Source organism: Staphylococcus sp. HMSC063A07 (assembly GCF_001836955.1).
Lineage (GTDB): Bacteria > Bacillota > Bacilli > Staphylococcales > Staphylococcaceae > Staphylococcus > Staphylococcus lugdunensis.
In genome coordinates, this window is the sequence record NZ_KV830924.1 from 234,651 (window position 1) to 292,321 (window position 57,671).

At 32.8% G+C, this 57,671-nt stretch carries 53 protein-coding genes, 1 other RNA gene and 1 riboswitch (1 of these 55 only partly in view); of the genes, 50 read left to right on the forward strand and 4 right to left on the reverse strand.

The genetic code is table 11. The annotated features are described in order from the left end of the window. Positions 1-441 precede the first annotated feature (441 nt). A riboswitch (FMN riboswitch) is annotated at positions 442-572 on the forward strand. A gap of 65 nt (positions 573-637) precedes the next feature. Next, positions 638-1,180 carry an ECF transporter S component gene (locus HMPREF2597_RS07160; protein ID WP_002478165.1) on the forward strand — a complete coding sequence of 181 codons (543 nt, stop codon included), beginning with the start codon at positions 638-640 and terminating at the stop codon, positions 1,178-1,180. Positions 1,181-1,321: 141 nt separating this feature from the next. Here the strand turns inward: HMPREF2597_RS07160 and HMPREF2597_RS07165 are convergent, their stop codons facing one another. After that, positions 1,322-1,570, reverse strand: coding sequence for a ferredoxin (locus tag HMPREF2597_RS07165; RefSeq protein ID WP_002449743.1), 249 nt, complete (start codon positions 1,568-1,570; stop codon positions 1,322-1,324). Positions 1,571-1,680: 110 nt separating this feature from the next. On the opposite strand from HMPREF2597_RS07165, the gene HMPREF2597_RS07170 reads away from it, so the two are divergent. The 5 genes from HMPREF2597_RS07170 to HMPREF2597_RS07190 all read left to right on the forward strand — a co-directional run bounded on the left by HMPREF2597_RS07170 (position 1,681) and on the right by HMPREF2597_RS07190 (position 8,088). Continuing rightward, positions 1,681-2,640 carry a helix-turn-helix domain-containing protein gene (locus HMPREF2597_RS07170; protein ID WP_002459068.1) on the forward strand — a complete coding sequence of 320 codons (960 nt, stop codon included), beginning with the start codon at positions 1,681-1,683 and terminating at the stop codon, positions 2,638-2,640. Beyond that, a complete protein-coding gene (locus HMPREF2597_RS07175; protein WP_070817252.1) occupies positions 2,627-4,006 on the forward strand; it encodes a RecQ family ATP-dependent DNA helicase in 1,380 nt (459 codons plus the stop codon). Before HMPREF2597_RS07170 ends, HMPREF2597_RS07175 begins: the two co-directional genes overlap by 14 nt. 130 nt (positions 4,007-4,136) lie before the next feature. Next, a complete protein-coding gene (ebpS, locus tag HMPREF2597_RS07180) occupies positions 4,137-5,465 on the forward strand; it encodes an elastin-binding protein EbpS (RefSeq protein WP_002478166.1) in 1,329 nt (442 codons plus the stop codon). A gap of 289 nt (positions 5,466-5,754) precedes the next feature. Further along, positions 5,755-6,741, forward strand: coding sequence for a bacillithiol disulfide reductase YpdA (gene ypdA / locus HMPREF2597_RS07185; protein WP_002478167.1), 987 nt, complete (start codon positions 5,755-5,757; stop codon positions 6,739-6,741). 363 nt (positions 6,742-7,104) lie between these two features. Next, the gene (locus HMPREF2597_RS07190; RefSeq protein ID WP_002478168.1) at positions 7,105-8,088 is read left to right on the forward strand and encodes an amidohydrolase family protein; all 984 of its coding nucleotides are present in this window, start codon (positions 7,105-7,107) and stop codon (positions 8,086-8,088) included. A 291-nt stretch (positions 8,089-8,379) separates the two neighbouring features. On the opposite strand, the gene HMPREF2597_RS07195 is transcribed toward HMPREF2597_RS07190, so the two are convergent. After that, the gene (locus tag HMPREF2597_RS07195) at positions 8,380-9,348 is read right to left on the reverse strand and encodes an asparaginase (protein ID WP_002478169.1); all 969 of its coding nucleotides are present in this window, start codon (positions 9,346-9,348) and stop codon (positions 8,380-8,382) included. A gap of 76 nt (positions 9,349-9,424) precedes the next feature. Here HMPREF2597_RS07195 and cmk point away from each other — a divergent pair, with 76 nt between their 5' ends. The 25 genes from cmk (at position 9,425) to HMPREF2597_RS07320 (ending at position 34,515) form a co-directional block, all read left to right on the forward strand. Next, positions 9,425-10,084: a (d)CMP kinase gene (gene cmk, locus HMPREF2597_RS07200; protein WP_002459074.1), complete on the forward strand. Its 660-nt coding sequence runs from the start codon at positions 9,425-9,427 to the stop codon at positions 10,082-10,084. Positions 10,085-10,353: 269 nt separating this feature from the next. Then, positions 10,354-11,532 (forward strand): 30S ribosomal protein S1, encoded by a 1,179-nt coding sequence (rpsA, locus tag HMPREF2597_RS07205; RefSeq protein ID WP_002459075.1) that lies wholly within the window; start codon positions 10,354-10,356, stop codon positions 11,530-11,532. 173 nt (positions 11,533-11,705) lie between these two features. Further along, positions 11,706-13,016 (forward strand): ribosome biogenesis GTPase Der, encoded by a 1,311-nt coding sequence (der, locus tag HMPREF2597_RS07210; protein WP_002459076.1) that lies wholly within the window; start codon positions 11,706-11,708, stop codon positions 13,014-13,016. 17 nt (positions 13,017-13,033) lie between these two features. After that, positions 13,034-14,032, forward strand: coding sequence for an NAD(P)H-dependent glycerol-3-phosphate dehydrogenase (locus tag HMPREF2597_RS07215; protein WP_002492343.1), 999 nt, complete (start codon positions 13,034-13,036; stop codon positions 14,030-14,032). A 169-nt stretch (positions 14,033-14,201) separates the two neighbouring features. Next, complete coding sequence (locus HMPREF2597_RS07220) at positions 14,202-14,474, forward strand: HU family DNA-binding protein (protein WP_002478172.1); 273 nt, start codon at positions 14,202-14,204, stop codon at positions 14,472-14,474. 275 nt (positions 14,475-14,749) lie between these two features. Further along, positions 14,750-15,316 (forward strand): hypothetical protein, encoded by a 567-nt coding sequence (locus tag HMPREF2597_RS07225; protein WP_002478173.1) that lies wholly within the window; start codon positions 14,750-14,752, stop codon positions 15,314-15,316. A 12-nt stretch (positions 15,317-15,328) separates the two neighbouring features. Continuing rightward, positions 15,329-16,054: a demethylmenaquinone methyltransferase gene (locus HMPREF2597_RS07230; protein ID WP_002478174.1), complete on the forward strand. Its 726-nt coding sequence runs from the start codon at positions 15,329-15,331 to the stop codon at positions 16,052-16,054. Between the two features lies 1 nt (position 16,055). Next, complete coding sequence (locus HMPREF2597_RS07235) at positions 16,056-17,012, forward strand: polyprenyl synthetase family protein (RefSeq protein WP_002478175.1); 957 nt, start codon at positions 16,056-16,058, stop codon at positions 17,010-17,012. Positions 17,013-17,154: 142 nt separating this feature from the next. Further along, complete coding sequence (gene ndk / locus HMPREF2597_RS07240) at positions 17,155-17,604, forward strand: nucleoside-diphosphate kinase (protein ID WP_002492333.1); 450 nt, start codon at positions 17,155-17,157, stop codon at positions 17,602-17,604. A 393-nt stretch (positions 17,605-17,997) separates the two neighbouring features. Further along, positions 17,998-19,164 (forward strand): chorismate synthase, encoded by a 1,167-nt coding sequence (gene aroC, locus HMPREF2597_RS07245; protein WP_002459083.1) that lies wholly within the window; start codon positions 17,998-18,000, stop codon positions 19,162-19,164. A 33-nt stretch (positions 19,165-19,197) separates the two neighbouring features. Beyond that, entirely contained in the window at positions 19,198-20,262 is a 1,065-nt protein-coding gene (gene aroB / locus HMPREF2597_RS07250) for a 3-dehydroquinate synthase (RefSeq protein WP_002478177.1), read from the forward strand. A gap of 10 nt (positions 20,263-20,272) precedes the next feature. Continuing rightward, complete coding sequence (aroA, locus tag HMPREF2597_RS07255; protein ID WP_002459085.1) at positions 20,273-21,568, forward strand: 3-phosphoshikimate 1-carboxyvinyltransferase; 1,296 nt, start codon at positions 20,273-20,275, stop codon at positions 21,566-21,568. 3 nt (positions 21,569-21,571) lie between these two features. Continuing rightward, positions 21,572-22,816, forward strand: coding sequence for a tetratricopeptide repeat protein (locus HMPREF2597_RS07260; RefSeq protein WP_002478178.1), 1,245 nt, complete (start codon positions 21,572-21,574; stop codon positions 22,814-22,816). Between the two features lie 23 nt (positions 22,817-22,839). Then, positions 22,840-23,400, forward strand: a complete 561-nt coding sequence (locus tag HMPREF2597_RS07265) for a YpiB family protein (RefSeq protein WP_207754588.1) — start codon at positions 22,840-22,842, stop codon at positions 23,398-23,400. Positions 23,401-23,403: 3 nt separating this feature from the next. After that, positions 23,404-24,000, forward strand: a complete 597-nt coding sequence (locus HMPREF2597_RS07270; protein ID WP_070817253.1) for a DUF1405 domain-containing protein — start codon at positions 23,404-23,406, stop codon at positions 23,998-24,000. A 45-nt stretch (positions 24,001-24,045) separates the two neighbouring features. Next, positions 24,046-24,741, forward strand: a complete 696-nt coding sequence (locus HMPREF2597_RS07275) for a zinc metallopeptidase (RefSeq protein WP_002459089.1) — start codon at positions 24,046-24,048, stop codon at positions 24,739-24,741. Between the two features lie 169 nt (positions 24,742-24,910). Next, positions 24,911-25,234 (forward strand): nucleotide pyrophosphohydrolase, encoded by a 324-nt coding sequence (locus tag HMPREF2597_RS07280; RefSeq protein WP_002478181.1) that lies wholly within the window; start codon positions 24,911-24,913, stop codon positions 25,232-25,234. 26 nt (positions 25,235-25,260) lie between these two features. Next, on the forward strand, positions 25,261-26,379 hold the full coding sequence (gene bshA / locus HMPREF2597_RS07285) for an N-acetyl-alpha-D-glucosaminyl L-malate synthase BshA (protein ID WP_002478182.1): 1,119 nt from the start codon (positions 25,261-25,263) through the stop codon (positions 26,377-26,379). Positions 26,380-26,391: 12 nt separating this feature from the next. Continuing rightward, the gene (locus tag HMPREF2597_RS07290; RefSeq protein ID WP_002459092.1) at positions 26,392-27,594 is read left to right on the forward strand and encodes a CCA tRNA nucleotidyltransferase; all 1,203 of its coding nucleotides are present in this window, start codon (positions 26,392-26,394) and stop codon (positions 27,592-27,594) included. After that, entirely contained in the window at positions 27,581-28,552 is a 972-nt protein-coding gene (locus tag HMPREF2597_RS07295; RefSeq protein WP_002478183.1) for a biotin--[acetyl-CoA-carboxylase] ligase, read from the forward strand. The genes HMPREF2597_RS07290 and HMPREF2597_RS07295 overlap by 14 nt, the downstream gene beginning before the upstream one ends. A 23-nt stretch (positions 28,553-28,575) precedes the next feature. Then, entirely contained in the window at positions 28,576-31,257 is a 2,682-nt protein-coding gene (locus HMPREF2597_RS07300; RefSeq protein WP_002478184.1) for a helicase C-terminal domain-containing protein, read from the forward strand. Between the two features lie 107 nt (positions 31,258-31,364). Further along, the gene (gene asnS / locus HMPREF2597_RS07305) at positions 31,365-32,657 is read left to right on the forward strand and encodes an asparagine--tRNA ligase (RefSeq protein ID WP_002459095.1); all 1,293 of its coding nucleotides are present in this window, start codon (positions 31,365-31,367) and stop codon (positions 32,655-32,657) included. A gap of 183 nt (positions 32,658-32,840) precedes the next feature. Beyond that, positions 32,841-33,527: a DnaD domain-containing protein gene (locus tag HMPREF2597_RS07310; RefSeq protein ID WP_002459096.1), complete on the forward strand. Its 687-nt coding sequence runs from the start codon at positions 32,841-32,843 to the stop codon at positions 33,525-33,527. Beyond that, complete coding sequence (gene nth, locus HMPREF2597_RS07315; protein ID WP_002478185.1) at positions 33,517-34,176, forward strand: endonuclease III; 660 nt, start codon at positions 33,517-33,519, stop codon at positions 34,174-34,176. The genes HMPREF2597_RS07310 and nth overlap by 11 nt, the downstream gene beginning before the upstream one ends. 6 nt (positions 34,177-34,182) lie before the next feature. After that, positions 34,183-34,515: a YpoC family protein gene (locus tag HMPREF2597_RS07320; RefSeq protein WP_002459098.1), complete on the forward strand. Its 333-nt coding sequence runs from the start codon at positions 34,183-34,185 to the stop codon at positions 34,513-34,515. An 89-nt stretch (positions 34,516-34,604) separates the two neighbouring features. Here HMPREF2597_RS07320 and HMPREF2597_RS07325 read toward each other — a convergent pair whose 3' ends face one another. Together HMPREF2597_RS07325 and recU are read right to left on the reverse strand one after the other, a co-directional pair. Then, entirely contained in the window at positions 34,605-36,800 is a 2,196-nt protein-coding gene (locus HMPREF2597_RS07325; RefSeq protein ID WP_002459099.1) for a transglycosylase domain-containing protein, read from the reverse strand. Beyond that, complete coding sequence (recU, locus tag HMPREF2597_RS07330; protein WP_002459100.1) at positions 36,797-37,423, reverse strand: Holliday junction resolvase RecU; 627 nt, start codon at positions 37,421-37,423, stop codon at positions 36,797-36,799. Before recU ends, HMPREF2597_RS07325 begins: the two co-directional genes overlap by 4 nt. A gap of 249 nt (positions 37,424-37,672) precedes the next feature. Between recU and HMPREF2597_RS07335 the strand changes: the two genes are divergently transcribed. The 19 genes from HMPREF2597_RS07335 to HMPREF2597_RS07425 form a co-directional block, all read left to right on the forward strand. Next, a complete protein-coding gene (locus HMPREF2597_RS07335) occupies positions 37,673-38,014 on the forward strand; it encodes a DUF1798 family protein (RefSeq protein ID WP_002478186.1) in 342 nt (113 codons plus the stop codon). A 1-nt stretch (position 38,015) separates the two neighbouring features. Then, complete coding sequence (locus HMPREF2597_RS07340) at positions 38,016-38,570, forward strand: SLOG family protein (protein ID WP_002459102.1); 555 nt, start codon at positions 38,016-38,018, stop codon at positions 38,568-38,570. A gap of 25 nt (positions 38,571-38,595) precedes the next feature. After that, positions 38,596-38,934 carry a cell division regulator GpsB gene (gene gpsB / locus HMPREF2597_RS07345; protein WP_002478187.1) on the forward strand — a complete coding sequence of 113 codons (339 nt, stop codon included), beginning with the start codon at positions 38,596-38,598 and terminating at the stop codon, positions 38,932-38,934. A gap of 53 nt (positions 38,935-38,987) precedes the next feature. Further along, an RNA gene (gene rnpB / locus HMPREF2597_RS07350) (RNase P RNA component class B) lies at positions 38,988-39,372 on the forward strand. 131 nt (positions 39,373-39,503) lie between these two features. Continuing rightward, positions 39,504-40,634 (forward strand): THUMP domain-containing class I SAM-dependent RNA methyltransferase, encoded by a 1,131-nt coding sequence (locus tag HMPREF2597_RS07355; protein ID WP_002478188.1) that lies wholly within the window; start codon positions 39,504-39,506, stop codon positions 40,632-40,634. A gap of 127 nt (positions 40,635-40,761) precedes the next feature. Then, entirely contained in the window at positions 40,762-41,397 is a 636-nt protein-coding gene (locus HMPREF2597_RS07360; RefSeq protein ID WP_002459105.1) for an SDR family oxidoreductase, read from the forward strand. A 262-nt stretch (positions 41,398-41,659) separates the two neighbouring features. Then, on the forward strand, positions 41,660-45,124 hold the full coding sequence (locus HMPREF2597_RS07365; protein ID WP_002478189.1) for a dynamin family protein: 3,465 nt from the start codon (positions 41,660-41,662) through the stop codon (positions 45,122-45,124). Further along, positions 45,114-45,995, forward strand: a complete 882-nt coding sequence (locus tag HMPREF2597_RS07370) for a 5'-3' exonuclease (protein WP_002459107.1) — start codon at positions 45,114-45,116, stop codon at positions 45,993-45,995. The genes HMPREF2597_RS07365 and HMPREF2597_RS07370 overlap by 11 nt, the downstream gene beginning before the upstream one ends. Before the next feature lie 439 nt (positions 45,996-46,434). After that, on the forward strand, positions 46,435-47,838 hold the full coding sequence (locus HMPREF2597_RS07375; protein WP_002478191.1) for an anthranilate synthase component I: 1,404 nt from the start codon (positions 46,435-46,437) through the stop codon (positions 47,836-47,838). Then, the gene (locus tag HMPREF2597_RS07380; RefSeq protein ID WP_002478192.1) at positions 47,835-48,401 is read left to right on the forward strand and encodes an anthranilate synthase component II; all 567 of its coding nucleotides are present in this window, start codon (positions 47,835-47,837) and stop codon (positions 48,399-48,401) included. Before HMPREF2597_RS07375 ends, HMPREF2597_RS07380 begins: the two co-directional genes overlap by 4 nt. Before the next feature lie 7 nt (positions 48,402-48,408). Beyond that, positions 48,409-49,410: an anthranilate phosphoribosyltransferase gene (gene trpD / locus HMPREF2597_RS07385; protein WP_002478193.1), complete on the forward strand. Its 1,002-nt coding sequence runs from the start codon at positions 48,409-48,411 to the stop codon at positions 49,408-49,410. Positions 49,411-49,412: 2 nt separating this feature from the next. Then, positions 49,413-50,195, forward strand: coding sequence for an indole-3-glycerol phosphate synthase TrpC (gene trpC / locus HMPREF2597_RS07390; protein ID WP_037540405.1), 783 nt, complete (start codon positions 49,413-49,415; stop codon positions 50,193-50,195). Continuing rightward, complete coding sequence (locus HMPREF2597_RS07395) at positions 50,192-50,827, forward strand: phosphoribosylanthranilate isomerase (RefSeq protein WP_002491882.1); 636 nt, start codon at positions 50,192-50,194, stop codon at positions 50,825-50,827. The genes trpC and HMPREF2597_RS07395 overlap by 4 nt, the downstream gene beginning before the upstream one ends. Further along, on the forward strand, positions 50,820-52,037 hold the full coding sequence (gene trpB, locus HMPREF2597_RS07400) for a tryptophan synthase subunit beta (protein ID WP_002478196.1): 1,218 nt from the start codon (positions 50,820-50,822) through the stop codon (positions 52,035-52,037). Before HMPREF2597_RS07395 ends, trpB begins: the two co-directional genes overlap by 8 nt. After that, a complete protein-coding gene (gene trpA, locus HMPREF2597_RS07405) occupies positions 52,027-52,767 on the forward strand; it encodes a tryptophan synthase subunit alpha (RefSeq protein WP_002459114.1) in 741 nt (246 codons plus the stop codon). Before trpB ends, trpA begins: the two co-directional genes overlap by 11 nt. Positions 52,768-53,190: 423 nt before the next feature. Next, positions 53,191-54,450, forward strand: coding sequence for an aminoacyltransferase (locus HMPREF2597_RS07410; RefSeq protein WP_002478197.1), 1,260 nt, complete (start codon positions 53,191-53,193; stop codon positions 54,448-54,450). A gap of 17 nt (positions 54,451-54,467) precedes the next feature. Next, the gene (locus HMPREF2597_RS07415; RefSeq protein ID WP_002478198.1) at positions 54,468-55,727 is read left to right on the forward strand and encodes an aminoacyltransferase; all 1,260 of its coding nucleotides are present in this window, start codon (positions 54,468-54,470) and stop codon (positions 55,725-55,727) included. A 589-nt stretch (positions 55,728-56,316) separates the two neighbouring features. Beyond that, positions 56,317-57,090: an HAD-IIB family hydrolase gene (locus HMPREF2597_RS07420; protein WP_002459118.1), complete on the forward strand. Its 774-nt coding sequence runs from the start codon at positions 56,317-56,319 to the stop codon at positions 57,088-57,090. A gap of 59 nt (positions 57,091-57,149) precedes the next feature. Beyond that, a protein-coding gene (locus HMPREF2597_RS07425; protein ID WP_002478199.1) for a siderophore ABC transporter substrate-binding protein crosses the window boundary here: on the forward strand, positions 57,150-57,671 show its 5' portion. 483 nt of this gene lie beyond the right edge of the window; 522 of the gene's 1,005 nt are visible here — the first part of the coding sequence; the start codon lies at positions 57,150-57,152; its stop codon lies beyond the right edge, outside the window.

The following is a 57,671-nucleotide window of genomic DNA, read 5'->3' on the forward strand; positions in this document are numbered from 1 at the left end:
GATTTAAAATTAAAAATCGTCTTTGTGCTTTTTTATATTCAATACTTTGTATGATCGACTCGCATGCTTAGGAGACTACTTCAGCTTGCTTTGTTAGAAAAAACTGGTTTAGTCAGTTTTTTCTGTGCTGGACTTTGACTTAATATAAAAATAAGGACGAAGGCTATTTAAGCAGAGACGTTTATGAGCCGACCTGACCTTATATATAGTTAATATCAGTTAAAACATATTGAGATTAACTATGCACGATATATTGGCAGTAGTTGACTGAATTGAAAATATCCTTATACCAAGCTTTTTCCATCCTAGTCAACCTTTCCGATACGGAACTACGAAATCATAATGAATTCTGTCCCGCTCTCAATCATCATCTCTTACCGGGCAACTTTATTGCTTTGCGGCTAGTGTTGTCGTATGATTAATGACGTAAAATATTTTAAAATTCATCTTCGGGGTAGGGTGTAATTCCCAACCGGCAGTAAATAAAGCCTGCGACCTGCTTGTGTTCAACAAGCGGCTGATCTAGTGCGAATCTAGAGCCGACAGTATAGTCTGGATGGGAGAAGATGGAGGTTTATTTGTTGCGAACAATTTTCCTCCAATTCTTTGCAAGATGAATGGAAGGAGAAAACTACATATGCAACAAAATAAACGTCTAATAACCATCAGCATGTTAAGTGCCATTGGCTTTGTTTTGACTTTTTTAAAGTTTCCACTACCTTTTTTTCCGCCATACTTAACATTAGATTTCAGTGATGTCCCTACATTGTTAGCAACTTTTTCAATGGGTCCTATAGCAGGTATTATAGTAGCATTTATTAAAAATTTGCTTAATTTTTTCTTTAATATGGGAGACCCAGTAGGTCCTGTGGCTAATTTCTTAGCCGGTATAAGTTTCTTACTTACAGCATATTATGTTAATAAAAGAGGACATGTTGCTAATAAAGCAATGATAACTGCATTAGTCATGGCTACATTAGTTATGACCATTGTACTTAGTATTTTAAATTATTTCGTATTGTTACCACTATATGGCATGATTTTCAACTTAGCAGATATTGTAAAAAATATAAAAATCATTATCGTCTCTGGTATCATACCGTTTAATATTATCAAAGGGGCAATCATCTCAATCATATTTATACTTTTATATCGCAGAATTAAAAGCGTACTTAAATAATTAACAGGTAAATGAAACTTTTAAAAATACGCTTGTAAATACAAAGCAGGCAATGCTACCATTTGAGAAACATTGCCTGCAATTATTATAATTAATATTTTGCTTTAACTACTAATCTACTATATATAAAATAGCTATGTGCTATTCGAATTTTAAAGCATCACCATCAAAAGGTTCTTCTTCTATTTTGATGGAATCAGTTGGACAACCTTCTAAGGCATCTTCCATATCTTCATATAACTCTTCTGGCACTTCGGCAGTACCTTGGTTATCATCAAGGATTACGAAAGCAATACCTTCATCGTCATAATCATAAATATCTGGAGCGGCCGCACCACATGCACCACATGCAATACACGTATCCATATCAACGATTGTATATTTAGCCATTTTCATTCGCCTCCTTTGATAAACATGCTACACTAGTATAACAAATACTCATGTATACATCGAAAAAACTTTTTATTAATTTATCAGTTTCATAAGAGCGAGGGTCGAGATTGAAAGATATTATACTTTATTCTAAACAACATTCATTCACTTATAAAACAAATAAAAGCATTTTTAATTTATTAACAGGCAAAAAAACACATCAAACCTTTTTTGACGCCTGCAGTCAACAACTTTTATCATTATATCACAGTTTACCCAATTTAAAATATCCGTCTTTCGAGCGATTTATGGCACAAAATGTTAACAATGACATGACGATAAAAGTTCATCCAAGATATACGTATGATAGTTTAGTACATACTTTCAATTGTATTCAATTACTTATTCAAACGTTGTCAAACACGCAACAAAATGTCTATTCATTTATACCTATTTCACAGCATGGCCTTATCCAAAGAAAAGTTAAACAAATCTACTACTATATAAAAAAAGAAGATAAGGATAGCGCATTTATCACTGAGCTAAATCAATTATTTAAAGCTCTATATACAAATAATAACAATTATTGTTGTCTACATTATTATTTACAAGGCTATGAAGAACCAATGTATACCCGTCAACAAATCAGTTTGATTGAAAGTATACCTGAACAGCATTTATTTAACCTAGAAATGAATGAACTTGTAACACTAATGTATGAACTAGAAATAGAATATCGTTATCCAATACTTAGTCAATGTATCATTAAACCGTCGTTATTACATAAAACACACATAACCCAACAACAATTAAAACAACGTTTTTCAATGACGCAAATTGCTCAAAAACAACACGTCAAACTGAATACAATCGAAGATCATATACTGGAGTTATTTATTAAAGGTTATATCACTCATTATTTTGATTTCATATCTGAAGACGGTTTCCATCAATTTAATGAATTTTATAACAAACATCGCGGAGAGCGATTAAAAGCATATAAACAGGCCTTCCCAAACTTGTCTTATTTTGAAATAAAACTAATGATTGTTGGAATTGAAAGAGGTGAGCTTATTGCTAGAGGATAAATTAAAATCCTGGTTTGGTTTTGATAACTTTAAAGCAGGACAAAAGGAAATTATTAAAAGTGTATTAGATTCAAATCATACATTGGGCATTTTACCGACTGGTAGCGGTAAAAGTCTATGTTATCAAATGGCTACTTATGAATTACAGCAATCAACTTTAATTATTTCCCCGCTTATTTCTTTGATGGACGATCAGGTTGCACAATTAAAAATGAGTGGAGAACAGTCTGTTGCATACATTCATTCAGGTATGGATGATAATGAAAAAAACTGGAATATAAAACGCTTAGCGAAGAGTCGCTTTATATTTTTAAGTCCTGAATTTATATTACAACCTCAAAACTTCAAACTAATTTCAACTATCGATTTTGGTCTTATTGTACTAGATGAAGCACATTGTATCTCTGAATGGGGATATGACTTCAGACCACATTATGCGCTTATTAGTAAAATAACCAACTATTATAAAAATGCTACCATCCTTGCGCTAACTGCTACTGCTCCGCCACATTTGGAACAGGATTTAAATCAGCTGTTAAATGTGTCATTTCATGTTATCAAAACACATATGAATAGACCTAATATTAGTTTTCAGCACATTAACTTTAGAAATGATCAAGAAAAAATGAATTGGTTAATGCACTATATAGAACAATCTGGTCCAACAATTATTTATGTTTCGTCTAAAAAAATGTGTGTTGAATTAGCCAAGACTATATATAAACATGGGTATTTAACAGGGATATACCATGGTGATTTATCTTATCAAGAACGACAAACCGTCCAACAACAATTTATCAATAATGATATACCAGTCATTGTAGCAACTAGTGCATTTGGTATGGGAGTCAATAAAAAGGATATTCGCACGGTTATTCATTTTCATCTATCTACCAGTCCGTCTAGTTATCTACAAGAAATAGGAAGAGCCGGGCGTGATCAGCAACCGAGCCAAGCAATTAGCCTATTTCAACCGGATGATCGCTATTTATTAGAAACCATCCTTTTTGCAGATATGATTTTACCTTATGATATTGACTGCTACGAACTTGGTGCAAACATTGAGCCATTGAAGCAAGATATATTAGAAATCTTACATTCTCATTTCACTTATGCACAACTTAAACAGATTTTCCAAATAGCACAAGAGAGAAAACAACTCGCACTTAATCGTATGCTTAGTTATAGCCAACTTGATCAATGTCGTCGAAAATACTTATTAGAATTTTTTGGAGAAGTCCCTGATATTCCATCTATATGTTGTGACCATGATACTGATATAAAACCGCTTAAAATTTATAATCGAAAAAAGGTCAAACGTCAAATGTCTTATGAAGATAAACTTAAAAATTTATTTCTTAGCTAAGTACTTCCTTTGCTATAAATATTTAGTAACGCTATAATTATTGTAATAAATTGTATTTATAAGTACATATTATAAATTTTCTTGGGTAAACTATAACTAACAATAATTAATTCGCAGTAGAGAAAGGATGATGAGTGTGTCTAATAATTTTAAAGATGATTTTGAAAAAAACCGTCAATCAATTGACACGAATCAGCACGAAGATAAATCAGAACACCACACAGAAGAACACACAACAAATGAAAAGGAGCAAGTACAAGAAAATTTAGACAACAACCAACAATTTCCACCCCGAAATGCACAACGTCGTCAACGTAAACGTCAGCGGAACATCAAAAGCAATCAAGATAAACAAGTTCATAACTATAATGAAAAAGACAATCAAAACCATCAAACGGAAGATGAAAGACAACCATCACATGATTCAACTAAACCGCAACAAGAAGCAAAGCCAACAGAACACAAAAATGCGAATTCTCAGAACCGTAAAGGTGCGGCCAGTGCAAGTGTTGGCGCAGCAAGTCATGATAATAAGGAATCAGTAAGCAATAGACACGATACTCGAAATACTGGCGAACAACAAAGCAACAAACAAAACAATCAAAGTACTCAAAATGAAACTAAGCAAGCAATAGCAGATGATGATCAAGCGCAAAATAATCCAGAAAAAAAGTCGTCTAAATTAGACAAAACAACAGCTGCAGGCGTTGGAGCTGCTGGAGCCGCTGGAATAGGTGCAGCAGCAAATCATAACAATAAAAATAACAATGATGATTCTACCCAACAAGAAAATAAACAGAGATCAACCCAAAATGATAAGAAAAAGGCTGCAGGTAGTGGTACAGCAGGTGCAGCTGGAGCAGCAAGTCAAAACAATCATTACAACAATACGAACAGACCCGAGCATCATGATGATAAGGAATCGAACAAACGTGGAATTAAAGGCTTATTGTTGCCATTATTAGCTTTATTGCTTGTGCTTGCCGCGCTAGCTATCTTTTTAGGTATGTATTTGAATAAAGATCACGGTGATAATCAAGCAGATGACAATCAAAAAGTAGCACAACAAGATAAGAAAGATAAAACTAGTAACAATGATAAAAGCAACAAAGAAAAATCAGATAGTAAAGATAAAAAAGATGATAATAGTAGTAACAATGCATCAAATGATGACAACAATTCTGAAGCAAACTCTGATAACGCATCAGCTAATAATTCAAACGGTGTAAATAATCAAGCTAACAATCAAAATGCGCAACAACAACAAAACGGAGCGTCACAGTCAAATAGCGCACAAGGCCAACAAACGCATACCGTTGTTGGTAACCAAAATCTTTATCGTATCGCCATTCAATATTATGGTAATGGTTCTCCAGAAAATGTTAATAAAATAAAAGCCGCAAACGGCTTAACAAGTAATAACATTTCTAATGGACAACATTTAGTTATACCAAGATAAGACAAATAAATAACCAAAGCGATACGTCTAAAAAAGGTACCTTCAAAAATATAACCATATAAAAATATATATTGACAGTAATTGACTGGATTGAAAATACGCTTATAATAAGCTCTTTCCAACCCTAGTCAACCTTACCGGGGCGGGACAGAATTCATTATGAATTCATAGTCCCGCTCTTTTTTAATCATATTCATTGCTAAATCTCTTTTAAATACATCAAACAATTTTATTTAGAAATAAGAAACCAACTGCTATAATAATTAAGGGATTAAAGGAGGCCATAAAAATGCAAAGTTATGAAAGTATTATTATTGGAGGAGGCCCATGTGGTTTAAGTGCAGCTATAGAACAAAAAAAGAAAGGTATTGAAACCTTAGTCATTGAAAAAGGTAATGTTGTTGATTCAATATACAAATATCCTACACATCAAACATTCTTTTCTTCAAGTGACAAACTAAGTATAGGTGATATTCCATTTATTGTTGAAGAAAGTAAACCGCATCGTAATCAAGCACTCGTATACTACCGTGAAGTAGTCAAACACCATCAATTAAATGTACACGCCTTTGAAGAAGTTTTAACGGTTAAAAAAATTGACAATAAATTTACTATAACGACTACTAAAGATGTATATCAATGTAAATTCTTAACTGTCGCTACAGGATACTATGGTCAGCATAATCAATTAGAAGCTGAAGGTGCAAATTTAGCTAAAGTTTTTTACTATTTTAAAGAAGCACATCCATATTTTGATCAAAATGTTGTGGTCATTGGCGGTAAAAATTCTGCTGTTGATGCTGCACTGGAATTAGAAAAAGCAGGTGCTAATGTTACCGTATTATATAGAGGAGACCGTTATTCAGCCGCTATTAAACCGTGGATTTTGCCAAACTTCGAATCATTGGTTAATCATGAGAAAATAAAGATGGAATTTAATGCAACAGTAGAAAAGATTAGCGAAACTACCGTTACATATAAAAAAGATGGTAAGCTTATCGAAATACCAAATGACTATGTTTTTGCTATGATTGGATATCATCCTGATTATGACTTTTTAGAGTCAATCGGAATTGAAATTAATACAAACGAATATGGCACTGCACCAGTCCATAATAAAGAAACTTATGAAACAAATGTAGAAAACTGTTATATTGCAGGGGTCATCACTGCTGGAAATGACAATAATTCGATTTTTATTGAAAACGGAAAATACCATGGTGGCGTCATTACACAAAGCATTTTAACTAAAAAGCAAACACCTTTAGAGACTTAACCATTTATAAATACAACATAATAAAAAAAGCTATGAAGAAATTTTATACTCATTGATTTCTTCATAGCTTTTTTTATTTTAGAGAAGACTAGACCTATATTTTTTCCTTTTGAAACCCCAATTTAATTTATATTTTTTCTTTCAATAGTTTAAGTTAAATTTTTGACGTTTATTAGTCATAACTCATATTTTTATCTATAATCTTATATTTTATTTACACTAATGAATATTTTGTAGTTTAATATACAATTTAATAATTTTTGTTCATTGAAATTATTCATACTAAGCGTAACATGGTTTCTATACAAGTTGTCTATAAATAGTCGAGTTGTATAGAAGTTTAAAAATTGGAGGCGTTTATTTATGGTTAAACGTAGTGGATATATAGACATTCATCATCATATTATTCCCGAAATTTATTTAAAAGCATTAAATGATAGTGGCATCGATAAAGCTGGTGGACTTAAAATAAAAAAATGGGAACCCCAAGATAGCATTGAGATGATGGATCGGTTAGGTATCGAGGCGGGTATTACTTCTATTTCTGATCCTGCTCTTGAACCATTAGATCCAGAAAAAAGGAAAGACGTAGCAAGAAATATTAACGAACTTCAAGCAAAACTCATCAATGATTATCCAAATCGTTTTGGAGCATTCGCTACTTTACCACTTCCTGACGTTGAAGGCGCTATAGAAGAGGCAATTTATGCTTTAGATACGCTGAAATTAGATGGTGTGGCATTGTTGTCAAACTATAGTGAATCATTTTTAGGAGATCCTGAATTTGAGGATTTAATGAGAGTTTTAAATGACAGACAAGCAGTTCTCTTTATTCATCCAAGTACACCGCCAGATTATGTACCCCGACCAAAATACATGCCAGTCGACTTTATGGCTGAGTTTACATTTAATACTACACGAGCAGCTGCTAATCTGATTTTGAGTGGAACGATGGACCGATATCCTAATATTAAAATTATTTTAGCTCATGCAGGTGGCACACTTCCATATCTAACATGGCGAATTAATCAATGTTACGAACTTATTGAACAAACAATGGATAATAGTAAATATGTAACCCTTTCTAAATCACCTGAAGACTATATAAGTGATTTTTATTACGATACTGCGTTATCAACACAGTTAGCAACATTCAAAGCATTAGATGAGACAACAACAGATGATCATATTCTATTTGGTAGTGACGCCCACTATGCACCTGAAAAAATTGACAAATTAATGATTAACACTATAGAAAATGATGCTAATTTTAACCCTCAAAAGATTGAAGATGTTAAAAGAAATAATGCACTCACATTATTCCCAAGATTTAAAGATAGTTTTTAGTTAATGTTAATACTAGCGCAGGAGGGAACAGGACAGCGTTCATTATGAATTCGTAGTCCCGCCCCGGCAAAGGTTGACTAGAATTGAAAAAGGTTGGTATCAGCGTATTTTCAATCCAGTCAAACTACTGCCAGTATTTAGTTGATAGCCTAAAACATAATAATATCCCGGATCTACTACCCATATAAAATAATTAAGTTTCCATATTTAATTCTAATTATTCATTGTTTAAAATAATTAACTACATAAAGTATTCTAACTAGACTTATCAACCTTATTTATTATTAAACATTAAAAATTGAAATAACTATTCAATTGTTTAAGTGTTAATTGATTACTCAAGCCAACTAATAATTTTAATCTCGCTTTAGGCCCATTCAATCCATTTGAAAAAATGCAACCTCTCGATTCTAAATCATAACCACCACCTTCATAAGCATAAGTCGGACTTACAATACCATTGAATGAACGAGAAACAATTATTACAGGGATTTTCTGTTGTATACAACGTTCTAATCCAGCTAAACATGTTGTTGGTAAATTTCCTTGTCCTAACGCTTCTATAACAATGCCATCAACTTGTTGCTGAGCATAAAAGTTAAAAATATCACTACTTATTCCTAAATACGCTTTAATCAAAGGTACTACAAGGTCGGCATTCACTTTTGAGTATACAGTCTGCTGATATGGATGGTGATGGAATTGAACATTATCTTTTGTTAAGACACCTAATGGGCCATGATTAGGACTTTGAAAAGTATTGATATTAGACGTGTGCGTTTTTGTTACGTTACGTGCAGTATGAATTTCATCATTAAACACAACCATTACACCTTTATTCTGCGCCTCTTTAGACGTTGCAACCCTAATGGCACTTATAAAATTATATAAGCCATCCGAACCAATTTCATTTGAGGAACGCATTGCACCCGTAATGACAATTGGAGCCTCAATGCTAATAATTAAATCCAGTAAAAAAGCTGTTTCTTCTAAAGTATCTGTACCATGAGTTATAACGAATCCATCATATTCATTATTGATATTTGCAGATTCAATAATATCTTTTAACTGAATAATATGTTCAATAGTTATTTGTGGGGAGGGCACATTAAAAGGATGTACCTCTTGGATGTCAGCATATTGCTGTATCAATGATTCATGTTGAGAAATTGGATTATTCTTGTTAGTTATCACTTTATTTAAGTGATTTTGTGACATACTAATCGTTCCGCCTGTATGAATGACAAGTAACTTTTTCATATGTGTCCTCCTAGTTATCATTTACATATTTATGATAAAATATTATAAATAAAACAACAAGGTAGGTAATTTAATAATGGCTTCAATTAATATTGCGTTGGATGGACCAGCAGCAGCAGGAAAAAGCACGATTGCAAAGCGTGTTGCAACTCAATTAAAAATGATATATGTGGATACTGGTGCGATGTATCGGGCATTAACATATAAATATTTAAAACTAAATAAAACGGAAGACTTCGAAGATTTAATCCAACATACAACCTTGCAGCTTACATATGACCCTGAAAAAGGCCAACGCATCCTTCTTGATGACGAAGATGTTACAGATTTTTTACGTGATAACGAAGTCACGAGTCACGTGTCATATGTCGCATCAAAGGCACCAATTCGAAAATTCGCAGTTAAAATCCAACAAAAACTTGCACATCAAAAAGGGATTGTTATGGATGGTAGAGACATTGGTACCGTAGTTCTACCTGATGCAGAACTTAAAGTGTATATGATAGCTTCCGTTGAAGAGCGTGCTGAACGTCGTCAAAAAGATAATGAACAACGCGGCATTGAATCTAATATCGAACAATTAAAGATTGATATTGCTGAACGTGATCAATATGACATGAACCGAGAAATTTCACCACTAAAAAAAGCTACAGATGCCATTACATTAGATACAACAGGAAAATCAATCGAAGAAGTTACAGATGAAATTTTAAATTTGGTAGACAAAATTAAATAATGTTACTAGCAACTATGATTAACGTTTAAAATCATAGTTGCTTTTCTTTTATCAAAAGTACATTAAGGCATATAATAAAGTTGTATATATCAATTAAAGACCTAAAAATTACTTTTTAAATTCTTGAATATTCAATAATCTTTTTCATTACTTTTTTCAAGAAGCTCTGACAAGTTTATGTTTCATGATTCGCATGAGAAGGAATTTCTTGACAATTCTGTCATATTATAAGATGTTATAATTATGTAGTGTATAAGGAGGCAAACAAGATGACTGAAGAATTCAACGAATCAATGATCAATGATATAAAAGAAGGTGACAAAATCACCGGTGAAGTTCAACAAGTTGAAGATAAACAAGTTGTAGTTCACATTAATGGTGGTAAATACAATGGTATCATTCCAATAAGTCAACTTTCTACACATCATATTGATAATCCAAATGAAGTAGTTAGCGTAGGTGACAGCATCGAAGCATATGTCACTAAAATTGAAGTTGATGAAGAAAATGAATCAGGTGCTTACATTCTATCTAAAAGACAACTTGAAACTGAAAAATCCTATGAATACTTACAAGAGAAACTTAATAACGATGAAGTAATTGAAGCAAAAGTTACTGAAGTAGTTAAAGGCGGTTTAGTGGTAGACGTAGGTCAACGAGGCTTTGTGCCCGCTTCACTTATTTCAACAGATTTTATCGAAGACTTCTCTGTGTTTGACGGTCAAACTATTAAAATTAAAGTCGAAGAATTAGAACCGGAAAAAAATAGAGTCATTTTAAGCCGTAAAGCTGTAGAACAAGCAGAAAATGAAGTTAAAAAAGCATCTTTACTTGATTCTCTTAATGCTGGAGACGTTATTAAAGGTAAAGTAGCACGTTTAACAAACTTTGGTGCCTTTATTGATATTGGTGGTGTAGATGGACTTGTACATGTATCAGAACTTTCACATGAACATGTAGATTCTCCTGAAGACGTTGTTAGTGTAGGACAAGAAGTAGAAGTGAAAGTCAAATCTGTAGAGAAAGATTCAGAACGTATTTCTCTGTCTATCAAAGACACACTTCCAACACCTTTCGAACGCATTAAAGGCCAATTCCATGAAGGTGATGTTATCGAAGGTACAGTTGTAAGATTAGCTGCTTTTGGTGCCTTTGTTGAAGTAGCACCAGGTGTTCAAGGATTAGTCCATATTTCAGAAATAGACCATAAACACATCGGTTCTCCAAGTGAAAAACTTGAACCTGGCCAACAAGTCAATGTCAAAATTCTTGGTGTTGACGAAGATAATGAACGTATTTCACTTTCAATTAAAGCAACTTTACCTAATGAAGATGTCATTGAAAGTGATGAGGCAACAACACAATCTTATATAGATAATGATAGCGATGATGACAATCCAACATTAGGAGATATGTTCGGAGACAAATTTAAAGATTTAAAATTCTAATTCGTTATTTTTATAATCCGTTTTTATTTAGTCCAGTTAAGGTATCTACTTTAATTGGGCTATTATTATTTTAAAAATGATGTGATGCTATAGCTCTAGAAATTAATGTTTATTTGATTTAAAGTACGCATATGATAAAATTATAGAGATTTAAGAAAGAGAGGAATTAACAAATGACTAAACCTGTAGTAGCAATTGTAGGTAAGCCAAATGTAGGCAAGTCTACAATTTTTAACAGAGTAGTCGGTGAACGTGTATCTATAGTAGAAGATACTCCTGGTGTCACACGTGACCGTATCTATTCTTCAGGCGAATGGTTAACTCATGAATTCAATATCATTGATACAGGTGGTATAGAAATCGGAGATGCGCCATTTCAAACTCAAATCAGAGCACAAGCGGAAATTGCAATTGACGAAGCTGATGTTATCATTTTTATGGTTAATGTACGTGAAGGTTTAACTCAAAGTGATGAAATGGTTGCTCAAATTTTATATAAATCTAAAAAACCAGTTGTTCTTGCAGTAAATAAAGTCGATAATCCAGAAATGAAAACTGATATTTATGACTTTTACGCTTTAGGTTTTGGCGAACCTTATCCAATTTCTGGTTCCCACGGCTTAGGCTTAGGTGATTTACTCGACGAAGTTGTTAAGCACTTCAATAAAGAAACTGAGGATCCATATGATGAAGATACAATTAGACTTTCAATTATCGGACGTCCAAATGTTGGAAAATCAAGTTTAGTGAATGCCATTCTTGGAGAAGAACGCGTTATTGTTTCTAATGTAGCGGGTACAACTCGAGATGCAATCGATACTGAGTATACTTATGATAACCAAGATTATGTCTTAATAGATACAGCAGGTATGCGCAAAAAAGGGAAGGTTTACGAGTCTACCGAAAAATATTCAGTTTTACGTGCATTAAAAGCAATTGAACGGTCTAATGTCGTTCTTATTGTTATTGATGCTGAAGAAGGTATTATCGAGCAAGACAAACGCGTTGCAGGTTATGCACATGAAGAAGGAAAAGCGGTCGTAATTGTTGTCAATAAATGGGACACTGTCGAAAAAGATAGTAAAACAATGAAAAAATTTACAGATGATATTCGTAAAAACTTTCAATTTTTAGATTATGCACAAATTGCATTTGTTTCAGCCAAAGAGCGACAAAGATTACGTACACTGTTCCCTTATATCAATGAAGCAAGCGAAAATCATAAAAAACGTGTTCAAAGCTCTACACTAAATGAAGTAGTTACAGATGCGATTTCAATGAATCCAACACCTACAGATAAAGGTCGCCGTTTAAATGTTTTCTATGCTACTCAAGTAGCAATTGAACCACCAACCTTCGTTATATTTGTTAACGATGTTGAATTGATGCATTTTTCTTATAAACGCTATTTAGAAAACCAAATTCGTGATGCTTTTGGTTTTGAAGGCACGCCGATTCATATTATTCCAAGAAAACGAAATTAAAGAAAGTGAGGATCATTATGACAAAGATATCTATTTTTGGTATGGGAAGTTTTGGAACCGCATTAGCAAATGTACTAGCTGAAAACGGCCATGATGTATTAATGTGGGGGAAAAATGAACAAAATGTAAATAATCTAAATGAACATCATATGAATCCACAATATCTTAAAGAAGCTAAACTTTGTGATAGCATTAAAGCTACAACTGATATTAATCAAGCTATACAATTTTCAGACGTTTTTCTGATGGCTTTACCAACAAAAGCGATGCGAGAAGTAGCAGGTGAAATTGATCAGCACTTATCTTCTAAAAAAACATTTATTCATGTCGCAAAAGGAATTGAAAATGGCACATTCAAACGTGTATCAGAAATGTTGGAAGATACAATTGCTCCAGAACATAATGCAGGTATAGGTGTCTTATCAGGGCCAAGTCATGCAGAAGAAGTCGTGATTAAACAACCAACTACAGTAGCTGCATCTTCAAAAGATGAAGCAGTTAGTCAACTCATTCAAGACTTATTTATGAATGATTATTTACGCGTTTATACAAACAACGATTTAATTGGTGTTGAATTAGGTGGCGCATTAAAAAATATTATTGCAGTAGCAAGTGGAATTGTAGCAGGACTTAACTTTGGCGATAATGCTAAAGCAGCATTAATGACTCGCGGTTTAGCAGAAATTAGTCGTTTAGGGGAAAAGTTAGGTGCTGATCCTATGACGTTTTTAGGGTTGGGTGGAATAGGTGATTTAATCGTAACATGTACATCAACACATTCTCGTAACTTTACTCTAGGATACAAATTAGGTCAAGGTAAAACGATGGACGAAGCATTAAATGAAATGAATATGGTTGTAGAAGGTATATACACTACAGAATCTGTTTACCATTTAGCTAAATCGCTCCACGTTGATATGCCTATTACCAATGCTTTATATGAAGTATTATTTGAAAACGAACCTGTTAAAGATGGCGTAAAAAAATTAATGGGAAGAGATAAAAAATCGGAATAATGTGTATTTTTACACTATAAATGCATATTAACTTAAAAACTTATCAATAAATCGCTCTATTTCAAGGTTTATCGCACATAAATCATTGCGGTTATTAGTCTCATTGTGTTAAAGTCATACCATAATGGTATTAAGTTATCATTATCATTTATCAGGAGGTGAATCTGATATGAACAAAACAGATTTAATTAATGCAGTTGCAGAACAAGCTGACTTAACTAAAAAACAAGCTGGTTCAGCTGTAGATGCTGTTTTCGAATCAATCCAAACTTCTTTATCTAAAGGTGAAAAAGTTCAATTAATTGGTTTCGGAAACTTTGAGGTACGTGAACGTGCTGCACGTAAAGGACGTAACCCTCAAACTGGCAAAGAAATCGAAATACCTGCAAGTAAAGTACCAGCATTTAAAGCTGGTAAAGCATTAAAAGATGCTGTTAAATAGTTTACTTATTAAAGCCCTTTTAAAAGGGCTTTTTTATTTATAGTTAAAAATGCATAAATAACATAAGTTTCGTTACAATTAAACTGTAAAATCTAATTGTACTCCGTCTCTACTGTATTCAAATATCACAGGTTGATCAAAATAAGAAAATTTTAATATTTATTAACAACATGCTCATGCGTTTTAACTTTGACATCAGATAGAAGTTCTATCTTTATTTAATTTTCAAGCAGATAATGTTAAGATGTATATTGATAATATCGTGAGGTGTGAAAATGGAAACGACTATAAGTAAACTAAATAAACAAATTGATGTTAGGTTAAAGGGTATATCAGACTATGAGCCAATCCATATTAACCAAAAGCTTGGTAGTTTATTAGATAAATACGATATCCCTGAACAAGCGAAACTTGCATGCCTCACAATTGATACATCAATGAGACATCTAGATGGTATAACAGATAATAACTTATCAAAACATTCTATACTTATTGGTGACTTACTAAGTGCCCATTTTTATACATTGTTAGCTGATTTAAATGAACCAGCTTTTCAATTATCAATGAGTAAGGCAATTATAACAGTAAATGAAATCAAGTCTTCTTTGCATCAGCAAACACTTTCCGAAGAAGAAGTCACAGATGCTATCATAAAGATAGAAGCGATATTTCCCCAAATCACGATATCTTATTTTAGTGAAGAAATTGACATAGCAAATATCTATAAGTATCTTTTTGAAGATATTGAAACATATTATCCATCATATTTAAAAATGTATAGCAAAGAAAAAGCAAAAATTGATATTCAAAAAATTAATCAAAGTTTTATAGAAAAAAAGTAGAGGTAAATCATAATGGCTGACAATAATGCAAAAAAAGAACAAGTACATACCGTTTTTCAAAATATTTCGCAAAAATATGATCGCTTAAACAATATTATTAGCTTTGAACAACATAAAGTTTGGCGTAAACATGTAATGAAAGAAATGCGTGTTAAAAAAAACAGCGTTGCATTGGACGTATGCTGTGGAACGGCAGATTGGACAATTGCATTAAGCAAAGCAGTCGGCCCTAACGGTGAGGTTACTGGACTTGATTTTAGTGAAAATATGTTAAAAGTTGGAAAAGAAAAAACTTCCGCTATGGATAATGTTCATCTTGTTCATGGTGATGCTATGCATTTGCCTTTTGAAGATGACTCTTTTGACTATGTAACAATAGGTTTTGGTTTACGTAATGTACCAGATTATTTAGGCGCTCTGAAAGAAATGCATCGCGTACTAAAACCAGGCGGTATGGTTGTGTGCCTAGAAACTAGTCAACCTACAATGCCTGTTTTCAAACAAGTTTACAAATTATATTTTAGATTCGTTATGCCTATTTTTGGCAAACTCTTTGCAAAATCTAAAGAAGAATACGAATGGCTACAACAATCAACATTTAATTTTCCAGATAAAGAAAAGTTAAAACGACTATTTAGTCAAGCTGGTTTTAGTAACATTAAAGTACGTAGCTTTACAGGTGGCGTTGCTGCAATGCACCTTGGCTATAAAGAAAAAAGTTCTACCAAAGGTGATTAACGTGGCAAAGTTAAACATAAATAATGAAATTAAAAAAGTAAATAACCTTCTTGAACAAATAATCAAAAGTAATGATACTGTGCTTGAAGAAGCATCTCTTCATTTATTGTCATCTGGAGGCAAAAGAGTGAGACCAGCATTTGTCATACTGAGTAGTCAATTTGGTAAATCAAAACAGTCAGAAGATACATATAAAGTAGCTGTAGCATTAGAACTCATCCATATGGCAACACTTGTGCATGACGATGTAATTGACAAAAGTGATAAACGCAGAGGTCGATTAACAATTTCTAAAAAGTGGGACCAAACTACCGCTATTTTAACTGGCAATTTTTTATTAGCGCTAGGCTTAGAACAATTATCAGAAGTTAATCATCCGCGAATTCATACCATTATTTCTACATCTATAGTGGATGTTTGTCGTGGAGAACTATTTCAATTCCAAGATCAATTCAACAGTAACCAAACAATATCTAATTATTTAAGACGTATTAATCGTAAAACTGCTCTATTGATTCAATTGGCTACAGAGGTAGGCGCTTTAACATCTAATGCCTCTCAACAAACCGTTTATAAATTAAAAATGATTGGTCATTACATAGGTATGAGTTTCCAAATTATAGATGATATTCTTGATTTCACAAGTTCTGAAAATAAATTAGGGAAACCCGTTGGCAGTGATCTAATGAACGGACATATTACATTACCTGTATTACTTGAAATGCGACGTAACAGTCAATTCAAGAAAAAAATAACAGATTTAACATCCGAAAGCCCTAAAGAGCATTTCGAAATATGTATCCAAGATATACGAAATTCTGAGAGTATTCATGAAGCTAAAGAAGTAAGTGATCATTATTTAGATAAAGCATTAAAACTTATAGATAGTTTAAACGAGCCACATGCTCAAAATTTATTCCGAAAATTAATTAAAAAAATGGGTTCCCGAGAAATATAAGCACAAATTAATATCTTGAAAGCGCTTTAAACACCTGTTACTATTAAGTTAGTAGCAGGTTTCTTACATGCTACACACACATATACATAAAAATAGTGTAAAGGATAATCATTTTTGGAACATGAAAACAGGGGGATACACAGTGGAACGAACATTTTTAATGCTAAAACCAGATGCTGTACAGCGTAATTTAATAGGAAATATTATTTCTAGAATTGAAAATAAAGGTTTAAAGCTTGTAGGCGCAAAGTTGATGACTGTACCAACTTCATTAGCCGAAGCACATTATGCCGAACATAAAGGTAAACCTTTTTACGATGGATTGATTTCATTTATCACTTCAGCTCCTGTATTTGCAATGGTAGTTGAAGGAGAGAATGCCGTTAATGTGTCTCGTCATATTATTGGTCAAACTAATCCAGCAGAAGCAGCACCAGGTTCAATTAGAGGTGATTTAGGTTTAACTGTTGGGAGAAATGTTATTCATGGTTCTGATTCATTAGCTTCGGCTGAAAGAGAAATTCATTTATGGTTTGATGAAAATGAAATCAGTAACTATTCAGCACCTAGGGATAAGTGGTTATACGAATAATTTCATAAGTTCATTTTATCCAATCTTAAGAGGTATGACATCTATATCTCTAGCAATCTAGGGCATAATTCCTAGAAAAATAGCATTCAGATGAATTCAATTCATCTGAATGCTTCTTTTTTATTCAATACGTCTCATTGATATGTAATTTTATATCAACATACTTAGAAAAGGCAATTTCAATACTATTTCAATAGAAATTTTCCTTTTTTACTTGTCTAAGAACTTTATGTCCCAGACAGTTAATTAAAGAAGATTGTTCTATAGTCATATCTATTCCTAATAGCTTGATCTAAAATAGTTACTCCCTTAATTTTTATTATTTTACTTTTCCATATATGGTAACATAAGAACATATGAGAATTATTAACATATGGGAAGGAGCTAATCATCATGAGATATTTAACATCCGGTGAATCACATGGTCCACAACTTACTGTTATTATTGAAGGTGTTCCTGCAAATTTAGCGATCAACGCAGAAGATATTAATAAGGAAATGTTTAAACGTCAAGGCGGTTATGGAAGAGGACGTAGAATGCAAATAGAAAAAGATGCCGTACAAATTGTTTCTGGCGTTAGAAATGGCTATACATTGGGAAGTCCAATTACTATTGTCGTAACAAATGATGATTTCACTCATTGGCGCAATATCATGGGTGTAGAACCAATCACAGCAAAAGAACAACAAGAAATGAAGCGAACCATTACTAAACCGAGACCAGGTCATGCCGATTTAATTGGTGGTATGAAATATAATCATAGAGATTTGAGAAATGTCTTAGAGCGTTCTTCTGCAAGAGAAACAGCTGCACGCGTAGCTGTAGGTGCAGTATGTAAACTATTATTGGCACAGCTTGGTATAAATATGTACAGTCGTGTTGTAGAGATTGGTGGTATTAAAGACAAAGCTTTATACGATCCAAACACTTTCAAATCAAATATTGATAAAAATGATGTACGTGTGGTTGATGACAAGATTGCTCAAGCAATGCGCGATAAAATAGACGAAGCTAAACGAGAAGGGGACTCAATTGGCGGTGTTGTTCAAGTGATGGTTGAACATATGCCAGTTGGTGTTGGCAGTTATGTACAATACGATAGAAAATTAGATGGTCGTATTGCTCAAGGTGTTGTTAGTATTAATGCCTTTAAAGGTGTGAGTTTCGGTGAAGGATTTAAAGCTGCTGAAAAACCTGGAAGTGCGATTCAAGATGAAATTCATTACGATAAAAATAAAGGATATTATAGAGCTACAAATCATCTAGGTGGCTTTGAAGGTGGAATGACAAACGGTATGCCACTAATTATTAATGGTGTGATGAAACCTATTCCAACATTATATAAACCTTTAAATTCAGTAGATATTAATACGAAAGAGGACTTTAAAGCAACCATTGAACGTTCCGACAGTTGTGCTGTACCTGCCGCAAGTGTAGTTTGTGAACATGTCGTTGCCTTTGAAATAGCGAAAGCAATACTTGAAGAATTTCAATCTAACCACATGGAGCAACTTGTGTCACAAATCGAAGAACGTCGTCAATTAAATATTGAATTTTAGACAAGTTTAATCAATAAATAGAAGGTGTATTCAATGGAATTAACAACAACTTATGACACAAATAATTATCCCATTATTGTAGAACACGGTGCATTTCAATATCTATCAAGCGTCACAGATGACTATGATAAAATTTTCGTTATAGTTGATGAATATGTAGATTTTAACTTCAAAGCCAAAATTAATGATTATGTAACTGCGCAACATGCAATCAAAATTACCATTCCAGCAGGAGAACGTACCAAATCATTTGACCATTATCATCAAGTCATTGAACAAATACTTAGTTATCAACCAACGCGTGAAACATGTTTAGTTGCGATTGGTGGTGGTGCTACAGGAGATTTTACAGGATTTTTGGCAGCAACCTTATTAAGAGGTGTCCATTTTATTCAAGTGCCAACAACCATCTTGGCTCATGATTCAAGCGTTGGTGGTAAAGTAGGCATTAATTCTCAACATGGTAAGAATTTAATTGGAGCATTTCATCGTCCTAATGCTGTCGTCTATGACTTGGATTTTCTTCAAACATTGCCATATGAAGAAGTATTAAGTGGTTATACCGAAGTATATAAACATGCATTATTATCCAATCCGTATGACTTTCAATCTATAGAAAACGCCTTTCCAAACCAATCAAAATTACAATCTTTAAAAGATATTGAGCATTTTATTTTTAAAGGCATTCAAACTAAACTTGAAATTATCACTGAGGATGAAAAAGAGCAAGGCAAACGAAAATTTTTAAACTTGGGTCATACTTTTGGTCACGCAATAGAATATCAATATAAAATCCCTCATGGTCACGCGATTATGTTCGGTATCATTTATCAATTTATAGTTGCTAATGAAATATTAAGATCAAACTTTAATATTAAACACTTTGTAGACTATGCAGAGAAATTACAATACCCAACGCAATTTATTTCAACAATGCAGTTTGATCAACTATATCATCTCATGTTAGGTGATAAGAAAAATAATGGTAAGGGTATTCAAATGGTATTACTTAAATCTATTGGACAACCGGTTGTTCAGCACGTAGATAAAGACATACTTCATAAGGCATTTAAAGATTTATTATCATATTATAAGTAGGTGATATAGCATGACACAAACTATTCATATTACAGGTCCACTCAAAGGTGAAATAACGGTTCCTGGTGATAAATCTATGACACATCGCGCTATTATGTTAGCTTCATTAGCATCTGGAAAAACAGCTATTTATCAACCGCTTTTAGGTGAAGATTGTTTGAGAACATTAAATATCTTCAAGTTACTTGGTGTAGATATTACCATTAAAGATGATAATGTTTATATCGATTCTCCTGGTTATAGGAACTTTAAGACACCTCATCAAGTACTATATACTGGTAATTCAGGTACAACAACAAGATTATTAGCAGGATTACTAAGTGGCGTTGGAATTCAAAGCGTTTTATCAGGTGATATTTCAATTGGAAAAAGACCTATGGATCGTATACTTAAACCCCTGCAATTAATGCAAGCTAATATTTCAAGTGTTGATAATAATTACACGCCACTCATTATTCAACCAGGAAATATTCATGGTATTCGATACGAGATGGAGGTTGCAAGTGCACAAGTTAAAAGTGCGATACTGCTTGCAAGTTTATTTGCCAATGATAGCACGACAGTTATAGAGAAAGAATTAAGTAGAAATCATACTGAAACAATGTTTAAACATTTTAATATTCCAATTACGATTGATGGTAAATCTATTACAGTACCAAAGAATGCTATTCAACATATTAAAGCACGTGATTTCACTGTACCTGGCGATATTTCATCAGCTGCTTTCTTTATTGTGGCAGCTTTAATTACACCTGGCAGTGATATTACAATTCATAACGTTGGCATTAATCCAACACGATCAGGTATTATAGATATCGCACTAAAAATGGGTGCGCACATTGAACTTTTAAATCAAACACAAGAGGCTGAACCTACTGCATCAATTCATGTTCAATATACACCAAATTTAAAACCAATTCATATTGATGGTGAGCTTGTGCCTAAATCGATTGATGAATTACCAATTATCGCGTTACTATGTACACAAGCAACAGGTACAAGCATTATTAAAGATGCTACAGAATTAAAAGTGAAAGAAACAAACCGTATTGATACAACTGCAGATATGCTAGGCTTATTAGGATTTGATATTCAACCCACTGCGGACGGCCTAATCATCCATCCATCATCATTGACGAGAGCTGCAGTAGTTGATAGCTTATCCGATCATCGTATTGGTATGATGTTAGCCATTGGATCATTACTTTCATCAGAACCACTTGAAATTAAACAGTTCGATGCTGTAAATGTTTCTTTTCCAGGTTTCTTATCAAAATTAAAGCAGTTAGAAAATGAGGGAGAATAACAAATGGAAGATATCTACAAATTGATAGACGATATCAATCTACAAAAAATAGACAATATAGATTCTCGTGTAAACGATGCATTAACATCTCCAAATGATGATGCTTTGTTTATCTTAGGCGAAACATTGTATAATTTTGGCCTCATGCCTCAAGGATTAGAAGTTTTTAGAACACTTTATCATAAATATCCCGATGAAAGTGAATTGCTGATTTATTTTATTGAGGGACTAATGGCTGAAAATCAAACAGATGAAGCGCTCGAATATTTAAGCCACGTTGAAACCTCAACAGAGAAATTAATGCTTGAAGCCGACCTTTATCAACAAATAAATATGTTAGAGGTCGCTATTGATAAATTAATAGAAGCTCGAGATCTCGAACCCAACGATCCAATTATACACTTTGCTTTGGCAGAAATATTGTATTATGACGGTCAGTATCTGCGCGCGACACATGAGTACCAAACAGTGTTAGACACTGGTGAATATGAAATTAATGGTATTAATTTATTTGCGCGTATGGCTGATTGTAGTTTACAAAGTGGTAATTATTCCGATGCCATCCGTTTATTTGATGAAATCAGCGATGAAGAAATGACATCCGATGATTATTTTAAAAAAGCAATTGCGTATGAGAAAAATGATTTGTCATTAGAAGCCATTAAAATCATGACTACTTTGTTAACCAAAGATCCAGACTTTTTACAAGGTTATTATTACCTTCAACAATTATATGAACATGAAAAGAATTATGCTGATGCAATAGAAATTGGTAAAGAAGGTCTACGATTAAGTCAATTTTATAAAGAGTTAATGGTTTCAACTGGTAGTATTGAAATAGAACATGGAGACGCTAATGAAGGTGTCGCATTACTCAAACAAGCTCTAGAAGTGGATAATGCTTATCACGAGCCATTACTATTATTAGCTGATTTATTCCGTTCTGAAGAAGATTATGAAGCGTTGATTAACCTCTTGCAATATGTAGACGAAGAAGATTTAGATCCCGTATTTACATGGCACCTTGCTTTTGCTTTTGGCCAAGAAGAACGCGATAAAGAGGCTCAGCATTTCTTTGAATTAGCCTATCCAACCCTTAAGACGCAGAGTGCATTTTTAAGTGATTATTATTACTATTTATTAGAAATTGGTGACAAAAATCATGCGCAACAAATTTTAAATCAACTGTTAGAATTAGATCCTAGCAATGAAATTTGGCACGAAGAAACCGCTAGACTTGAAAATTGATAAGAGGGGGTAATATAGTGCAGATGGATTCACTTACACAAATGAAACAAAGCTATATAGAATATGCTTTGTTTCATTATCATTTTAAATCACGTATAAGTGTTTGGTTACTTAACTATATTAAAGCATCTGATAAAATGCTTAGCCAAATTCATTTTGTTGTAGAAAAGATTCCATCTCACCCAACACTTGAGCTTTCACTTGTTGGTGCTGATGATGAAGCAATTCAGTATAAATATCATCATAACCACCTTATTAATTCTAATGAGATTTTTAATGTCATTATTTCACAATCTACACCATTTGATATCTTAATACATTTTCCACTTCACGTCGGACCGGATGCGAAATTAGAACAGCTTATTTTAGCACAAATAGTACAATCTGAGCGATACCAATCCTATTTACCTTATATTCATACCTTATCTTCAAATAGTACGTTACAACATCAATTTTTAAGTCAGCTGTATGAAAATATTGATTTAAGTTTATTGATGCATGACACAGAACGTTTTACGCAATTAACACATGTTCTAAATACGATTAAAGCTCAACACATGACTAATAACAATCTAGAGGATTAAATTATGCGCATTCGTGAAATTTGGGAACTATCCTTATATTATAAACCGTTTCTTTTATTGCTTTTGTTTTGCAATGTTATAGGTACGTTATATGGCTATTACTGGTATGCTGAACAATTATCTTCAACAACATGGTATTTTTTACCATTTGTACCTGATAGTCCAACCGCTTCGTTATTTTTATGTTTAACATTATATTGCTTCTTGAACAATAAACGTTGTGGTATTGTTGGTACTCTAGCTTTTTTAACATTGTTTAAATATGGTATTTGGGCTGTCAGCATGAACATTTTAATGTTTATTGAAAATCATGATATAACAATAAATGGTCTACTCCTGCTATTATCTCACGCCATAATGGCTATGGAAGCATGTTATATTTATCCACGACTACAACGTTCGTCTTTTGCAATAGTAGTTGGTTCATTATGGCTATTCATTAACGATGCGATAGACTATCTATTTGAGCAGTATCCTATATATGACTTTATCGCTATGCACCTTGTTCCAATTGCTGTATTTACAGTATGTTTAAGTTTCATGAATATTCTGTTATATTATATATTTGGTTCCATATTAAAGTTTAAATTATTTGCTTAATGTGCGTGTTCTCAGTAAAATATTATCAAAGGGAGAGTGAGTTTAATGTCTTTAATGTCTTATATAATTTATATTGTCATCATTATGGCGATTCCTATGTGGGCACAACACAACGTAAAGTCAAATTATGAAAAATATTCACAAGTCAGATCTACAAGTGGTAAAACAGGACGTGAAGTCGCTGAAGAAATCCTGCATGCTAACGGTATTTATGATGTCGAAGTAGTACGAGGAGAAGGCTTTTTAACAGATCACTACGATCCAAAAAAGAAAGTCGTTTGTTTATCTCCAGCTAACTTTGATCGTCCATCTGTAGCTGGCACAGCAATTGCTGCGCACGAAGTTGGGCATGCAATTCAACATGCACAAGGTTATGCATTCTTACGCTTTAGAACAGCGTTAGTACCTTTTGCAAATATTGGTAGTTCACTAAGTTATATGCTTGTCTTATTAGGTATTGTATTAACAACACTTGGTAGTGCTTTTGGCTCAACAGCGTTATGGGTTGGTGCAGGATTAATGTCACTAGCCGTATTGTTTTCAATCGTTACTTTACCAGTAGAGTTTGATGCCAGCTCACGTGCTATGAAACAAATACAAAGCTTAAATATTGTAAATGAAAAAGAATATAAACATGCTAAAAAAGTTTTATCAGCCGCTGCGATGACATATGTGGCAGCTACTGCAACAGCTGTTGCTGAACTTGTAAGACTTATCCTTATTGCGCGTTCTAGTGATTAACAAGTAAATATAGCATTTAATGCTACAATTTTGAGATATTCGTATAGCCATATTCTTTAACAAGGTGCACAAGTTGTACCTTGTTTTTTATTTGTCATTGCACGACGAATGCATGTTCAGAATTTTTGATATATACTATATAAGACATAATTATTAAAGGAGAATGACAATGACTAAATCTATGAAAGAGATGCAAAAAGAAGTCGATGCATACATCAGTCAATTTAAAGCGGGATACTTTTCTCCTTTAGCCAACTTAGCACGCTTAACAGAAGAAGTTGGCGAATTAGCTAGAGAAATTAATCATTATTATGGTGAGAAACAAAAGAAAGATTCAGAAGAAGATAACACCGTAAAAGCCGAACTAGGGGACAATTTATTTGTACTTCTTTGCATCGCTAACTCTTTAAACATTGATATGACTGACAGCTTTAATGAAACGATGAAAAAGTTTAATACACGTGATAAAAACCGTTTTGAGCGCAAGTCTTGATGTAATAGGAAGGGAGTTATGGCTAAATGAAAATTGGGATTACATGCTACCCATCAATGGGTGGCTCGGGAATTATTGCTACAGAACTCGGCATTAAGATGGCAGAACGTGGTCATGAAGTTCATTTTATTACTTCAAATCTACCATTTAGAATTAGAAAGCCTTTGCCAAACGTCACTTTTCATCAAGTTGAAGTTAATCAATACGCCGTATTTCAATATCCGCCTTATGATATCACTTTAAGTACAAAAATTGCGGAAGTTATTAAAGAGTATGATTTAGATATATTACACATGCATTACGCAGTTCCACATGCTGTTTGCGGCATACTTGCTCGCCAAATGTCTGGTAAAGATATAAAAATCATGACAACACTTCATGGCACAGATATCACAGTACTTGGTTATGACCACACATTAAAAGATGCTATAAAATTCGGAATCGAAGAAAGTGACATAGTGACAAGCGTCAGTCAGTCATTAGCTAAACAAACTAAAGATATTATTGAGACTGACAAAGATATCATTCCTATTTATAACTTTGTGCGTGAGGATGAATTTCCGACAAAACATGATGAGTCTCTAAAGAACATGTATGGTATTCTTCCTGAGGAGAGCGTACTTATTCATGTATCTAATTTTAGACGTGTTAAACGCATAGATACTATAATTGAGACTTTTGCAAAAGTACATCAATCCATACCAAGTAAGTTATTATTGTTGGGTGATGGCCCTGAACTCTGTGATATGCGTCAAAAAGCACGTGACCTTAATGTAGAAGATCATGTGTTATTTTTAGGAAAGCAAGATTGTGTGAGTGAATTTTATCAACTTGCAGATATTGTCTTACTTTTAAGTGAAAAGGAAAGTTTTGGGTTAAGCTTGTTGGAAGCGATGAAGACAGGCGTCGTACCGATTGGCTCAAACGCAGGAGGCATTAAAGAAGTTATCAAGCATGGAGAAACAGGTTATATCGTTGACGTTGGTGATAGTGCACAGGCTAGTGAATATGTGCTAGAACTATTAAATAATCCACAATTATATCAGACGATACAACACAATATGCTAAAGGATATTAAAGAACGTTTTGGCTCAGAACTTATTACTGACCAATATGAATATTATTACAATAAAATGTTACAGTAAAAGAGGTATCAGATGTCATATAGATTATTTGAACAAGCAAAACCTTTACTAACAAAAATTCAGCAACACGGTTACGAGGCTTATTTTGTAGGTGGATCAGTGCGTGACTATATTATGGGACGAGATATACATGATATTGATATCACAACAAGCGCTACACCTGATGAAATTGAAACAATATTTCAGCATACAATTCCTATTGGCAAAGCACATGGCACAATCAATGTTGTTTATGGACAGCATAATTATGAAGTAACTACATTTCGAGCAGAAGAAGAATATACAGACCATCGTCGCCCTAGTGAGGTAACGTTTGTCAGAAATTTGTATCAAGATGTTGAACGTCGTGATTTTACCATGAATGCCATTGCAATGGACAAATCTTATCAAATCTACGATTACTTTGGTGGACAAGCTGATATTAAGCAACACATTATCCGAACGGTAGGAGAGCCTCATGAGCGATTTGAAGAAGATGCTCTGCGAATATTACGTGGTCTCCGTTTCGAGGCTCAATTAGGCTTTACAATTGATACAACAACATTTCTTGCCATGCAACAACGTGTGGCAGATACAGCTTACTTATCTATAGAACGTATTATCGTTGAATTAAAAAAATTAATACAAGGGCATTATGTGTCATCCAGTTACAAGCATATGATTCAGCTAGGGTTGTTTAACCATATCCCATTCTTTGAATCTATAGATATGAACAAATTTATAGTAACAGAGCCTATGTCTTTCGAACTATGGATTGCATCATTGTTGTTTGCAACAAATAGTCAATTTTCTCTTACTTCTCTCAAAATAAGTAACAACGAGAAACAAAAGATTAAACAATTGCTATCTTTGCTTCAACTTTTGAATAAGATAAAATCAAAACAAGATTTACGTCTATTAGTATATGACTATGGCAGTCATTCTTTATTAGAAATCTTAAACCATCGTCAAATGTTTCAAGATCAGCATATAAAAGTAGGTAATCCTGTTATCATTAATCCTGAAGTGATTCACGATATATCACAATCACTTATTATAAATCAGCGTCAAGATATCGCAATAAGTGGTTATGATTTAATTAACTTCTTCAATAAAAAACGTGGTCCTTGGATTAAAACGGTATTAAGAATGATTGAAGTAGCAATTGTCAACAACAATGTGCAAAATAATAAAGAACAGATATTGAAGTGGGTGAAAAAACATGTCGAAATATAGTCAAGATGTGATTAATATGCTATATCAACATCACAACACATACATTTCAGGACAGCATATTGCCAATCAATTAAACATCTCACGTGCAGCTGTAAAGAAAATTATTGACCAATTAAAAGTCGAAGGTTGCGACATCGTATCGATTAATCACAAAGGACATCAGTTGAAATCGTTACCTGATCAATGGTATTTAGGCATTATTAAACCTATTGTTAACAAACATCAGATATTTGATCAAATAGAAGTTTATCGCACAGCCGATTCGACACAAATAATTGCTAAACAAATGTTAGTTAATAATTCTAAATCTTATCTAATATTGAGTGATGAACAAACAAAAGGACGTGGTCGCTTTAACCGAAATTGGAGTTCCTCTAAAGGGAAAGGCTTGTGGATGTCAGTTGTTTTAAGACCTAATGTACCATTTGATATGATGCCTAAGTTCAACCTATTTATTGCTTTAGGTATTCGCGATGCTATTCAAGCATTTGCGAATGATGAGGTTAAAATAAAATGGCCAAATGATATTTATATCGGTGATAAAAAAGTTTGCGGCTTCTTAACTGAAATGGTTGCGAATTACGATGCTGTTGAAGCAATCATTTGTGGTATTGGCATTAATATGAATCATACTGAAGATGATTTTATAGAAGAAATTAAGTCCAGAGCAACGAGCATACGCCTCCATGCCACACATAAAATTAATCGCTATGCATTTTTTGATCAGCTTATCTCACAAATTGTTTATCGCTATCAACAGTTTCTTACACAGCCATTTAATACCATCCGTGATGAATATATCAAAGCATCTAACATTTGGCAGCGTCAAATAAAATTCACTGAAAATGGCACGCAATTTATGGGTGAAGCGGAAGATATAGATTATAACGGCTTTTTAATTGTCAGAGATAACCAAGGGAATATGCGCCGTTTAATGAGTGCAGATATTGAAATATAATCATGAGTTAAGGAGAGATAATCATGGGGCAAACAAGTTACGCCGTTGTTGACTTAGAAACGACCGGTAACCAGCTTGATTACGATGAAATTATTCAAATAGGTATCACATTCGTTCGTGGCCAAAAAATTGTAGGTACCTACCATTCAATGATTAACACTGATGTAGAAATCCCTCCATTTATACAAGCGCTCACTTCAATAGAAGAAGATATGTTAAAGCAAGCACCATATTTTCATGAAGTTGCAGAAGACGTCTATAAACAGCTTAAAGATTCCGTGTTTGTTGCGCACAATGTTTCTTTCGATTTAACTTTTATTAAAAAGGCATTTAAACGTAATCATATCCATTTTCAACCCAAAAAGGTGATTGATACTGTTGAATTATTTAAAATTGCTTTCCCTACAGATAAAAGTTATCAGCTGAGTGAATTGGCAGAGGCACACCATATTCCATTAGATAATGCGCACCGTGCCGATGAAGATGCAACAACAACTGCAAAATTAATGATTAAAGCATTTCAAAAGTTTGAAACATTACCGCTAGACACGTTAAAACAACTATATTATTTAAGCAAAAACTTAAAATATGACTTGTATCATATTTTGTTTGAAATGGTACGCCAATATAAAAACGCTTTGCCAGGTAACAAATTCGACCGTTTTGAACAAATTATGTATAAAAAACAAATCGATTTAAAAGCGCCAAAAACAGACTTTAATGGCTCTTTAAAAGACTTATATTCAAAAGTAGTGGCGCAATTAAAGTTAACTTATAGGCCACAACAATTATACTTATCTGAAATTATTCTTGATCAATTAATGCATAGTGATAAAGCCATGATAGAAGCACCACTAGGAAGTGGCAAGTCCTTAGCTTATTTGCTCGCAGCCTTAATGTATAACATTGAAACGGATAAACATGTCATGATTTCAACGAATACAAAGCTTTTACAGCATCAACTACTTTATAAAGATATCCCTGAACTCAATCAAGCATTAGAATTTAAAATTAATGCCTTATTGATTAAAAGCAAAAGTGAATATATTTCATTAGGATTAATCAGTCAAATATTGAAAGATGAAAATATCAATTATGAAGTAAGTATCTTGAAGATGAAACTGCTCATCTGGCTAACTGAGACTGAAACTGGCGACATACAAGAGCTTAATTTAAAAGGCGGTCAAAAGATGTACTTTGACCAAAAAATTGAAACATATGTTCCAGAAAAAAACGATGTTCATTTTTATAATTATATTAAACGCAATGCACAAAACATTCAAATTGGTGTAACAAATCATGCACACCTCATTCATTCTGATCACGAAAATTCTATTTATGAATTATTTGACGATTGTATTATAGATGAAGCACACCGTCTTCCTGACTATGCTTTAAATCAAGTCACTAACGAATTGAACTATGCAGATATAAAATATCAACTTGGCTTAATCGGTAAAAATGAAAATGAAAAATTATTGAAAGCTATTGATCACTTAGAACAACAACGTATTCTAGAAAAATTAGACATCCCACCCATTGATGTTTTTGGCTTGAAATCTCATATAACTGATATTCATGAATTAAATGAACGCTTATTTACTACAATGTTTGATATTATACACAGCAGTGAAACACACGATGATGACACTCATCGATACCATTATGTCTATGATTTTGATACACAATCCATTTTGAATGATTTACATCAAGTCATTACAAAAGTTAATAAAACCTTGGAATTCTTTAATGGTATGAGTCATAAAACTGTTAAATCATTTAGAAAACAACTCCTATATCTTAATGAACGCTACAAGGCAATTGAAAACAGTTTATTAGAACATCACACGACGTTTATTGCCATAAAAAATTTACAGCAAAAATCGACCATTCGTTTATTTATTAAAGATTATAATGTCAAAGACGTTTTAACCTCACAAATTTTAGATAAATTTAAATCTTTAACTTTTATATCTGGTACTTTAACATTTAACCATTCGTTTGATGCCTTTAAAAATTGGTTTACCGAAACTGTCTCATTTAATACATTTGAAGTTCAAAATCCAATGCCACAACTTAAAAATACAAATGTGTTTATACCTACTGATGTAGAACCTTATAACTATTTAAGCATTGAAGATTATGTTTCTTCAATCGTGCAATATTTAGAAGTTTATACACAAAAAACGCAATCAAAATGTCTCATTCTATTTACCAGCTATAAAATGATGCACATGGTACAAGAACTTATCAATGACTTACCATCATTTGAAGATTATATCGTCTTGACACAACAACAAAATCAAAATTATAAAATTGTGCAGCAATTCAATAGTTTTGATAAAGCAATACTTTTAGGCACATCAACATTTTTTGAAGGTTTTGATTTTCAATCAAATGGCATTAAATGTGTCATGATTGCTAAATTACCATTTATGAATAAATATAATACAAAATATTGGCTGATGGATTCAGAGTTCAAATCTACATTTAAAGAATATGTATTACCTGATGCAGTTACACGATTTAGACAAGGATTAGGACGTTTAATTCGTAACGAAGAAGATCAAGGTTTAATCATTTCATTTGATGACAGATTAATTCATAGTAACTATAAAAATTTCTTTTCTCAAGTACTTGTAGATTATCGTCAGAATAAAGGTGATATCCAGCAATTCAATAAATTACTCAATAAGATTAAATAAGCTTGAAACACTAGTAAAAATAAAATATGGACAACTAGAACTTACATAGTGCTTTTGTTAAAATGAAAGAGTATTAATAAACAGAAATACACAATAGGAGACGAGTTATGAAGACAACAATTAAGCAAGCAAAACAACATCTTAACCAAGAAGTAACAATTGGAGCTTGGTTAACAAACAAACGTTCAAGTGGTAAAATTGCATTTTTACAACTTCGAGATGGTACTGGTTTTATGCAAGGTGTCGTGGTTAAGTCTGCCGTAGATGAAGAGACTTTCCAACTTGCTAAAGATATTACACAAGAATCTTCACTTTATGTTACAGGTACGATATCTGAAGATAATCGTTCTGATATCGGCTATGAAATGCAAGTCACATCAATTCAAGTAATTCACGAAGCACATGATTACCCAATTACTCCCAAAAATCATGGCACAGAATTTCTAATGGACCACCGTCATTTATGGCTGCGTTCAAAAAAACAACATGCTGTTATGAAAATTAGAAATGAAATTATTAGAGCTACCTATGAATTTTTTGATACGCACGGCTATACTAAAATTGATCCACCTATTTTAACGGCAAGTGCACCTGAAGGCACAAGTGAGTTATTCCATACAAAATACTTTGATCAAGATGCGTTTTTATCTCAAAGTGGTCAATTATATCTTGAAGCTGCGGCTATGGCTCATAGAAATGTTTTTTCATTTGGTCCAACGTTCCGTGCTGAAAAGTCTAAAACACGTCGTCATTTAATTGAATTTTGGATGATTGAAGCAGAAATGGCTTTTACAACGCATGCTGAAAGTTTAGAGGTTCAAGAGCAATATGTTGCGCATGTGGTCCAATCCGTATTAGAAAATTGTACTTTAGAATTGAAATTATTAGATAGAGATACTTCAAAATTAGAAAAGGTAGCTACACCATTTCCTCGTATTACCTATGATGATGCGATTGATTATCTCAAAGAACAAGGATTTGATGATATCGAATGGGGCGATGATTTCGGTGCACCGCATGAGACAGCTATTGCTAATCATTATGACTTGCCAGTGTTTATCATAAATTATCCAACATCAATTAAACCATTTTATATGCAACCAAATCCAGACAATAACAATACTGTGCTTTGTGCCGATTTAATCGCGCCAGAAGGTTATGGTGAAATTATAGGTGGTTCAGAACGTATTAACAATTTAGAATTGCTTGAAGAACGCATCAAGCAATATCACTTAGATGAGGAAAGCTATAGTTACTACTTAGATTTGCGTCGCTATGGTAGCGTTCCACATAGTGGTTTTGGTTTAGGTTTAGAAAGAACAGTTGCGTGGATATCAGGTGTTGAACATGTTCGAGAAACATCACCATTCCCACGCTTACTAAATAGACTTTATCCATAACATTTACATGTTTATTAAGTAAGAAATGATAAGCTTATTGATTAGGCATAAACAATTTTAACGCTAAACTGATTGCCTATTAATGCTCGCAATCTACAACTTTAGAATTTTGGTTAGGGGAGTGGGATAACAAACTGTCTCACTCCCATTTTATAGAAACTAAATATATTGAGGTGATAATATATGGATATCTTTCAACTCAAGACAAGACCAGTCGTATTAAGAAGAGAATTATTTGATCATTATAGTGAATTAGGTATGGATGAACAAGATTTGGTTATTCTTATTAAATTAATTTATGCTGCAGAAACTTCTAATAAACAGCCCTCAATAGAAGCCTTAAGAAAAGGATCGACACTAGATTCTAGAGAAATCACCACAATTATACAACATCTTATCCAATTAGATTTATTGGAATTAAATGTGAATAAAGATGAAGAAGGTAAATTTACCGAATATATGAACTTGGATCCGTTTTATACTAAATTATTATCCTTGCTCAAGCAACAAGAACTTAAGAGTCAAAATAAGCAAGAAGATAATCAATTCCAACAGTTATTCACTTTGATAGAACAAATATTTGCTAGACCGTTATCACCCTATGAAATTGAAACGTTAAATCAGTGGATTGATGTGGATCATCACGACATTAGTATCATCCAAGCAGCTTTGGATGAAGCAGTGGGGCAAAATAAGCTTAGCTTTAAATATATGGATCGAATACTGCTTAATTGGAAGAAAAATAATGTAAAAACAATCGATGATACAAATAAAATTCGTGAACAGTTTCATAAGCCTAAAATGAAACATACAGTTAAAGAAGTCCCTAAATTTGACTGGTTAAATGGAGAGAACTTAGATGATAAGTAAAAAGAAAGCGCTAAAAATGATCGATATTATCGCTGATATGTTTCCAAATGCAGAATGCGAACTAAGGCATAATAATGCATTCGAACTGACAATTGCAGTTCTTTTGTCAGCCCAATGTACGGATAACTTAGTAAATAAAGTAACCGCTACATTATTCACTAAATATAAAACACCTGAAGATTATCTAGCTGTACCATTAGAAGAATTAGAACAAGATATCCGTTCTATTGGTTTATATCGTAATAAAGCAAAAAATATCAAAAAATTATGTACCTCACTACTTGAAAAATTTAATGGTCAAATTCCCCAAACTCATGCAGAACTAGAAAGTTTAGCAGGAGTTGGACGTAAAACGGCAAATGTGGTGATGAGTGTAGCATTCGGAGAACCAGCTTTAGCCGTCGACACCCATGTCGAACGTGTCTCAAAACGCTTAGGTATCAATAGATGGAAAGATAATGTGCGACAAGTAGAAGATAGGTTATGCTCAATAATCCCAAGGGACCGCTGGAATAAAAGCCATCATCAATTAATATTTTTCGGCCGTTATCATTGTATTGCAAGAAAACCAAAATGTGACATATGCCCATTGTTTGATGATTGTAGAGAAGGACAAAAACGATATAAACTTAAATTAAAGAAAGCGTGATTTCAGATGATAGAAAAGCAAGATTTTGAAGTATTAGAACAACAACTTGAACAATTTGCAGCTACCAGAAATTTAAATTCAGCTGAAGCCAAACCAGTAGTTGATGCATATTTTCAACTGTTAATAGATTACTTCAAACAAATCAATCAAATTTCTGCAATTGATTTTGAATCACTCTCACTTTATCCTATCGTTCCAATGAATTTCTACGAACGCTATCAATATCTATTAACTAGAAAATACCATTTTATGGGTTACAGACAAATGAAAACATTAAAAAGCGAATTAATAAAAATGGCTGCAAGCTATCAAACAAGATTGAAATTCCGTAAATCATAAATGTGCATTAAATAATAAAAAATTCCCTCTAAAGCATCTCTTAAATAATTAAGAAAGCTTTAGAGGGAATTTCATTTATGACGAATTTATTATCGTCCGAAAACTGAGCTTAAACCACCTGTGCTGCTTGAGTTGTTTCTTGCTCCACTTGATGTGTTTGAATTACTTGAACGATTTGAGCTTGAAGTACTGTCGCTAGAACCGCTACTTCCATAAACTTTTCGTCCTGTTGTATTATTATCAGGGTGATTAGCTACTGATAATGATTCTTTATTACTACCACTTACAGAGTCAGGTTTACTAAAGTCTGAACCGTCTCTTGGTGAAATATCAGACATCACTTCTTCTAGTAAATATTGTGGATATTCTTGTTCAGAATGACCAACAAATGAATTTGTACCATATTGTTTAACTTCTTTAAAGCCCATCCACACTGACATACTGTATTTTGGAGTGAAACCATTAATCCATACATCTTTAGCTGCACTATCTGGTAAATTATATTTTTGATAAACTTCTTCACCATATGTTCCAGTACCAGTTTTCGCTGCAATATTAACGCCAGAAACACCATGTCCATATGCTGAACCATATGCTGAAAACGTACCTTTAAGCATTTCAGCCAACATGTAAGCCGTATAGTCTTTCATTGCTTTATGACTAGAATGATCATATTCAATTGTTTCGCCGTCTGCAGTCACAACTTTTTGAATAGAATGTGCATTATTGTATGTTCCTCCATTTGCAATTGACGCAAATGCTGAAGCTAATTGAGTAGGTGAGAATTCTGATGAAGAACCACCTAGTACTTCAGACGGACCAATTTCATTCTTGTAATCAAGTCCAACTTTTGATGCAAATTTCTTCGGTGCATTGTTACCAGCTTGAGAACGTGTTGCTTGCCATGTTTTTAAAGCTGGTATATTGAAACTTTGTCGAATAGCATCATACATTGATACTGTTCCATGACCTTTTTGATCGTAGTTTCTAAATGTAGAACCTTCAACTTGATAACTAGATTCATCTTGAATAGCATGATTTGTAGCCCATTGCATATTTTCAATTGCTGGACCATATGCTAAGAATGGTTTTAATGATGAACCAGTAGGGTGAGGGTCAGTAGCTTGGTTTCGATCGACGACATCTCTGAAATTACGTCCACCTGAAATAGCAACTAATCCGCCAGTTTTGCTGTCTACAATTGAAGAACCAACTTGCTGATCATCATTTTTGTAGAAGTTACCGTTGTCTATACGATTTTGTAATGTTTTTTGGACATCTTTATCCATGTTTGTATAGATTTTGATTCCGCTTTGTAAAACATCACCAAGATTTTGATTTTTAAACTTATCATTATTCATAAGTTCAGATTTTACAAAGTTAACATAAGAATCGTAATCCGTATCTTGATTTTTCGTACCAGTTTGACGTTCTTTTGTACTACGTTGAACGAGATTATCTTTTAAAGATGTTTTCTTCGCTTGTTCCCATTCTTTTTTACTAATGCGATTGTGATAATGCATTAAATAAAGAACTGTATCCTTACGATTTTCTGCTTCTTTTGGATGATCATAAATGTTATAAACATTTGGAACTTGTGGTAAACCAGCTAAATATGCTTCTTCGGCTAAATTTAAATCTTTTAAGTCTTTATTGAAATAATATTTAGCTGCAGCTTTAATACCATATACACCATCAGAATAGTAAATCTTATTTAGATACATTTGGAAAATGTCATCTTTACTATACTCTTGCTCTAACCGATATGAAAGGTATGCTTCCTGTGCTTTACGACCAATAGATTTCTCTTCTGATAAAAATGATCGTTTGACAACTTGTTGGGTCAATGTTGAAGCACCTTGTGAACCAAAGCCACCAGTCAAGTTTTTACCTACGGCCCCAAATAAACGTTTATAATCAAGTGCACCGTGTTCATAAAAACGATTATCTTCAGTTGCTAAAACTGCATTTCTCATGTTTTTCGGTACATTCTTCAAATCAACATGCTCTCGTCTAGCACCATTGTCGAGTGTTTTAACTAATTTGCCATTTTTATCATAGATTTTAGCAGGCGCAGGATCTTGTAATTTCGATTCTGTAAATGCGGGTGCTTTCCATGCATAATAAGCAAAAAGTAAAATACCTAATAGTGCGAGAATGATAAAGGCAATAAACATAAAACCTATAATCTTAATAATCGTTCTCTTCACACTTTTATTCTGTTTTTGTTTGGATTTCCCATTATTACCTTTCTTAGGTTGAGAAGATCCTTGCTTTTCCGTCATACGCGGTCCTCACTTTCATCTAATATCAACTTATCAACAGCTTTGAGGTAATCTAATCTAGGTTGATACTGATAAGGAATATGGTAACCATTTTTTCGTATTTCTTCAACTGTTATCGACTTTTTAACATCCGCTTTGTACCTTTTCCAGAAATATTCAAACTTAGAATAGGGAAGAAGATACACTTCATCAAGTACTTTAAATCGCATAATTAAGAACACAATACCGCGCTGGACATGTGCTTTTTGCATATGCGCAACTTGATGATCATGAATGTTGTTTAATGGGAAAGACGTTTTATTTTTCGTTTCCTTTGCCTCAAAATCGATATAATGACTTCGATAAACACCATTATAGTCAGTTGTTGAAGGCGTACGAAAGTAAGCTTCATTTATAACTGCTTTACTTCGTTTCGGATAATGAACATTCACAATTTGCACTGGTGTAGGTTTCTTGTGAATAACAGCTATATCTTTGTCTAAATAATAAGAATTAGATAATTCTATATCTTTTTCCAAAGACATTCCGCGCCCACCATATTCTATATTACCTGAAATAGTGGCATCATTGCGTCCGACCTTAGTCTTATTTGAATTAAATGGTTTCCCGTTTGGATAATTCATTACTTTCACCACCAGTTTGGTTATAAACCCTTCTTATTATACATGAGGCATTTTAATGTTCCAAACTTTTATATGAGAATAATGTATAAAATATCAATCTATACATTAACCACTTCATTTTAACGTTTATTGCCAATTAACACAATATTTCAGTTAATTTAGTTAATGATGTGTCATAAATAACACTGAAAAAGATACTAAAATGACGTCACTGTGTAATTATGTTAAATTTATTTATGGGAGGCCTAAATGCAACAATATATTAATCAATTAAATGATGAATTAAAATATATAAAATCTACCTATAATAAAGTTAAAAAATCACAGTGCAATTATGATTTTGACCGTTATGTAAAGCCTTATGCCACGCAAATAGATTCTCTTCTTACACAGTTTTCCTATTATAAAGATGACATCGTAACATTACCTTATTTAAATGAATATAAATGGCAGATATTTTTACAAATGGTGAAAGAATTATCAGTTGAATGTCATTATTATAGAACAAGTCGCAAACTTTTTAATGAGAAATTTAAAAATGTGACTTATGTTTTAAATTACATGGCATCACAACTTGAAATTGGGGAATAATATGGTAAAAACAATTTATATAACTGGTTATAAATCATTTGAGTTGAATATTTTTAAAGATGACGCTCCGGAAGTTTATTATTTAAAACAATTTATACGTCATAAATTAATAAATTATCTTGATGAAGGACTAGAATGGGTGTTAATTCAAGGTCAAATGGGTATAGAACTGTGGACAGCTCAAGTTGTTATTGAGTTGAAAGCACAATATCCCGAACTAAAATTAGCGATTATCACACCATTTGAAGGTCATACGCAACGCTGGAATGAGCAAAATCAATTAGTCTATAACCAACTGGTAGCCAAAGCAGATTATGTGGATAGTATTTATCATAGTCAATATAAGGGGGCTTTTCAGTTTAAACAGGCTGACCGCTTTATGCTGGAACATTCTGATTTGACGCTACTTATTTATGATGAAGAGCAAGAGGGGAGTCCCAAGTTTTTTAAAGCGATGTTAGTTGATTTTATGTCTAAAACAAACTATACTTGTGATATTGTGACGTTTGATGAATTACAAGATTTCATTAATGATTTACAGTGGGCTGAAGATTAAAGTTTTGAAAAATGAGGTGGATAAAATGGCAGATGTATCTTTAAAGCTATCAGCTAAAGATATTTATGAGAAAGATTTCGAAAAAACTATGGCACGTGGCTACAGAAGAGAAGAAGTAGACGCTTTTCTGGATGACATTATTACTGACTATCAAAAGATGGCAGATATGAACAGTGAAGTTGTAAAATTATCAGAAGAAAATAACAAATTAAAAAAAGAACTGGAAGAATTAAGATTACGTGTAGCAACATCTAGACCCCAAGACAACAAATCTTTCGCTTCTGGCAGTGCCAACTCTAACAACAATAACGTCGATATTTTAAAAAGAATTTCAAATCTTGAAAAAGCTGTATTTGGTAAATAAAGACATTTACGTTTGTTACTAAGAAATATAATATGGTATAATCGCAAAAGTGATATTTTGGGTAATCGCTATAGCAATATAGAGGAAAGTCCATGCTCACACAATCTGAGATGATTGTAGTGTTCGTGCTTGATGAAATAATAAATCAAGGCATTAATTTGACGGCAATGAAATAACCTAAGTCATCAGATAAGGTTAAATTAATTTGAAAGTGCCACAGTGACGTAGCTTTTATAGAAATATAAAAGGTGGAACGCGGTAAACCCCTCGAGTGAGCAATCCAAATTAGGTAGGAGCACTTGTTTAGCGGAATTCAACGTATAAACGAGACACATTTCATCTGAAATAAGATGATAGGTAGACAGATGATTACCACCCGCGTACCAGTGCAGCTAGTACACATTATGAGTACAACGGAACAGAACATGGCTTACAGAAATATCATTTACTAGTTTAGCTCTCCCTTTGTGCGGAGAGCTTTTTTCATGTAATTTCATTACTAAACTATTCAGAACTATGATTATTCGTTAAAATAGACTTTGAAATCACTTAATTAAAGGAGATTAAACATGTTTCAATTATTAGCTGTTTGTCCAATGGGATTAGAAGCAGTGGTCGCAAAAGAAATTCAAGACCTAGGCTATGAAACTCAGGTAGAAAACGGGCGTATATTCTTTGAAGGCGATGAATCTGCCATAGTAAAATGCAATCTTTGGTTACGTACCGCTGATCGAGTAAAAATTGTAGTTGGTCGTTTTAATGCGACAACTTTCGAACAATTATTTGAACAAACAAAATCATTACCATGGGAAACTATTATTGATAAAGATGGCAGCTTTCCAGTCCAAGGAAAAAGCGTTAAATCAACACTCTACAGCGTACCTGATTGCCAAGCTATAACTAAAAAAGCGATTGTTGAACGCTTAAAATATGCTTATCAAGAATCTGGATGGCTAAATGAAACAGGTGCAAAATTCCCTGTGGAAGTATCGATTTTAAAAGATAATGTGTTATTAACGATAGATACCTCTGGTTCTGGGCTAAATAAACGGGGTTATCGTTTAGCTCAAGGTGAAGCACCTATAAAAGAAACTTTAGCTGCAAGTTTGATAAAATTAGCAAATTGGACAGGACAAACACCATTAATCGATCCTTTTTGTGGTTCAGGAACAATAGCTATTGAAGCATGTCTTATAGCACAAAATATTGCGCCAGGGTTTAATAGGGAATTTGTATCTGAAGCATGGCATATTATTCCAGAAGATCTTTATGAAAAACTGCGTAACGAAGCCGACCAACAAGCAGATTATGATAAAGAAGTCGAAGTCTATGCCTATGATATCGATCCAGATATGATTGAAATTGCTAAACGTAACGCTGCAGAGGTAGGATTAAGTGATATCATTCAATTTGAAGTTAAAGATGTGAATACACTAACTATTCATCGTGAAGAACCAATGGCATTAATAGGCAATCCACCATATGGTGAACGTATCGGCGATAGAGAAGAGGTCGAAACAATGTATCGTTACATTGGTAAATTGATGGCACAGCATCCCTTCTTATCAACTTACATTTTAACGAGCAATAAAGAATTTGAGTTTTTAGCTAATCGTAAAGCGACAAAACGTCGTAAATTATTTAACGGTTATATCGAATGTAATTATTATCAATATTGGGGTAAAAAACCGCAATATTAATCTGCAATAACAAATTTAGTCACAAATAATTCATTCGCACTCTTATCATTACTATTGTAAAGTAAGGATAACTGAGTTTTTAGTTAACATATACAGAAGAATTACATCATAGTTAGGAGAGATAAATATGAAGACTGTTTTAATTATCGGTGCCAATGGTAAAGTTTCCATTGAAGCTACTAAAATATTTTTGGAAAATACAACTTATAATGTAGATTTATTTTTAAGAAATGCGCATCGTATACCCGACTATAGATCAAATCGCATCACGGTATATGAAGGTGACGCTAAAAATGAACAAGATATCGTTAAAGCGCTGGATAAAGTAGATGTTGTCTTTGCTAGTCTATCAGGCTCTATGGACGCTGAAGCAACAGCTATTGTAAATGCAATGGCACAAAAAAATGTTTCTCGCCTTATCTTTATCGCTGCTCCAGGAATTTATGATGAATTACCAGATAAATTCAATCAATTTAATAAAGAACAATTTGGTAATAAATTGCTAAAATACCGTAAAGCAGCTGATATTATCGAAGCTTCAAATTTAGACTATACAATTATTCGTCCAGCCTGGTTTACATTTAAAAATGAAACCGATTATGAAGTGACCCAAAAAGGAGAGCAATTTAAAGGTACAGAAGTATCAAGAAAAAGTGTTGCTAATTTAGCAGTTAAAATAGCAAAAAATCCATCGCTGCACTCCAAAGAAAATATTGGCGTAAACAAGCCAAATACTGATGGAGACAAACCAGCATGGATGTAGTAATCCAAGTCACTATGTCGAAAAATAATTAAATTAAAGCTGTACAGCCACATCAACTTTTAAAAAACTCAAAAAAATTTTCAAGAACGTAAAGTGTTTTATTAAGCGCTTTGCGTTCTTAATCGTTGTTGTGAAAAACATTGAAATCATTTTTGACTGTAATTCTTTTTGTTTATATTCATTTTCCAGCCATTTTCACTTTATTAATGCACATATTTATTTGTAAAATAAAGCTATGTACTGTGACAAAGGGGAAGCGCTTATGATAAATCAAAGTCAATTAGACCATTTATATAAACTAAAAAAAGAAATAGAAAAATCTAACAACAAACAATTAATTAACACAATTAACCAAGTTATTAAAAAAGTATATTTAAATCAATTTACCATTTCATTTGTCGGTCATTTTTCAGCCGGTAAATCTACACTTATCAATTTACTATTAGAACAAGATATACTACCAAGTTCTCCTGTTCCAACAACAAGTAATACAGCCATTGTGTCTGTTGCAGAAGAAGAGGGGATTATTGCTAATATTACCGGTCAGCAATATACCAGACTTAAGACGTATGATGAAGTCAAACAGATGAATAGGTTAAATGTAGATGTCGAATCAATAGAAATTGCAATTAACTCAACAAAATTCAAACCAGGATTTACATTGCAAGATACACCTGGTGTAGATTCAAATATATCAACACATTTATCTTCAACCGAACAATATATGTATACAAGCAATCTTATCGTTTATACAGTCGACTACAATCATGTGCAATCAGCTTTGAATTTCAAATTTTTAAAACGGATGAACGAAGCAGGATTGCCCGTAGTATTTGTTATTAATCAAATTGATAAACACCAGGAAGAAGAACTAAGCTTCGATACATTTAAGAAAAAGGTAGCACAATCCATTAAAGAATGGGATATCAATGTAGAGCAAATTTACTATGTCTCTAAATTTGAACATCCACATAATCAATTAAAAGACCTGTCACGTGACTTAGTAACTATGGATGAACATAGAGAATCCATTAATCAATACGTCGAGCGAACGTTAGATTTTATCGCGCATTCACAACTGTCATATATTCAAAGTGAGCTTCAAAATATTTTAGAAACTTTGGATATTGAGGAACAAGATTTTCAAGAAGCATATTTACGTTTTCAACAAAATCAAGCTGTAAGCGAAGAAGCAAAGATGTTAAATAATCCACAAGAATTATTGCGTTTTCTTAAAATGAAACGGAAAGACATACTTGAAAATGCATATATCATGACACACGATATGCGTGAACAAATACGATTTTATCTAGAAAGTATGTCAAAAGATTTTAAAGTGCACGGTTTTCTAAATAAGAAGAAAAAGAAGGAAGAGGAACAACAACGTCGCCTTAAACTTGTAATCGATATGTTACAAGACAAAGTCAATCAGCAAATACGTCAACCTATGCGAGAAGATATGTCCTTTTTAACGCGCTTCATCAATAATAGTACAGTAACTTCAAACATATTAAATCAACATTATCACATCGATGAAGCCTTGGTATCATCTTTATACCAACCTCAAACAGCAATTAGTAATACCTATGTACTTACATTTTCTGATGATACATTAAAGGCCATTCGTAAATTTGTAGAACAAGAATCTGAACCATTATTTGAGCAGGCATCTAAGTATGCTCAAGCTAACGATTTATCTGATGATGCAGACAATGATTTAACGATTTATGAACGGTTTATTGAATTAAAACAGTTAAAAGAGTCTCTCACAACAAAGAATTATCGTCATTATTATATACATTTGGATGATTCTTTAGATAAACTCATCGGACGCACCGAAACAAATTATATGTTATCAGAAACTACAGATTCACATGAACACGCTCATATGGAAACAGTTAAGCATAAAGAAAAAACACAACATGCCGATATAGCTGAAGGCTTAAACATCATAAAAGATATACCACTTTTTAAACAAACAAAAATGGATATTCAAGACACTTTAAAACGCATGAACCAAAACATAGTAAAAATAGCAGTATTTGGCACATTTAGTGCAGGAAAAAGCAGTTTAATTAATGCTTTACTTGGAGATACATATTTAGTTAGTTCTCCTAATCCTACAACTGCAGCCACTACCGAATTGTCATATGGTGAACAAAGTTATATCACGTTAAAAACAAATGACCAATTAGTAGCCGAATTAAACGATATACTGAAGTATCATCACTTATCATTTGATAGCCTTGAAGCACTGTTAAAAAGTGATTTAAATCAAATCAAACAAAAATTACCTAAAAATCAACTTGCATTTATCAATGCTATTGAAAAACATGCTTCATTGTATCAAACTATGCTCACTCAAGGTACAAAACATAATATTGAACAAGCAGAAATTAAAAAATGGAGTTCTGAAGATGCGTATGCCGCTTTCGTAAAAACTGTACACTTAAAACTGCCAATCGAATGGTTACAGGATAAAATTATTGTTGATTCATTAGGTTTACATTCAAATAACCAACGTCATACTAATGAAACTGAACAAATTTTAACTTCGGCAGATTTAATTCTCTATGTTAGCTACTTTAATCACTCATTTACAGATAATGATAAGGCCTTTATAGAACACATGAAGGCAATGAATCAATTAAATGATCATCAATCGTTTAAAATGATAGTAAATGCAATTGACTTAGCAGAATCAAAAAATGACATTGATAGTGTAAAAGAATATGTTTTTAATGCTTTAAATCAGGTGGGTTTAAAGTCTGAAATTTATACAGTATCAAGTCGCATCGGCCTTAAAAGAAATGATGAAGGCATCATTAACTTAAGAGATAGTATTGATTATTTTGCAAAAGTAGAAGCAAAGTCTATTTTAGAAACACAAATGATACATCAATTAGCACAAATTAAACAGGCCTATGCAGAATTAATTGATGATTATTATAACAACGAAGCACAACTAAGAACTCGAAATAATAAATTACAACAATATCAGCAAGAAACACATGTTGCTACACAACTCATAACAACATCAAGTCAATTATCTATTAATGAAATTGATGACCAAATTTATTATTTAAATGATAGATTAAAATTGCAATTATTAGACGACGTTAAAAGTGTTTTTAATAGTCAATTGACTCAGCATCCTGACTTCTCAAAACAAAAGTCAGACGCCACAAAAGACTATTTAACTCAAATTCACCAACGTTTTTACTTAGAACAAACACTTATTACTGAACGAATTAAAAAACATTTCCAACAAGATATAGAACGTCAACTATCTCCAGTATTAAAAAAATTAGAACAAGTTCATATTTTCATTCAACCTGAACTAAATATTAATATTGAAATTAGCAATACACCGATACTTACTATTGAATTAGAAGATATGTTAAAGGTATTACCTAAAAATCTAACAAAACGTAATATTTTAAATCATAATATTCAAAGAAAAATACAACAAAATATTGCACAGCAAACCTTACATTTAATACAAAATGGTTTAAACGACTTACGTCACAAGCTCCAAAAAGTCATAAAGGACATGGAAGATCAATATGAACATGTATTTTTAGACTTAGAAAACGAAGTACAGACACAAATTCAAACACTTTTATCATTTAAACTGGATAATCAACTTATCACATCTATAGAACATGCAGCGCGTCAATTAGATCATATTTTACAAGGGAAAGAAGGCCGCACTTATGACGAATAGAGTATTACTAGTAGATGGTATGGCATTATTATTTAGACATTTTTACGCAACAAGCTTACACAATCAATTTATGTATAATTCGAAAGGTATACCTACAAATGGCGTTCAAGGTTTTGTAAGACACATTTTTTCAGCTATTCATGATATAGCACCAAGTCATGTTGCAGTTTGCTGGGATATGGGACAAGAAACATTTAGAAATCAAATGTATGCTTCATATAAGCAAAACCGTCCTGCACCACCAAATGAACTCATTCCACAATTTGATTATGTCAAAGAAATCGCAACTCAGTTTGGTTTTGTAAATATTGGTGTTGTCAATTATGAAGCTGATGATGTTATAGGTAGCTTAGCCCAAACTTATTCAGATCAAAATGAGGTATTTATTATTACTGGGGACAAAGATATATTGCAATGTATCAATCCTAATGTAGAAGTTTGGTTAACCAAAAAAGGCTTTAATATATATAATCGTTACACACTTGAACGTTTTCTTGAAGATTATGGAATTACACCAAAGCAATTCATTGATGTTAAAGCTTTCATGGGAGATACAGCAGACGGCTATCCTGGAGTTAAAGGTATAGGTGAAAAAACGGCACTTAAGTTAATAAAAGAGCATCAAAGTGTCGAAGGTGTCCTTAGTAATATTAGTAAGCTAACCCAAGGCCAACAAACAAAGATTAATAGTCATATTGATGACTTAAAACTTTCTAAACAACTTGCTGAAATATATACCAACGTACCACTAGATACAGAGTCATTATTTGATAAAATGACATACGCCAATACGTTACAAAATATATTGTCAATTTGTAATGAACATGAACTATTTGTCTCAGGTAAATATCTTGCGACTAACTTTAGTTAAGTAACATAATTTAAAAGTAAAAAACAAAAGTTGTAAAATCACACACATATATATCGTATATGGCATGACGCTTGAGGAAGTAATGCTAGTTAGAGCCGAGACTGAGACAACACCCTAGGAAAGCGAAACCATATTAATGAGTGAGCAATGTATATTGTTAATTAAGGTGGCACCACGGTAACGCGTCCTTATGTGTTTAGCGTTAACGTGTTTTTTTACGCTTTAATTACTGAAATTAGTAGTTGTTTATACGGTAGTTTTAGAAAGTTAGTGGTTGATGAAAACTAACACCTTGAATGATGAAATTGGGTTCAGTAAATTTTATCAATATTATATTTTAAAGTGAACAATATCTAACCTATATTGTTAATCAAGGTGGTACCGCGCAACAGCGTCCTTTTGTATAGAGGATGCTGTTTTTTTATGGAAGGAGCTTAAAATGAAAATTTATTACAAAGTTTTGAAGGCAACGATGACGCCAGAAGCACTTGCACAATTAAGTATGAAAAAGATTATTTTAGAAAGTGCTAATCAAACTCAGGTCAAAGGTCGCTACTCAATTGTTGCTTTAGATTATTACGGCACAATAACACTATATGATGATTTTTTAGAAATTAAGACGCAGCAACAATCAGAAACGATAACAACTCATTTTTATGATTATTTTAAAAATTATATAAATCAATTTAATGAGTCCATATCGCATTCTGACTTGCAGGACTTACCCTTTATTTCAGGATTTATTGGTTCATGTAGTTTTGATTTAGCACGCCATGAATTTCCAATTTTGAAAAAAACACCACTCAAGTTAAACAATGAACATGATGCAAGATTTTTCATGATTGAAGATGTATATGTATTTGATCATTATAAAGATGATTTGTATGTCATTGCGACCAATCAATTTTCATTAGCATCACAAGAACAATTAGAAGCACGTGTTGAGAATAATATAAAAAGACTCTACAATATTCAACCGCTTCATCAAACTATTGATTTTCAACATCATAAAGTTATAACAAGCAATATTGATAAAACATCGTTTTTAAATATGATTAGCCAATATAAACAAAAAATTCAATCTGGAGATATGTTTCAAGTTGTCCCATCACGCATCTACAGTTATCAACATCACTTTGGCAATCAGTTACATCAATTAACATTTCAATTGTATCAAAATTTGAAAAGACAAAATCCAAGTCCTTACATGTACTATATTAATATGGATGAGCCTATTATCATAGGTAGTTCTCCTGAAAGCTTTGTCAAAGTTCATAAAGATAAAGTTTACACTAATCCTATAGCTGGAACAATTCAACGTGGTACAACACCAGATGAAGATTTAGCTCATGCACAACAACTACTCAATGATTCTAAAGAGCGCAGCGAGCACAGTATGCTTGTTGACTTAGGTAGAAATGATATCAATAGAATAGCGCTACCAGGTTCAACCAGCATATTAAAACTTATGGAAATTGAAAAATACGAGCATGTGATGCATATCGTTAGTGAAGTACGAGGCAATGTCGATAAATCATTATCACCGATGACTATAATTGCAAGTTTATTGCCAACTGGCACTGTATCAGGCGCACCAAAATTACGTGCTATTCAACGGATTTATGAAAGCCACCCATATAAACGTGGCATCTATAGTGGGGGCATTGGCTACATAAATTGTAATCAAGATTTAGATTTTGCACTTGCTATACGTACAATGCTAATAGATGACAAAGAAGTTCATGTTGAAGCAGGTTGCGGTGTTGTTTATGATTCGATTCCTGAAAAAGAATTACGAGAAACGCAATTAAAAGCAAAAAGTTTATTGGAGGTCACACCATGATATTAATTATCGATAACTATGATTCATTTACCTATAACTTAGTTGACATAGTGTCAAAACATCAAAATGTCATCGTAAAATATCCTGACGATCCAGATGCATTAACATATCAAGAAACGGTATCTGGTGTTATTATTTCCCCTGGTCCAGGCCATCCTTTAGATAACAATTATCTGTTACAAATAATAGAAACATACAAAAATTTACCAATATTAGGCGTTTGTTTAGGCGCACAAGCGTTGACTTGTTATTACGGTGGTCGAGTAATCCAATCTGACACTGTCATGCATGGTAAAGTCGATATTATGCACCAAACTTATTCATCATTATTGTATAAAGGGTGTCCTTCGTCATTTAATATCATGCGTTACCATTCACTTATTTCAGATGCCAATCATTTTCCTAAAAATTTAATCATTACAGGAAAAACGGAAGATTCTATTCAATCATATGAGCACAATAAACGTCCGCATTATGGCTTACAATATCATCCAGAATCATTCGCCACCGATTATGGAGAACAAATTATTACTAATTTCTTAAACATCACACAGAAAGGCTGACAACAATATGAAATCAACAGAATCACTAACTAACCATCACCCATTTTCTCAAGCAGATGCTAACAACTTGATTAAAATACTCATTGATCCCAAAGTGGAAAACCATGACAAAGTTGAGTTGTTACAAACATTTACAGACAGAGAACTACAACAGAAAGAATTAACACATCTGGTTCGCAGCTTAATTCAAACGATGTACCCTGTCCAACCATCCTACCCAGGTGCAATGTGTGTCTGTGGCACTGGCGGAGATAAATCAAATAGTTTTAATATTTCTACAACCGTTGCATTTATTGTTGCAGCAGCAGGCGTGCCAATTATTAAACATGGAAACAAAAGTATAACATCACATTCTGGCAGCACTGATTTACTACAACAACTTAATATTCAAACAACCAAAGTTGAAGACGTAAGTCAACGCTTAGATAATAAAGGTTTAGCCTTTGTAAGTGCACCTGAAGCATATCCTGTAATGAAATATATTCAACCAGTAAGAAAAATGATTGGTAAACCGACATTTTTTAATTTAATAGGTCCTATTATTAATCCTTTTGCACTGACTTATCAAGTTATGGGGGTCTTTGATCCAAACCAATTGGACTCAATCATCCATACTTTAAAAGATTTAGGACGACGTAGAGCAATTGTCTTACATGGTGCGCACGGCATGGATGAAGCCACATTATCAGGTAATAATTTAATTTATGAACTAGATGAAAATGGTAACGTAAACCACTACACATTAAATGCACAAGACTTAGGATTTTCATATGCACCTGATAGCGAACTTAAAGGAGGTAGCCCAGAAGAAAATAGACGTATTACCTTAGATATTTTAAACGGAAAAGACAGATCATCAAAAAGAGATGTTGTCGTCCTTAATGCAGCAATTGCACTTTATGTCGCTGAAAAAGTACATAGCATTCAAGCTGGAATATCAATAGCTGAGTATTTAATAGACAATGGACTTGCTATGAAACAATGCTTAATTGTAGAAGGGAATGCGTAATGATGACTATTTTAACTGAAATTGTTGATTATAAAAAAAGACTATTAGCTAATGGTTACTATGACAACAAACTAAAATCATTAAAAGATTTAACGCCAATAAATAAGCCTACATTTAAATCTACACTTAGCAAAAGTAAACATTTATCTATCATTGCTGAAATTAAAACGAAAAGTCCTTCAGTTCCAAAATTCAATGTAAAAGATTTAGTTAAACAAGTTCAAGAATATGAGGCTAATGGCGCAGCTGCAATTTCTATATTAACGGATGAACATTATTTCGATGGAAGCTTTGAACGTCTACAAAACTTATACAGCCATACAACACTTCCTATACTTTGTAAAGATTTTATTATTGATACGATACAAATCGATGTTGCAAAGAAAGCTGGGGCCTCAATGATATTACTAATCGTTCATTGTTTAACAGATAGTAAACTAAAACAACTTTACAAATATGCACATAAACTAGGTTTGGAAGTACTGGTTGAGGTCCACAGCATTAAAGAATTACAACGTGCGCATCAACTTAATGCATCATTAATCGGAATTAATAATAGGGATTTAACAACTTTTAACACTCATGTAGAACATACCAATCAAATATTACGTCAAAAACATTCTGGCAGATTCTACATTTCTGAAAGTGGTATCCATTCGAGAGAAGACGTGCTATCAATAGTACAGACAGGAATATCTGGTATACTCATTGGCGGTGCTTTAATGAATTGCACAAATATCTCTGAATTCTTGCCAAGTCTTATGTTAGAAAAGGTAAATTTATGAAATTAAAATTTTGCGGTTTCCAAACAAAACAAGATATTTTAAATGCACAACAACTCAACATCGATGCACTAGGAATGGTTTATTATGATAAAAGTAAGCGTCATATTCAAGCTGATACAATCGCTTATTTATCACAGCTAATTCCCAAAGCAATTGAATGTGTATTAGTCGTCGTTAATCCATCATGGGACAATTTGCAATATATACTTCAATATGCGCAGATTAATTGCGTACAGTTTCATGGAACTGAAAATATTAAACTTATCTCTAAAACTAAACAGAATTTCAAGAATATTAAAATAATTAAAGCTTTACCTGCTAACTCACAACTACTTAAACAAATTAAATATTATCGAGAGGTTGCAGATAGTTTTATTATTGATACTCCATCTGCTTCATATGGTGGCACAGGACAGTCATATGATTGGCAGATTTTAAAGTCTTTACCTACAGATATAAATTATTTAATAGCTGGTGGGCTTACGTTGAACAAAATAAAATATATTGAAACCTTAAATTTGAGCCATGCTGGATACGATATTTCTAGCGGTATAGAAACAGACAATCATAAAGATTTAAATAAAATGAAAGCAATCATTCAACATGTTAAAGGAGCGATTTATCATGTATAACAATATTCAAACAGAAGCAGATCAATTAGGTTTTTTTGGCGAATACGGTGGACAATTTGTACCAGAAACATTAATGCCAGCAGTATTAGAATTAAAACAAGCTTATAATAAAGCAAAAAAAGATCCTCAATTTCAACAAGAGCTAAATGATTATTTAACTGAATACGTAGGTCGAGCCACACCATTAACCTTTGCACAATCTTACACACAACGTTTAGGCGGCGCAAAGATATATTTAAAACGTGAAGATTTAAATCACACTGGTGCTCATAAAATAAATAATGCGCTTGGACAAGCTTTACTGGCAAAACGTATGGGCAAACGTAAATTGGTAGCGGAAACTGGTGCAGGACAACATGGTGTAGCAAGTGCAACCGTTGCAGCATTATTCGATATGGAACTAATTGTATTTATGGGGAAAGAAGATATCCAACGTCAACAACTAAACGTGTTTCGTATGGAACTCTTAGGCGCAAAGGTAGTCTCAGTTGAAGATGGTCAAGGGACATTATCAGACGCCGTTAATAAAGCATTACAATACTGGGTTAGTCATGTTGATGATACACATTATTTACTCGGTTCAGCACTAGGACCTGATCCATTTCCTACGATAGTAAGAGATTTTCAAAGTGTTATCGGAAATGAAATTAAAACACAAATATTAGAAAAAGAAGGCCGCTTGCCTAATGCCGTTGTTGCTTGTGTTGGAGGTGGCTCTAACGCGATAGGAACATTTTATCCTTTTATAAAAGATGAAGTCCAATTATATGGGGTTGAAGCTGCTGGGGAAGGTGCAAATACAAACAAACATGCACTTGCTATAGGCAAAGGTAAACCAGGTGTACTACATGGCGCAAAAATGTATCTTATTCAAGATAGACACGGTCAAATAGAACTTGCACATTCTATTTCAGCTGGCTTAGATTATCCCGGCATTGGTCCAGAACATTCATACTATAACGATATTGGTAGAGTCCATTATACGAATGCAACTGACACAGAAGCAATGGAAGCACTCATACGTTTTACTAAAGATGAAGGCATTATCCCTGCCATAGAAAGCGCGCATGCTTTAAGTTATGTTGAAAAATTAGCGCCACAAATGGATAAGGATCAGTTGCTTGTGGTGACGATTTCTGGTCGTGGTGATAAAGACATGGAAACTATAAGACAATACATTCAACAAAGAGGTGATAGCCATGCACAATAAATTATTTATTCCATATGTAATGGGAGATAAAGATTTCATTCAACATGTCAAATTATTAAGTGAACATGGCGCTGATTACATTGAGATTGGTGTACCATTTTCAGATCCTGTTGCCGATGGACCAATCATTATGAAGGCAGCCAACCAAGCTATTAAAGATAATGTAACTATTGATACTATATTTGAACAACTTAAACAGAACCAACATCAAATTAAAGCAAACTATATCCTTATGACTTATTATAATATTGTCATGACTTACGGTATAGAAGCATTCTTTAAATCATGCGAAGAAGCAGGGGTATATGGTTTAATTATTCCAGATTTACCATTTGAACTCACTGAGAAATTAAAAGAACAAGTGACTAACTATTCAGTTAAAATAATTTCATTAGTAGCTATGACAGCCCCTGAAGAACGTATAAGAGAAATTGCCACACATGCAGAAGGTTTTATTTATACAGTAACTATGAACGCTGTAACAGGTCAAAATGAATCATTTCATCCTGAATTAAAGCAAAAATTAGCGCTATTAAAGTCTATTACGCAAATTCCTGTTGTCTGTGGATTTGGTATACGTACACCTGAACAAGTTAGCGAAATCATTCAATATGCAGACGGTGTTGTCATTGGAAGTGAAATTGTAAAACGCTTAAAATCTCAGTCTCAAGAGGACATTATCACTTACATCAACTCAATTCGCCAAAGATTAAGCAGTCAATTTGATTAACCCTAAATCCGTTTTATAATTACCTTACTGAGATAATTATACTCAATCATTAGCATGCATAAATAAATGCAAAGCTTACAAAATTCAAAGTCAATACCACTCGAAGCGGACGAATTGGGGCCAGAAAAATTAGCCAGTAAATGAGTTTTTTGTTAATTCATTTACTGGCTAATTTATTGACATTATTTCATCTTATTCAATCAAATACGAATTATTGAGCATTCATTATAATCATAATATAACTAAAATAGATATACTCAATATCATTGTTAATATTTTAGTTTTACCAGTATCTATTGTATACTTAATTCAATTAGCATATGGTGTTACAATTGAATATATCAGTAATTTTAGAGATTTTGATGTTCATTGACTACATTTAAATACTAGAAATTAATCAAATAATAATTAGGAGTTATATGAATGAAGTTTACAAATTTAACAGCAAATGAATTCGGTGATTTCACAGATCAAATGCCATATAGTCATTTTACTCAAATGACAGGTAACTATAATTTAAAAGTTGCCGAAAAAACAGAAACACATTTAGTTGGTGTTAAAAATAATAATAACGAAGTAATTGCAGCATGTTTATTGACAGCTGTACCAGTCATGAAGTTTTTTAAATACTTTTACAGCAATAGAGGCCCAGTTATAGATTATGCTAACCAAGAACTTGTACATTTTTTCTTTAATGAGCTAACTAAATATTTAAAAAAGTATAACTGTCTCTATGTCCGCATAGATCCATACTTACCTTATCAATATAGAGACCATGACGGTAATATAACGGCAAATGCTGGCAATGATTGGTTTTTCAATAAAATGGAACAACTCGGATACCATCATGATGGCTTTACAACAGGATTTGATCCAATATTACAAATCAGATTCCATTCTATTCTTAATTTAAAGGATAAGACAGCTAAAGATGTTTTAAATAATATGGATAGTTTACGTAAAAGAAATACAAAAAAAGTTCAAAAAAATGGAGTCAAAGTAAAGTTCCTTACTGAAGAAGAACTACCTATCTTTCGTTCATTTATGGAGCAGACGTCAGAATCTAAAGAATTCTCTGATAGAGACGACCAGTTTTATTACAATCGGTTTAAGTACTATAAAGATAGGGTGCTTGTGCCTCTAGCATATTTAAAATTTGATGAATATATAGAAGAACTAACGAATGAACGACAAACTTTAGAAAAAGATTTAGGCAAAGCACTTAAAGACATTGAGAAACGACCAGATAACAAAAAAGCTTATAATAAACGAGACAACCTACAACAACAACTCGATGCCAATCAACAAAAGTTAAATGAGGCTAATCAGTTACAAGCGGAACACGGTAATGAGTTACCTATCTCTGCCGGTTTCTTTATTATTAATCCGTTTGAAGTTGTATACTACGCTGGAGGTACCGCTAATAAATATCGTCATTTTGCAGGTAGTTACGCGGTTCAGTGGACTATGATTAACTATGCTATTGAACACGGCATAGACAGATATAATTTCTACGGCATTAGTGGAAACTTCTCAGATGATGCTGAAGACGCAGGTGTCATTCGCTTTAAAAAAGGTTATGGTGCAGAAGTGATTGAATACGTTGGTGATTTTGTAAAACCTATAAATAAACCTATGTATAAACTTTATTCAGTGTTAAAACGAATTCAAAATAAGCTATAGAGGAGAATGGATTAATTATGAAATTTACAGAGTTAACAATTAAAGAATATGAAAACTTTGTACAAAATCCATCATTAGAAAGTCATTACTTCCAAGTAAAGGAAAATATCGTAACAAGGGAAAATGATGGTTTTCAAGTGGTATTATTAGGAATAAAAGATGAAAATAATAAAGTTCTTGCTGCTAGTCTTTTCTCAAAAATACCAACAATGGGTAGCTATGTCTATTATTCTAATCGTGGTCCTGTCATGGATTATACCGATCTTGGATTAGTTGATTTCTATCTAAAAGAACTAGACAAATACCTACATCATCATCAATGTCTATATGTCAAATTAGATCCGTATTGGATTTATCAAATCTATGATAAAGATGTTAACCCGCTTGAAAATCATGACAAAAACGATGCAATGATTAATTTATTAAAGTCTCACGGCTATGAACATCATGGATTCACTACAAAATATGATTCCTTTAGTCAAGTGCGGTGGATGGGGGTTTTATATTTAAAAAACGAAACACCTCAATCACTAAAAAAACAATTCGATAGTCAACGTAAACGCAATATAAATAAAGCGATAAACTTTGGAGTTAAGGTAAAATTCCTTGGTAGAGACGACTTTGATCAGTTCCTTGACCTCTATCGTGAAACTGAAGAACGCACTGGTTTTGTTTCTAAAACAGATGATTATTTCTACAATTTCATCGATACATATGGTGATAAAGCTTTAGTACCATTAGCATATATAGATTTAAACGAATATATTTCATCATTACAAGATGCTATTAATGATAAAGAAGCTCGACGTGACCAAATGATGACTAAAGAAAATAAAAGTGATAAGCAACTAAATAAGATTGCAGAATTAGACAAACAAATAGATCACGATAAAAAAGAACTTTTAAATTCTAGCGAACTACGTCAAACTGATGGTGCCGTACTAAATTTAGCTGCTGGCGTATACTTTGCTAATGCTTATGAGTTAAATTATTTTTCTGGAGGTTCTTCAGCAAAATACAATCATTTTATGGGTCCATATATGATGCATTGGTATATGATGAACTATTGCTTTGAACATGGCTATGATCGGTATAACTTCTATGGAGTATCCGGTGATTTTACTAAAGATAGTGAAGATTACGGTGTTTATCGCTTTAAACGAGGCTTCAATGTTCATATTGAGGAATTAATAGGGGATTTTTATAAACCAATTAATAAAGTTAAATATTGGCTATTCACAACATTAGATCGTATACGTAAGAAAATCAAAAAGTAACTAGATATTAAGAAGAAAAGCATTAAGGTAAACAACCACAATGCTTTTCTTTTTTGTATCAAGTGATAGAGACTTGATACAAGATGTAGGCAGAGTAATCTGAGATGTAGTTTCGTGTTGCGTCCTACAATTTAATATTAGCATATATTTTCACTATTACAACTATACTCTACAATAATTTTTAATTGCATTTTTACTAATACTATACATTTTATTATTATACATATAAATGAAATACGTACAGATTCATATTAAATGCGCTAAAATAGTGTTAAAAGCTTAGAATAAACCTGTTTATTTGCAAGTAAAGTTAATATTAGTATAAAGTACATCAATAAATTCAGCTTGTTTGTGATAATCATTCATTCACCACAGCAAACAATTCGTATGACTTGAACACATACATATAGCAGATAAAACTTAATAAACTATAACTAACTGCTCACTATTTATAAATGCTCACCCCTATTTCGTTTTTTTATTTTAGTTTACATAATATATATTATAGGAAGTTATATATTTTACTATCTTCTAACCTTTTTCAAGTATGCTATACTTTATTTTATATCTTAACTAAGGAGCTTCTACTATGAATTTTGTTTTCGACATAGATGGCACGCTTTGCTTCGACGGTCAACATATTGACAATAGAATCATTAGTCGTCTAAAGCAATTGCAATCTTACGGCCACCAAGTGATTTTTGCATCAGCACGACCTATACGTGACTTATTGCCAGTGATACCTGATTTTCAAAATAATACGTTGATTGGCGGCAATGGTTCTATTATTTCAACTGATAATAAAATTAAAGTCATAGATTATATTAATCAAGATGATTTTGAACTCATAAAGGAATTAATAGTAAATTATAACTTGAGTTATATTGTCGATGATGCCTGGGATTATGCAGCAAATGTAAACGCCAATAATACGATTTATACTCGTTTAGATCCTCACAAATTGGCTGAGTTACGTCAACTTGATGAAATAACACATCCTATAAAGGTAATCTTTCTTAATATTAAATCACATCATTTTTCAGAAATTGCTCAGCACTTAATGCAACATCAAACTACTTTAGAACTCATCAACCATTCAAATGAATCTAATATTGATATTACAGCGCATGGCATCAATAAATACAAAACATTACAATCAATATTAAAAAATGATGCACCCTATATTGCATTTGGTAATGATCACAATGATATTGGACTATTGCAACATGCTACTAATGGTGTACTTGTATCTAATAATACATTTTATATAGATGATTTAAATAATCAACCTCATATTTCAGTTATAAATGCTGATATTAATGCAATTTGCAATCAAATCGACAAATATATTGCAACAAATTAAAAATTTAATTGAAAATGATTATCAATATCATTTATAATGACAACTAGGAGGTTTTATTTATGAAAAAAATTATACAAGTATGTACGATATTTATAATATTGCTATTATTAGCAGCGTGTCAGAATGATGATAATTCAAGTAACCACGATGGTAAAACGATTACCGTCAAGAATACATATGAATTTAAAGATAAAAACAATACTCATGATAAAGGAGAAATGAAAACAGAAAAAGTTGAGGTCCCAGTTAATCCTAAACGTGTTGCCGTATTAGATTACGGTGCTTTAGATATCATGCAACAGCTTAACGTTCAAAATCGTATTGTAGCTATTGCTAAAGGTCAAGGTGACGCTTTCCTCCCTTCTTCCCTCTCTGAATTTAAAAATGACAAATACATGAATTTAGGAAATCCTGGACGTCCGAATTTCGATCAGTTAGCCAAAGCGAAACCAGATATTATATTTGCTTCCTTTAGACAAGCACATACCAAAACATTAGATGAAATGAAAAAAGCTGCCCCAAATGCTAAAATTTTATTTGTCAGTCCAGATAATGACGATTATATTAAATCTATTAAAGCA

Coding starts and splice junctions, on each gene's coding strand:
- HMPREF2597_RS07160 (WP_002478165.1), top strand. CDS start 638: ATGCAACAAAATAAACGTCTAATAACCATCAGCATGTTAAGTGCCATT.
- HMPREF2597_RS07165 (WP_002449743.1), bottom strand. CDS start 1,570: ATGGCTAAATATACAATCGTTGATATGGATACGTGTATTGCATGTGGT.
- ebpS (WP_002478166.1), top strand. CDS start 4,137: ATGAGTGTGTCTAATAATTTTAAAGATGATTTTGAAAAAAACCGTCAA.
- ypdA (WP_002478167.1), top strand. CDS start 5,755: ATGCAAAGTTATGAAAGTATTATTATTGGAGGAGGCCCATGTGGTTTA.
- HMPREF2597_RS07190 (WP_002478168.1), top strand. CDS start 7,105: ATGGTTAAACGTAGTGGATATATAGACATTCATCATCATATTATTCCC.
- HMPREF2597_RS07195 (WP_002478169.1), bottom strand. CDS start 9,348: ATGAAAAAGTTACTTGTCATTCATACAGGCGGAACGATTAGTATGTCA.
- cmk (WP_002459074.1), top strand. CDS start 9,425: ATGGCTTCAATTAATATTGCGTTGGATGGACCAGCAGCAGCAGGAAAA.
- rpsA (WP_002459075.1), top strand. CDS start 10,354: ATGACTGAAGAATTCAACGAATCAATGATCAATGATATAAAAGAAGGT.
- der (WP_002459076.1), top strand. CDS start 11,706: ATGACTAAACCTGTAGTAGCAATTGTAGGTAAGCCAAATGTAGGCAAG.
- HMPREF2597_RS07215 (WP_002492343.1), top strand. CDS start 13,034: ATGACAAAGATATCTATTTTTGGTATGGGAAGTTTTGGAACCGCATTA.
- HMPREF2597_RS07220 (WP_002478172.1), top strand. CDS start 14,202: ATGAACAAAACAGATTTAATTAATGCAGTTGCAGAACAAGCTGACTTA.
- HMPREF2597_RS07225 (WP_002478173.1), top strand. CDS start 14,750: ATGGAAACGACTATAAGTAAACTAAATAAACAAATTGATGTTAGGTTA.
- HMPREF2597_RS07230 (WP_002478174.1), top strand. CDS start 15,329: ATGGCTGACAATAATGCAAAAAAAGAACAAGTACATACCGTTTTTCAA.
- aroC (WP_002459083.1), top strand. CDS start 17,998: ATGAGATATTTAACATCCGGTGAATCACATGGTCCACAACTTACTGTT.
- aroB (WP_002478177.1), top strand. CDS start 19,198: ATGGAATTAACAACAACTTATGACACAAATAATTATCCCATTATTGTA.
- aroA (WP_002459085.1), top strand. CDS start 20,273: ATGACACAAACTATTCATATTACAGGTCCACTCAAAGGTGAAATAACG.
- HMPREF2597_RS07260 (WP_002478178.1), top strand. CDS start 21,572: ATGGAAGATATCTACAAATTGATAGACGATATCAATCTACAAAAAATA.
- HMPREF2597_RS07265 (WP_207754588.1), top strand. CDS start 22,840: ATGGATTCACTTACACAAATGAAACAAAGCTATATAGAATATGCTTTG.
- HMPREF2597_RS07270 (WP_070817253.1), top strand. CDS start 23,404: ATGCGCATTCGTGAAATTTGGGAACTATCCTTATATTATAAACCGTTT.
- HMPREF2597_RS07275 (WP_002459089.1), top strand. CDS start 24,046: ATGTCTTTAATGTCTTATATAATTTATATTGTCATCATTATGGCGATT.
- HMPREF2597_RS07280 (WP_002478181.1), top strand. CDS start 24,911: ATGACTAAATCTATGAAAGAGATGCAAAAAGAAGTCGATGCATACATC.
- bshA (WP_002478182.1), top strand. CDS start 25,261: ATGAAAATTGGGATTACATGCTACCCATCAATGGGTGGCTCGGGAATT.
- HMPREF2597_RS07290 (WP_002459092.1), top strand. CDS start 26,392: ATGTCATATAGATTATTTGAACAAGCAAAACCTTTACTAACAAAAATT.
- HMPREF2597_RS07295 (WP_002478183.1), top strand. CDS start 27,581: ATGTCGAAATATAGTCAAGATGTGATTAATATGCTATATCAACATCAC.
- HMPREF2597_RS07300 (WP_002478184.1), top strand. CDS start 28,576: ATGGGGCAAACAAGTTACGCCGTTGTTGACTTAGAAACGACCGGTAAC.
- asnS (WP_002459095.1), top strand. CDS start 31,365: ATGAAGACAACAATTAAGCAAGCAAAACAACATCTTAACCAAGAAGTA.
- HMPREF2597_RS07310 (WP_002459096.1), top strand. CDS start 32,841: ATGGATATCTTTCAACTCAAGACAAGACCAGTCGTATTAAGAAGAGAA.
- nth (WP_002478185.1), top strand. CDS start 33,517: ATGATAAGTAAAAAGAAAGCGCTAAAAATGATCGATATTATCGCTGAT.
- HMPREF2597_RS07320 (WP_002459098.1), top strand. CDS start 34,183: ATGATAGAAAAGCAAGATTTTGAAGTATTAGAACAACAACTTGAACAA.
- HMPREF2597_RS07325 (WP_002459099.1), bottom strand. CDS start 36,800: ATGACGGAAAAGCAAGGATCTTCTCAACCTAAGAAAGGTAATAATGGG.
- recU (WP_002459100.1), bottom strand. CDS start 37,423: ATGAATTATCCAAACGGGAAACCATTTAATTCAAATAAGACTAAGGTC.
- HMPREF2597_RS07335 (WP_002478186.1), top strand. CDS start 37,673: ATGCAACAATATATTAATCAATTAAATGATGAATTAAAATATATAAAA.
- HMPREF2597_RS07340 (WP_002459102.1), top strand. CDS start 38,016: ATGGTAAAAACAATTTATATAACTGGTTATAAATCATTTGAGTTGAAT.
- gpsB (WP_002478187.1), top strand. CDS start 38,596: ATGGCAGATGTATCTTTAAAGCTATCAGCTAAAGATATTTATGAGAAA.
- HMPREF2597_RS07355 (WP_002478188.1), top strand. CDS start 39,504: ATGTTTCAATTATTAGCTGTTTGTCCAATGGGATTAGAAGCAGTGGTC.
- HMPREF2597_RS07360 (WP_002459105.1), top strand. CDS start 40,762: ATGAAGACTGTTTTAATTATCGGTGCCAATGGTAAAGTTTCCATTGAA.
- HMPREF2597_RS07365 (WP_002478189.1), top strand. CDS start 41,660: ATGATAAATCAAAGTCAATTAGACCATTTATATAAACTAAAAAAAGAA.
- HMPREF2597_RS07370 (WP_002459107.1), top strand. CDS start 45,114: ATGACGAATAGAGTATTACTAGTAGATGGTATGGCATTATTATTTAGA.
- HMPREF2597_RS07375 (WP_002478191.1), top strand. CDS start 46,435: ATGAAAATTTATTACAAAGTTTTGAAGGCAACGATGACGCCAGAAGCA.
- HMPREF2597_RS07380 (WP_002478192.1), top strand. CDS start 47,835: ATGATATTAATTATCGATAACTATGATTCATTTACCTATAACTTAGTT.
- trpD (WP_002478193.1), top strand. CDS start 48,409: ATGAAATCAACAGAATCACTAACTAACCATCACCCATTTTCTCAAGCA.
- trpC (WP_037540405.1), top strand. CDS start 49,413: ATGACTATTTTAACTGAAATTGTTGATTATAAAAAAAGACTATTAGCT.
- HMPREF2597_RS07395 (WP_002491882.1), top strand. CDS start 50,192: ATGAAATTAAAATTTTGCGGTTTCCAAACAAAACAAGATATTTTAAAT.
- trpB (WP_002478196.1), top strand. CDS start 50,820: ATGTATAACAATATTCAAACAGAAGCAGATCAATTAGGTTTTTTTGGC.
- trpA (WP_002459114.1), top strand. CDS start 52,027: ATGCACAATAAATTATTTATTCCATATGTAATGGGAGATAAAGATTTC.
- HMPREF2597_RS07410 (WP_002478197.1), top strand. CDS start 53,191: ATGAAGTTTACAAATTTAACAGCAAATGAATTCGGTGATTTCACAGAT.
- HMPREF2597_RS07415 (WP_002478198.1), top strand. CDS start 54,468: ATGAAATTTACAGAGTTAACAATTAAAGAATATGAAAACTTTGTACAA.
- HMPREF2597_RS07420 (WP_002459118.1), top strand. CDS start 56,317: ATGAATTTTGTTTTCGACATAGATGGCACGCTTTGCTTCGACGGTCAA.